19 protein-coding genes and 1 tRNA gene are annotated in these 40,716 nt (G+C 29.4%); 7 read left to right on the forward strand and 13 right to left on the reverse strand.

What is annotated here, in order from left to right:
- Positions 1–236: 236 nt before the first annotated feature.
- Positions 237–3,860 carry a hypothetical protein gene (locus QZU75_RS10845; protein ID WP_296883702.1) on the forward strand — a complete coding sequence of 1,208 codons (3,624 nt, stop codon included), beginning with the start codon at positions 237–239 and terminating at the stop codon, positions 3,858–3,860.
- On the opposite strand, the gene QZU75_RS10850 is transcribed toward QZU75_RS10845, so the two are convergent.
- The 4 genes from QZU75_RS10850 to QZU75_RS10865 all read right to left on the reverse strand — a co-directional run bounded on the left by QZU75_RS10850 (position 3,857) and on the right by QZU75_RS10865 (position 11,160).
- On the reverse strand, positions 3,857–7,411 hold the full coding sequence (locus tag QZU75_RS10850; protein ID WP_296883704.1) for a hypothetical protein: 3,555 nt from the start codon (positions 7,409–7,411) through the stop codon (positions 3,857–3,859). The genes QZU75_RS10845 and QZU75_RS10850 overlap by 4 nt on opposite strands.
- A 30-nt stretch (positions 7,412–7,441) precedes the next feature.
- Positions 7,442–8,701 (reverse strand): exodeoxyribonuclease III, encoded by a 1,260-nt coding sequence (locus QZU75_RS10855; protein ID WP_296883706.1) that lies wholly within the window; start codon positions 8,699–8,701, stop codon positions 7,442–7,444.
- Positions 8,702–9,281: 580 nt separating this feature from the next.
- Positions 9,282–10,799, reverse strand: a complete 1,518-nt coding sequence (locus tag QZU75_RS10860) for an MFS transporter (protein ID WP_296883708.1) — start codon at positions 10,797–10,799, stop codon at positions 9,282–9,284.
- A 193-nt stretch (positions 10,800–10,992) separates the two neighbouring features.
- Positions 10,993–11,160 (reverse strand): hypothetical protein, encoded by a 168-nt coding sequence (locus QZU75_RS10865; RefSeq protein WP_296883709.1) that lies wholly within the window; start codon positions 11,158–11,160, stop codon positions 10,993–10,995.
- Between the two features lie 2,157 nt (positions 11,161–13,317).
- Between QZU75_RS10865 and QZU75_RS10870 the strand changes: the two genes are divergently transcribed.
- The gene (locus tag QZU75_RS10870; protein WP_296883711.1) at positions 13,318–13,716 is read left to right on the forward strand and encodes a hypothetical protein; all 399 of its coding nucleotides are present in this window, start codon (positions 13,318–13,320) and stop codon (positions 13,714–13,716) included.
- A 100-nt stretch (positions 13,717–13,816) separates the two neighbouring features.
- Here QZU75_RS10870 and QZU75_RS10875 read toward each other — a convergent pair.
- Positions 13,817–13,888 (reverse strand) — tRNA-Gln (locus QZU75_RS10875).
- Positions 13,889–14,236: 348 nt separating this feature from the next.
- Here QZU75_RS10875 and QZU75_RS10880 point away from each other — a divergent pair.
- Positions 14,237–14,809: a DapH/DapD/GlmU-related protein gene (locus tag QZU75_RS10880; protein ID WP_296883713.1), complete on the forward strand. Its 573-nt coding sequence runs from the start codon at positions 14,237–14,239 to the stop codon at positions 14,807–14,809.
- A gap of 277 nt (positions 14,810–15,086) precedes the next feature.
- Here QZU75_RS10880 and QZU75_RS10885 read toward each other — a convergent pair whose 3' ends face one another.
- The 4 genes from QZU75_RS10885 to QZU75_RS10900 form a co-directional block, all read right to left on the reverse strand.
- On the reverse strand, positions 15,087–16,766 hold the full coding sequence (locus QZU75_RS10885) for an MATE family efflux transporter (RefSeq protein ID WP_296883715.1): 1,680 nt from the start codon (positions 16,764–16,766) through the stop codon (positions 15,087–15,089).
- Positions 16,767–16,777: 11 nt separating this feature from the next.
- Complete coding sequence (locus QZU75_RS10890) at positions 16,778–24,109, reverse strand: non-ribosomal peptide synthetase (protein WP_296883716.1); 7,332 nt, start codon at positions 24,107–24,109, stop codon at positions 16,778–16,780.
- 20 nt (positions 24,110–24,129) lie between these two features.
- Positions 24,130–29,364 (reverse strand): non-ribosomal peptide synthetase, encoded by a 5,235-nt coding sequence (locus tag QZU75_RS10895; RefSeq protein ID WP_296883718.1) that lies wholly within the window; start codon positions 29,362–29,364, stop codon positions 24,130–24,132.
- Between the two features lie 346 nt (positions 29,365–29,710).
- Entirely contained in the window at positions 29,711–29,833 is a 123-nt protein-coding gene (locus QZU75_RS10900) for a hypothetical protein (RefSeq protein WP_296883719.1), read from the reverse strand.
- Positions 29,834–29,966: 133 nt separating this feature from the next.
- On the opposite strand from QZU75_RS10900, the gene QZU75_RS10905 reads away from it, so the two are divergent.
- Together QZU75_RS10905 and QZU75_RS10910 are read left to right on the forward strand one after the other, a co-directional pair.
- Entirely contained in the window at positions 29,967–30,776 is an 810-nt protein-coding gene (locus QZU75_RS10905; protein WP_296883721.1) for a hypothetical protein, read from the forward strand.
- Between the two features lie 411 nt (positions 30,777–31,187).
- Positions 31,188–31,847, forward strand: coding sequence for a zinc ribbon domain-containing protein (locus QZU75_RS10910; protein WP_296883722.1), 660 nt, complete (start codon positions 31,188–31,190; stop codon positions 31,845–31,847).
- A gap of 270 nt (positions 31,848–32,117) precedes the next feature.
- On the opposite strand, the gene QZU75_RS10915 is transcribed toward QZU75_RS10910, so the two are convergent.
- Positions 32,118–32,918, reverse strand: a complete 801-nt coding sequence (locus QZU75_RS10915) for a hypothetical protein (protein WP_296883724.1) — start codon at positions 32,916–32,918, stop codon at positions 32,118–32,120.
- Complete coding sequence (locus QZU75_RS10920) at positions 32,918–33,697, reverse strand: hypothetical protein (protein WP_296883725.1); 780 nt, start codon at positions 33,695–33,697, stop codon at positions 32,918–32,920. The genes QZU75_RS10915 and QZU75_RS10920 overlap by 1 nt, the downstream gene beginning before the upstream one ends.
- A gap of 214 nt (positions 33,698–33,911) precedes the next feature.
- Here QZU75_RS10920 and QZU75_RS10925 point away from each other — a divergent pair, with 214 nt between their 5' ends.
- The gene (locus QZU75_RS10925; protein ID WP_296883727.1) at positions 33,912–34,592 is read left to right on the forward strand and encodes a TIGR00266 family protein; all 681 of its coding nucleotides are present in this window, start codon (positions 33,912–33,914) and stop codon (positions 34,590–34,592) included.
- A gap of 177 nt (positions 34,593–34,769) precedes the next feature.
- Here QZU75_RS10925 and QZU75_RS10930 read toward each other — a convergent pair whose 3' ends face one another.
- Complete coding sequence (locus QZU75_RS10930) at positions 34,770–35,486, reverse strand: DUF4013 domain-containing protein (protein WP_296883728.1); 717 nt, start codon at positions 35,484–35,486, stop codon at positions 34,770–34,772.
- A gap of 262 nt (positions 35,487–35,748) precedes the next feature.
- A complete protein-coding gene (locus QZU75_RS10935; RefSeq protein WP_296883730.1) occupies positions 35,749–37,149 on the reverse strand; it encodes an MFS transporter in 1,401 nt (466 codons plus the stop codon).
- Positions 37,150–37,333: 184 nt separating this feature from the next.
- Here QZU75_RS10935 and QZU75_RS10940 point away from each other — a divergent pair, with 184 nt between their 5' ends.
- Positions 37,334–40,390 (forward strand): C1 family peptidase, encoded by a 3,057-nt coding sequence (locus QZU75_RS10940; RefSeq protein WP_296883732.1) that lies wholly within the window; start codon positions 37,334–37,336, stop codon positions 40,388–40,390.
- The last annotated feature ends 326 nt before the right edge of the window (positions 40,391–40,716 follow it).

Here is a 40,716-nt window from a genome sequence, read left to right on the forward strand (position 1 = left end):
ACCTATTTATTAAATTTAACTATTTTTAGATAAAATTAAAAATTCACAACTAATTTTCATCAAAAAATTTTAAATCAACAAAGTTTTTGAAAGAGTCGATTTGCAATATAGAATTGAGATTACATAAAGTTGATTCATATTTTTAGAAAAAATTCAAATAAACAAATCATTTAAAAGAATAGAAATATCCTAAAAATTTATTTTAAATTAAGAACAAATTAATAACTAGATATATTATGATAATTAATTGGGATGAATTTAAGGCCAAATTTCATGGCAAAACACAAGACGCTTTTGAAGATTTAACTTACCATTTATTTTGCAATGAATTCAATAATGGTCAAGGGATTTTTAGATATAAAAATCAAAAATTCATAGAAACTGAACCTATTAAAACTGAAAATGATATAATTGGATTTCAAACAAAGTTTTATGATTCATCACCATCAAAACATGCTTCAGATTTTATAAATACTATTGATGATGCTAAAAAGACATATGGATTGACTAAAATAGTATTTTATGTTTTTCCAGAATTTGGTCAAAGCAGTGAGAAATATAAAACCAAAACTAATGTTATTGAAGATATAGAAAATGAAGCTAAAAAACACGATATGGAGATAATATGGAAAGTTCCAAGTGTTATAGAACAAGATTTATCAAAACCAGAAAATAGAATTTTAAAGTATGAATATTTTGACAGAGAATTTGAGGGAATATACAATATTAATTCATTCATTGAATTAAAAAGAAACAAATTAAAACCTGATTTAAAAAATACATTTGTAAAACTTGATAATTTTGATGATATCCTAAATAAAGTTAAAAATCATGAATTCATCTCCATTTTTGGAAGTCCTCTCTCAGGTAAAACAAGATTGTCATTAGAAATAGCAAAAATGTATAATAATGAGTACAATGTTTTAATCCTAACAAGAATGCCATATAACTTAATTTCTAATATAAAAAAAGTTTTAGCATATGATAAACCAAATTTGATTATTTTTGATGATTATAAAGCAACTTCTGAAAATTTATCGAATATCATTGAGGAGATACGATATATAGGGCAAAATAAAGTAAAGTTTTTATTCACATTGAATAAACAATATATATCTGCATTGAATAATCAATTGTATGAGTTTGATAACATAACAGATATTCAATTGAAACCCATTCCAAATAATTATATGCGCAATATAATTGAAGCAACTAAAAAACAGGAAATTCACATTAAATACTCTGCAATCGATAATATTTTACATATCTCTAAAGGAAATGTGGGTATTTGTATAATGGTAATAAATTCTATAATGAATAACAACCTCAAATTTCTTGAAAGTTATCATGAAATTTATAAAATTTACATCAAGGATTTAGAATTATATAATTTAACTCATGAAAATAAAATATTATTGGGACTTCTATCTTTATTTAATAACATTACTTTTAATAACTCCAATTTTATAAATGATTTAAATAATTTATGTAACTTCAATATAATATCTCAAAAAGAATTTATAGATGAACTAGCTCGTAAAAAATTAATAAAATACAAAGATGAAACAATTTCCCTATCTGATGGCCTTTTATCAATATACATGTTCTATTCCGTATTCATTGATGAAGAATTATTAAAATTGAAAGATATAATTATTGAGTTTCTTCCATTATACAGCACACAATTTCAAAAAAATATCTATGATACATTAACTATTTTTGGATTTAACTCTATTAAAAGTATTAAAAATCAAATAGATGCATCAATTAAAAATTTAGAGGAAAACCAATTGATAGGCGTTTATAAAATATTTTATTTATGTTACTCAGAAGATATTATTGTATTTCTAAAAAAATGGATTGAAAATGAGGATAGTGAAGAATTTGATTTCAATGAATTTGAATTACCCAAATCTAAACATATTTTCAGAGTTTCACCTAAGATTTCTCTTTTATCTTTATTATTCCATACGAAATATTATGTAGCGGCCTTGCAATTAACCTTAAAGATTTTAATCAAAAAACCTTCGTTATTAAATGAGATTTTACATATTCTTAAAGAATCATATTCATTCACATTATCAGGTGTTGAAAACAATTTTAGATTGCAAAACGAATTTCTAGATTTTGCGGAAAAGGATTCGTTTAATCCTAAAGAAAGGATGATTGTAAATAGACTATTTTTATTTTTATTATCCGAAGAGAATTTATTTAGATTTAGGCATTATGAATTTAAAAATTATTTAGGGGAATCTAATATAATTAATTTTTCATTATCAAGTACAAAATCATTAATGGACTTAAGATCAAGAATATTGACTCTAATGCTTTCATTATATAGCTCTTATCAATTTGAAGTTCAAGATATCTTTGAAACTTATATCAGAAATATTTCTAAAGATCATGAGACAATTTTTTTAAATGAAGAAGAACAAATTTACAATTTCTTTAAAACTCTAAATTTTGAAAAATATGATGCAAATAGATTATGTTATTTGTATTTAGAGGAGATTAATAAAAATAAAATCAATCTTGAACATCATTTTGATTTTATAAATAATCAAATAGTGAATAATGTTAAAATTTATTCAGACGCATTACATAGATTTGATAGGCGCAAAATAGAAGAAATTCGCAAAGAGATACGTGAAAATGTATCTGGAGAAATTGATGTTATTAATATTTTAAATTTAATGAAAGAAATCACTGAATATAATTCTTCTTCTATTGTATACTGTAACTTATTCTTTGAAATATTAATTGAAAAAGATTTTAAACTATTTTTAGATGCATTTTCTTATTATTTAACAAATAATTTAGATTTAATAAATAGATATCAGTTTATAGAATCTGTTTTTGATAATATGGATAGTTTAGATTTTTATGATATTATAATAACTAGTAATTATCAAAATAAAACTTTAATCAAATATTATTTCTTTGAATTAATTCCCAAAAAATATATTTCAAAAACCGTATTCACAAATTTCATTGATTTTATAACCTTAGAATTAACTAGAATTAATCTACACCATATTAATGAATATTATAAATACAATGATTACTTTATTCAATCTAATTTAGAAACCAATGCAAAAAATATTATCCAATATTTAATCGAAATAGTTCTCAAAAAATTTGATGAAATAGAAAGAATTTTATTATTTGATTTCTGTGAAGATAATTATATATACTTTGATGACAATTTTGAATTGCTTAAAACATTTTATTTAACTTGTTTAGAAGCAGAATATTATGATTCTGAAAATTCTGAATTAAAAACATTATGTAAAATGAATAAAGATTTTATAAAAGAATTTTTTAATTGGCATATGAATCATATAACTGATTTCTATGTAGATATAAATAAAATAGATTTTGTTTGGGAATTAGATTATGATTTTTGTTACATTGAAAATTTAATTAAATTTATTGTGGAAAAATGCGAATATTTCTATTTAGATTATGTAAATTCATTATTTTCAGCAAAAAATAATAAAGAAAAAGAATTTATAAATTATTTCATTAATAATAATTTTGATGATTTGAAAATGATTAAAGTAATCTTTGAAATTATTAAAATAAATTATAAAAATGAATTTATTAATTATTTAAAAGAATTCCTAAATCATAATAGTGATGTTGAAACATTTAAACACCTGGTCAATCCATCATACAAGTCTGAAATGGTTATTAAAGCTATGTTTGATGAAAGTAAGATTGAATTTTATAATGAAATTAAAACTATGCTAGAAGAATTTAATGATAATTTAGATTATTTTGAGCATAAAAGTTACATAAATAAATTAATTGCTGATACAAAAGCAGATCTAGAATATGAATTCAATTTATTAAATTAATCATATTCATAATCTAAATTGTCTGATTCGAATTTTTCATGTTTTGCATCATTTTCAAATTTTTTTGATACTTCAAATAATATTTTTGCAGTAATTGGATAATCCCCCACTATTTTTTCTGCGTATTCATTGTACTTATTAGATATATCCTTTTCACGCCTACCGCCATCATCAAGACTTTTGTAATATGTGGAATATTTCATTATTATTGAAGATTTAAAGGAACTATTTATCTTTGGATTATTAAATTCATCAATGAATCTACAAACTTCCTTTTTTGGCCAAACCCCATTATCTTCATTAGATTTACTTAACACCATTCCCAATTTTGAATAAAAATAGTTGATTTCATCTTTTTTCTCAATAAGTTTCAGGCAATCATGGAACCAATTTTGTAAAAAGTCGTAATCAATTTGTTCATTCATTTTTGTTCCTGGAATAATAGCCCAATTTTCAAAAATGTAAATATAATGATATTTTAATTTTAAATCAGCACTTTCCCTAGCTTTAATTAAATTACAAATAAATTTTGGATTTTTTGACATTTTTTCATGAATTTTTAATCTATAAGGAATTTTATTAAATCTAAAACTAGGGGATAATTTAAATTCTAGTGCAATCAATTTTTCAGCATCATAATTACAGTCATGTAATGTTTTTAATAATGATGTGCACATCTGTGCATTATACTTAATATAATCATCATCAATGTTTAATTTAAGTAGAACATCTCCAATTAGATTTGTGTCAAATTCTGTTTTATTTCTATAAAGGAATTCGAAAATCACCTGTGGTGAAGAATGTTCTAAAAGTTTTCTTAAATAATATTTACATTCATTATGGGTCTGACAATAATTAAAATATTTAAATTGTATCCAATACTCTTTTTGAATATCTTCCCCAAATAACTTTAACTTTCTCCAAATATTACAATTAGCTTTAAATGAAGTTAATATTAATAAAATTTTGCCATTATCAAATTTTTCATCAATCATTCGTTTTATAATTTGATTTGGCCAGTTTTCATAAAATATAGATTTTTTAAAGATATATTGCGAAGCAAATTCATTTATTTTTTTATTTTCATTAATAACATTAAAAACTTCATCATCAATATTTTTATTATACATATAACTTCCAATAATTCTTGGATACTTTACATTAATTATTAACTCTTTAATTCCGTCAAAACCTTTCATTTTGAATATATAATTAATTGCATCTTTTCGTTTATGATTTATTTCATCATCTCGTTGATCAAATGTTGAATCTAAAACATCTGGCCAATCATCATCAAATAAATATTTATATCTTTGAATTAATTTTTTTGGGGTAATTTTATAATATGCATCCTCTAGTGGAACTACTTTAATTAAATCATTATTTTTCGGGAACCCTCTAAGTTTTGCAATATTTTCCCTTAAAATATTCCATAGAACAATATTTTCCGGTTCAATCTTGATATATTCATATAATCTTTCAATTAGTTTCTCATTAAATTCTTCATCATTGCATTCAGTATAATAATTTAATGAAAAAGCCCATTTATCATTGTCAAATCCGATATGTTCTAATAATCTCATCCTAACTTCATAATAAAAGTCCAATAAATCTTTTTGGGTAATTATAAATTCTTTTTCATAGAATATTCTCCAATAAGGTTCATTATTTATAAATAAAAAAGTAGATTCTCGAGATAATAAATATTCTAAAATCTCCCAACCTATTATTAAATTTTTATCTAAAATATAATCCAATATATTTAATCTAGCATTAAATGAAGTGTATGTATTAATATACCAAGGTATGAATATTTCATTTAAAAATTTAAGGATTTCTTTATTATCCGATTTATTCAATAAATCTAAATGAATATCAATTATGTTTCTGAAGAAAAATGGATTTAATGCTAAAATTTTCAATGCAGACAATAAATAATGCAGATGATTTAATAAATAGTCTTCATTATTTCCCAATTTTTCTTCGATGGTTTCCAAAAAGATAGTTGGTGATGCTTCAGCTATTAATTTTAAATAAACATAATTATTATTCCAAAATTCTTCTGACTCCCCTTCAAATAAATTATAAATTAAATTATCAACCCAATTTTCAGGAGAAATATGATTCATATTTGAATCTTCACCAAAAACTGAAATTAAAATTAATGCTTTTAAAATACCTTCTTTTAACTTACCCGAACATCTACAATATTTTTTTTCTTTTAGTGTCCGATTAGATTTTTTAAATATTTTATTGAGTATCTTTCCAATCTTATCTAAATCATAACTGTTAATATACTTACCAATAATAAATAAAATGTTTTTAGGAGATTTTAGATAGCATTTATTTTTATTTTTAAAGATAGGGGAGTTTTCTTCATTTGCAAGTATTAATATATCTTGTAGAAATTTTTCATATTCTTCCCCATATATCTCTTCAATAATCTTTTTGTCATATATATTATTTTCATCATTAAATTGAGTAAAGAATAATGTAATTAATAATCTTATATTTTCTTTTCTAACCCATGGAGGCTGTATTTCCGGATTAAAAAGAGTCCTAAGAGTAGTTAAATTTTTTCCAGAATCTCTAGCATATTTTTTAGCGTCTGCACGTGGAAGACCCATTTTTTCTAAATTTTCAATGAAATGATATTTATTAGGATCAGTTAATATAATTTTACTCTTACTCTTTGAATAACTGTGGATATAAATTATGTTATCAGCATCATTGTAATACTCATAATTATCATAAGTGGGAATTAAAATAAGATTATCTTTTTGAGAGTAAAACTCCATACTATCCTCATCGTTAATAACTAAAGTTTTTGATAAAAATAAATCTCTTTCAGGCAATGTGGATATCACAGCATATAAAAAAGCAACTGATTCTTCAATATTATTTGAATAAACCATGATTTTTTTATTATTCCGTAACTGTTTAACTAATTCATTTATTTCAACATTTTTATCTGTCAAAACAAGTTCTGGAGATATTTTTAAATCCTCATCTAATTGACACCATTTACTCCACCATCGTTCTAAAGTTTCAACACCTTTATTTGGAAATCCTATTTTTTCTGCAAACCATCTTTCAACAGATGGAGTTTCATTAATCCAGGTTTCTAATTCTAGAGCTCCATATAATTTTACATTTTTCCAAATTTTTTGTCTAATTCTATATTTTTCCCATTTTTCAATATCTTCTCTTTCTATTAATTGTGGACTTACTTGAATATATGTTGTAGTTTCTTGATTTATCCCCAAAGGGTCATTTGTTCTGTTTCTATAGTCCTCATTTGCTTTTGGTCTCCATTCTTTATTACATCCCATTTCCCAAGCAGATAGACCTTTAGGAACAAAAAGAGTTTCATCATTATTTCCGATAATTCCATCGAATCCAGTTAAATATACTTGATCTTCAGATGGGAAATCACATTTTGTTATGTTTTTAGAAGAAGCTAAGATTAATTTTTTTATTAATAATGGTAAACTTCCTTGACAATCTCTTTCCCTTGCCCATTGTGTTATATGATTAGCTTTAATTCTCATTTTTATGTCTAATTCCCCACTATTATTATTTTAAATAAAATCTCCTTTAGGTCTTGCTTCGATACCTAATTTCTTATACATTCTTCTTGTATTAGGATTAGATTCAATAGCTAAATATTTATCCGCATCATCACCATGTTGTGGTATGACTTCGTTTTCCATCCAGTATTTTTTGACTTGTGGAGGCTGGCCTCCAAAGTTCCAGTAGGATTCGTCAGGTTCAAAACCGGTTTTCTCTTTAATGTCTCTTAAAATTTTATGAGAACGTTTATATGGGCTGGCAGTAATTAGAATAACATAATTGTCTTTAATTAATTCGATTAAATCCAATTCATACTTTTGTGATTTGATTTTCTTCTCAAGTGGATAATTCCAAATTTCTTTTGAGTTAGCTATTAATGTATAATTTAAATCTAATAATATTATTTTATCTTTAGGAATTTCCAATTTATCATCACGAGCATCTTCTTCTTCATCATTATCTATTGATAATTTAATTCCACAGGAATCACAGAACTCATTACCTTGTTTATTCAAAGTGCCGCATACTTGACAGTAATTTAAATCTAAAACAATTGGCACATGATCAGAACCTGATTGATCTTTTAATATGTATGAATCATTAAGAGTTTTCTTGATAGATTTAGAAACTAAGAAGTAATCTAATCTTAAACCTTTATTTTCAGCCCTTAATTTTTTATTTGCCCACCAAGAGTAATTATCTCCTTCAGAATGGAATTCACGGAAAGCATCAACATAATCATTTAAAATTTCCCTAAACCATTCTTGTTCTTCAGGCATGAATCCGGATTTGTTTTTCATAAGTTCCGGTCTTTTAGCATCAATTTCTGTAGCTATTCTATTGAAGTCACCGCAGACAATAACCGGCTTTTTAGATTTCTTAAAAAGTTTTGTGAATTCATCATAGAACCTATATTTACGATTAAGATGTTCTTTATCCTTAGCACCTGACGGAACATAAACATCATACAAGTTAAAGCTTTCAAATTCCAAATTAATTACTCTTCCTTCTGAATCAAACTCTTCATCATCAATTCCTTTATTAACAGAAAGAGGTTCTAATTTTGAATAAATAGCTGTACCATACACATTTGATCTTTTAGAACATGGAAAACTATAAAGTACATACCCATCAAGAGTAGGAACTTCAACAGTTTTAATTTCTTGAATACATAAAATATCAGGGTTTTCATTTTTAACAAGTTCTTGTAAATCCCCACTTTGATATGCAGATTTTATTCCATTGACATTCCAGGATATAATTTTCATTGAAACCACTCAGTTATAATATGTTGTTAATAACTTATGTTAGTTGATAAATTTATAATTAATGTGAAATTATCATTAACACATACCCACCAACTTAATGATTTTAGGTTTTTTATTTTATTTTCATTACAGCATTTGTCATGTTCAATATAATCCTTAATTTTTATTATATCGAATAACTAATTGTAACAATTATTAAATAACTATTCAAATTAACTCTCGTGAACATTTTTCCAAAAAATTAAATAACCAGTTCAGATAAAATTTTATAACAAAGTTGATTGAAAAGTACATGTAAGTGGTACGACTTTTTCATAAGTTTCAATATAGCTAGGTTCCATAACCTCTTTTACAACATCACCATCATTAACTTCCCCAATAAGCAAGGGTGAATCAGGATTATGCAACTTTTGATTCTTTTTGACCAGCTTCATGTTGCTGTTGGCGTAACACACTTCAAATTATCTACTACTTTTAGTAAAATTTATTCTATATCATGCAAACAAAATAAATCAAAACTAAATAATTTCTGCCAACACTCAAACCATTTTAAAAAAAAAGGCAAATGAGAGATTGTCTCTCATTGTTTTTTAATATTTTTATTTTTTATCCGCAGCGTTATAATTAACATAGCTGCTAACACGATGGCTAATCCATACATTACAGATGCCATTGCATTCTGGATAATTATATCTGCAGTATCTACAACAATACTGTCTTGTCCCTCTATAGTGTCTAATTTTTGGAAGTAGTCATAAACCTCCTGATGGAATTGTTCATCTCCTGAATAATCAGGCGCATAGGTATCGACTGCAGTACTAATACCGCCCATAACTCCAAGAATTAGAATTATTCCAATGATTGCTGTACCCAATGAGGAACCTAATGTCTCACCAGTTGTAATAATACCAGATGCATTATTTTGGCCTTCAGCAGGAACATCGAATAATGCAACATCCGCTGCTAAAGCCATCATAAAACCAATACCTGTCCCAAGTAAAAACTGCCCCGGAATTAAATCCAGCATGTTTACATTTAATTTAAATTGATAACTTAAAATCAGACATCCTACAATAGATATTATACATCCTATTGCCATGAGTGTCTTGTGATTCAGTTTTCCTATTAGTTTTGGAGCGGTCAATGAAAAAATAAACAAAGCCATAACAAATGGAAGTGAAGCCAAACCAGTATCGAATGGATTTAACTGCAATACACTTTGGAAAAACAGAACCATTACAAAAAATGTTCCTGATATTACAATATTATATAATAACTTAATAGATGTACCTATACGCAAATTTTTGTCTCTAAATAATTCAACATCAAGCAATGGCACCTTGCCTGACCTTTTTCTTTTGAGTTCAAACCATATAAAGATTGCTAAGACTATCAATCCCAAAATTATCTCAATTATGCTGGTAGCAACATCCTTAGTCAGAGTCAAAATACCAAGCACAAGCAAAAGAAGACATATACCGGAAAGTATAGCACCAATAATATCAAGATCGCTTTTAGATTCAGTAGGCTTAAAATCAGGTATTTTATTTTGCATTACTAAAATAAATAAAATGAATATTAATTCAAATGCGAAAGTGTATCTCCAGCTGAAAAAAGTTGTAATAAGCCCACCAAGGAGCGGAGCTAAAATATCTGCAAGTCCTGCCATTACCCCGAGAGTTGCCAAAGCAATTGTACGCTTTCTGCCGGAATATATTCCGCTTATTATTGAAACTATGGCAGGCAGCATTAATGCCGCAGCAACACCTTTAATCGCTGCCCATCCGACAAAAAACATTGTAACACTTGAACTTAATACTGCAGCAAATATTCCTATACCAAAAAGTGCAGCACCAATTACAAACAGTTTCTTTTTACCAACTATGTCCTGAAGTTTGGTACTGAACAGTATCAACGCAGCAGTGATAAGAGTACAAAACGACACAATCATTTGAATAGTACTAACATCAGCATTCAAATCAACAACAATTCGAGAAATGCTAACATTCATGAAGAAAGAGTCCAACACTATAATAAAGGAAGCACAAGCCACAACTATTAACGGAAACCAAGAACTCTCGTTAGCCTTTTCATTCATATTTATTAATCCTCCTAATTTTAAAAAATATTTTTACATGCTCTTTTAAACATGAACATAAGTATATTTGATTTCCCAACGATTAAATTTTTGGATGGAATTTTTACATAATACAGCAAGAACACCACAATTCTGTAAAATTGATTTTCAAATGCATTCTATGAACATCAAATATCAAAGGTCTAACTAAAAACTACATCAATCTAGTTTGAGCATCAATATAGCATGGTTCATTAACTTCATTTACAACATCGCCCCATTTAACATCCCCAATCAGCAGAGGCGAATTTGGATTATGTAACTTCTGGTCCCTTTTGACCAGCTTCATGTTGCTGTTGGCATACCAATAATTGCTTGTCATCAATTGTTTATAAATAATTTCAGCATCTTACCCTCAACTTTTCCAATAATACTCAAGTAGTTAACTTGTATCATTAGTTGGTTCAGGTTATGTCAGTGATTATAGTAGATGTTCAGGATTTGTATTTCCACTAGCTCCAGTTTCTCCCATTTAGATGAATATTTAATTATCATGAATTCTAAAAAAAAGTAGTGTAGAGAGAACAAAAGTTATACAACTATCACATGAGTTTTCATATAACAACTCTCCAAAATAATTTTAATTAATTAATGATTTAATTTTTAAGTTATATATAATTAATAGCTACTTTTTCTTTTCATGAATAATTATTTAAAATATTTGAATAAATGTGTTTTAAGTCAATTCTTAATTAAATACTAATTTCAACAAAATTAGTGAATTTTACATAATTTTTAGAAATAAAAACGAAATCAGCAAGTTAGAATAATATTTCAATACCAGATAACTTTTAGAGTAGCTTCATGTTAGCGTTTACATAACAATATTAAAATCATGATTATATTAAAAAAATAGTTCAATTTAATGTCTTATTGCAGAGAAAACTCCACAATATTCCCACAGACATTAAATCCATTTCATCTCATAGAGGATTACTAAAAGTAACTCTCTTGTGTAATAATTTATGGAATGTTATATATAAACTTAATTATTTTTTAAAATTGACGATTAAATAGTGGGCATCTCAAGGGAAAAAGCCTTCACGAAAATATAACATAATTTTCAAATGACCATCATTGATAATTTTTGATTTATATCTAATCGCCTAAAATAGAGGTGAAACTAAGAGAATTATCTTCAAATATTATTGAAATACCAAATAGCTTTAATTATTGAAATAAGATTAAAACTATAAGTTCCAATTGTGAAGAGAATTAACTCCATGTTCTCACCTCCAGAAGATGAAATGATGGAACACCATAACAGTTGTAGGAAAAACCATTACAATTAGCAAATAAATACCTGTTAAAAATAATGAACATCATATCTATTCACCCCCATTTTTATTGAAGGCCTTTTAACTACACATATATTCTTTAATATCCAATTTAAAGTTTGTTGAAGTTACTTTGTAAAATTGTCGTGATAAAAACATCAAATATATAGTTTACAGTGAAAATTAAATCTAAAAATAAAAAATAATTACAGTGACCTAGTTTTCATGTCAATATAACTAGTCCACTAACCTCTTTTACAACATCGAATTATGCAACTTTTGGTTCTTTTTAACTAGCTTCATGTTGAGTTGGCATAACGCACTTTAAATTATCTACTACTTTTAGTGAAATTTGTTCGACACTATACGAACAAAATTAAAAAACACTATTTTCAGTAGTGAAATAAAAAGTAGTAGGAATTTTCAATACTATTCACATAACAATAATTGCTTGTCATCAAGTTTATAATAATTTAAGCATCTTATCATACAACTTTTCCAATAATGCTCAAGTAGTTACATTTGTGTCATTATTTGGTTCAAGTTGTGGCTGTGATTATAGTACATGCTCAAGATTTGTATTTTCACCAGCTCCAATTATAGATGAAAATATCTAATAACAATAGATTCTAAAAAAAGTAGTGTTAAGAGAACAAAAGTTATACAACTATCACATGAGTTTTCATATAATCCCCTAATATTTTACATTTATAATATCCTCATGAATTTAACTGTTTCATTTTTGTTGAGAAACTCTACTTTATCCAACCCAAATATTTAAAAAAAAGCTTATTTTTTTATTTGAACTTATTTACATGGTTATTTTTACATTTTAAGATGATAGTAAGCACTTACATTCGAAAACATTTATATATGTCCCATTTACATATTAAACAGTAGATATTATTCAATTATACTAAATGAATTAATAGGAGAGGTTAAATATGAAAAAAACAATATTTGTACTATTCTTTTTAACAATTGTATCCATAGGCATTGCAAGTGTATCTGCAAGCGACAATGGAACAATGACAGACGCTTCAATACAAACTATCGATTAACAACACATAAGTGTTGATACCAATGAAACAAATGAAAATCATTTGAACGATAATTCAGTACAAGAGGACAACAATACCATAACCAATAACTAAAACACCGCCATTAATGGGGATAATGTAACAGTAAATGATGTTAAACCAGTGGAAAAAACTGCCGAACTAAACATTACCGGTCCAAAAAAAGGAAACGGCATTAAAATCAACGGTCCAAAATTACCTTCCAACGGTCCGAAAATAGAATTTACCAAAATGGAAAAAGACATATTTCATTTTGCTAAAGTTTTCCGTGAAAACATCGACTGGACCCACTATGGTTTCATGTACTATGTTTTAAAAAATACAGACTGCACCCATTATACCTGGAAACAAGTTGCATTAATCATTGCACGCGCACACAACATCGCTATCGACCATAGTCCAGATTGGTATAAATCAGGAAAAGGATGGTCTAAAACTAATTTAACTGATGATGAGGTATATTATGAGATTATGAAGCATGCATGGTTCTTTAAGAAAATAATGTACTGCCCTACAGAATAATCGTCTTTGACGACAACAACAGGGCTTAAAAATGTGGAAAATTCTTGAAAAGAATATGATAAACAAATATCATATTCTTAATACTTTTTTTAAAATTAAGTAGTCCCGAGCGGAGTCGAACCGCTGTCTTTGGGTCCAGGGCCCAAAAGGATTGCCGCTACCCTACGGGACTATGCAAATATTCAAATGCTAGAATAAATGTATTTAAAGTTAATTTCTAATTAAATACTAATTCACTAAATATATATTAAATTAGCGAATTTATATAGTTTTTGTTTGAAATAAAAGTAATATTGTCTAGTTAAAATAATAATTCAATACAAACAACTTTTGAATGACTTCTTGTTGCTGTTTACATAATACTACCAAAATTGTACCTTTATTTGCATATTTGTCCATATATCTAAACTAATTTCATGTAAAAATCAAATATCTACTCACCAGAGTTAAAAAGATAATCTTTTGGATTTGCTAATGCCCCCAACAGAATTAATATACTGCTTTTAATATACAGTTATTTATGTTAAAATTAGATGAACTTTTAAAGATTTTTAATGAAGGAACAGAATTGGAAATGGATGAAGATGCTGCTGAAGCATGTAACTATTATTCTCAGGAAGCGCAAAAAATCACCTGTAAACTTAATTATGAATATCATGATCTTGATGAAATTAGACAGCTGTTTTCCAAACTAATAGATACTGAAGTCAGTGATGATTTCAGGGTTTTTCCGCCGTTCACAACTGATTTTGGAAAAAACATTCACCTTGGAAAAAATGTTTTCATCAATTCAGGATGCCGATTCCAGGATCAGGGAGGAATCTACATAGGCGATAACGTTTTAATTGGTCATAATGTTGTTCTGGCTACTTTAAATCATAATGAAAATCCTAAAATGAGAGGTAATTTAATCCCATCGCCTATCATCATAGGCAATGATGTTTGGATTGGTTCCAACGTTACTGTAATTCCCGGCGTAACTATTGGTGAGGGAGCAATTATTGCTGCTGGAGCGGTTGTCACAAAAGATGTTGCAAAAAATACAATCGTCGGAGGAGTTCCTGCACGATACATTAGAGATATAAAACTTTAAACCGGTTTTCATATTCAAAATAGAAAAATATTCTGAATTTAATTTCATCTTGAATATTTTACGGAATTCTCTCCATTGTATTTTTATTGAAATTAATGCAGTTATAATTAATTCTTCAATATATCACAAATTTACCTGTGTTGAATTAAATTTCAATTCAAAGAAAATATAATCATGAAAACAAAAGAAAAAAAAGTAAAATTAACACCAAAAGGCATTAAAAAACTGATGAAATATTTAAACACATCAAAAAAATATGGGAAATATAAAGTAGTTATCACATATTGATTACATACTCTACATTATTAAATCCCAATACTTCGCTAACTTTGACGTTATCTTGTGAAAATGATTTTTCAATATCTTTTAATACTTCCCTTTTTCCTTCATCCTTCATATTGATGCTAATTTTATCATCATAATCAATCAGCAATATTTCCACATGCACTTTTCCATTGTTTGAATCGAAAATAGTGTTTATTATCTTATCCAATGTTTCAATAGATGAACTATCCGCATTCAAACTCTCTAGATGATTGAACATTTCAGATTTCGCATCATCATTTTTGCTTTCTAAAGTGTAATTTCTAGTTTTTTCTATTAATCCCTCTCTAATGAAAAACAGACCAGAATATTCGTTATCCTTTCTTTCAACTATTTTTACATAAATGACAACAGCAACTATCGCTAGAACAAAACCTAACGGAAAAGATAACCAAACACTTGTGATGCCAATGTAAGGATATAATAGGTATGTAAACATTAACGGTCCTAGAAATTCTGAAATGATTGTAATGATTCCGGATTCCACAGTTCTTTCAATTCCTTCATAATAAAACAACAACATAGTTGAAAATGTCATAGGTATGAATGCAAACGAGTATATCCTAATCGCATTTTCTACTAATGAATCATTAGGCATTTGGTGAAGTTTGAAAAACATTAATAATCCATCAGGATATACTAACAGAAATACCGTGAATATCAGTGCACAGGATAATGTAATTATAAGTGAATTTCGCACAATATGATGCAGGTTATAAAAATCATTTTGCGCATAATAAATAGGAACAATGGAAGATAATGTTTCTGCAAATCCCATGATTAAAATACTTATTATCAACAATGCAGACACACATACATTGAATATGTCCAAACCTAATTCTCCTAAAATTCCACCAACAATTAAATTCATGACATAAATCAATAATACATTAAAAAAACCCATACTTGCGCCCGGAAGGCCTATTTTAATTATTTCAATTGTTGAAGTTATCCAAGTTTTGAATTTCAATTTGGATAAAATGAATCTGAAAGTTCTTTTTGAATCAAAATGATATTTTAAAGTACACAATATTCCAACTATGTAACCTATCAACATTGCAAGTGATGCTCCTTCAATGCCTGTATGAAGAACACCAAGGAAGACATAATCTAAAATTATATTGATGATATTTACTAGAATAATTACTCCTGAAGCAAAATTTGGTTGCCCATCAACACGAATAAACTGACATAAAACTCCTAATATAGTCGCAATTGGGAAACAAAGGAATAAAAATACACCATATGCGTTTACGTAAGGTAGTGCTCCTTCAGGCGGATGCAATATATTAATTAATGGATCTTTAAATAAAAAGCATACCAATAAAATCAAAATTGACAGAACTATTGTTGCAAGCATTGCAGTTGTGAAATAATGATTACTTCCATCCTCATCAAATTCCGCCTTTTTATTTAAAGCTAAAATTTGACCTCCTAATCCAAATAACCATTCAAATATTGTAATTAACAATACCAAAGGTTCTAAAACCTGTAAAGCCGCTTGAGCATTGTGTCCGATGAATGTTGATACAAAACTTGCATCAACAACTGAAGCTATGTTTAAAGCCATTGCTATAAGTAATGACGGCAACAACAACTCCCTGAATTTATGAGTTATAATTTCATTTGACATGCTATTCACCTTTATTCAAAATAATCAAATTTATTTAAATATTCAAATAATCGTTTAAGATACAATTTATCAGGTTTAGGCCAATCAAATCCTAATGATTGAAGAATATCAACAGTTTGTTCAATTTCTACATTTTCCTCGAAATCATCTTCTTCATCAAAGTCATCAATTGAAAAATCAGCAGTGATAATGCCTTGTATCTTCTCATTAATGTTATGTTTATAAATCTCTTTAAATATTTCGAAACCAACTTCAGAAATTCCATAACCGAATATATTTAATGCATCGATAATATCCCTATGGGAAATATAATGATTATTCATACAATGGAATACTGTGGATTTCTCTGGAGTCTTAGACAATGCAAGTACTGCTTTTGCAACATAATCGATTTGACTCATGTCAACCTTTTCATTAGCCATTGTAGGATTCATTGCCCCTAGTTTTTTAATGGTCTTTATGTTATTTAAAAATGCATTTGTATCATAGTTTTTCTGGAACATACCATCGGAGTAACGGCTCATCAAGTTTCCTACCCTAATTATTTTTACTGGAAGTCCTTTAGTCGCCGCTTGTAAAACTGACCTTTCAGCTAAAAATTTACTGCATACATATTTATTTTCCAAATCCTGTCCGTAATATAATGTTCTTTCACAATATTCCTGATTTGGATATTCCTCTTCATTTAAAGAGTATGATGAAAGAACACTAATTGTGGATATTTGCACATATTTTATATTATTCCTTGTTTGAGCAAATTTAAGTCCATTGATTACACCATCGACATTTACCCTAAATATATAATCATCAGCAGTATAATGTTTTACAAGTGCCGCTGAATTTATTATTGTATCAATCGGTTCATTCTCAAGTTTTTTAAAGTCATCAATTTCAGTTATGTCCCCTTCGATTAAGATGATACGTGATCCGATTAAATCAGTGAAATCTTCATCAAAGTAATAATTCATCAAATCAATTAACCGGTCTTCACAGGAATCAAATTTGCCTTTCCTTAACATACAATAGATTTTTCCTTTCTCATTTTTGATGAATTCATATAGGATATGGATTCCTAAAAATCCTGTAGCCCCAGTCAATAGGACATTGCCCAATTCTAGGTTTTCACCATTAAAGAAGTTTTCTAAGGTATTTTCTTCGAGAAGTTTATTGATTTCATCATAATTGTAGTTTTTGATGATGTCCTCTTCTATATTCAACTCCTCTTCGGAATCACTTTCTCCAGACAATAGTTTCGCTAGTGCTTTAGGAGTTTTCTTCTTGAAAATATCATCATATCTTACAGTATATCCTTGATTAAGCAGTTCAATGATTAATTTTGATGCGATAAGTGAGGTTCCTCCAATTTCAAAGAAATTATCCTCTGCACCAACAGTTTCTATATTCAATATAGATGAAAATATTGCACAAATTTCCTGTTCAAGTTTTGTTTTTGGCGCCACATAATTCAAATCCAATTTTGGTTCAGGAAGTTTTTTAGTATCAGTTTTTCCATTTGGTGTTTGAGGCATTTCATCAAGCTGCATGAACACAGTCGGAATCATATAATTAGTAAGACGGTCTTTTAAAAACTCTTTTAAATCATTACTATCAATTTCGCAATTAGCAGTGTAATATGCACATAAATGATCAACATTGTTAATCTCTCTAATTACAACAACAGCCTGCCTTATATCTGGATATTGACCAATATTAGTTTCGATTTCACCAATTTCTATTCTTAAACCTCTTAATTTTATCTGATTGTCTATTCTTCCTTTAATGTCGATTTCACCATTCGGAAGTTCAATAGCATAATCTCCACTCTTGTAATATGGAATGTCATTGATAGTTAAGAAGGATTCTTTGGTTTTTTCAGGCATGTTGTAATATCCTTTTCCAACACTCATACCGCCTATGTATAATTCACCCATTACTCCATTAGGGACCAATTTTCCATCAATATCACGAACTTCAGTGACATAATTGGTTAAAGGAGGGCCTACAGTTAAATTGTTTACATCAGTGACCTCTTTGTTGTTTGAGGTAATTGTTGTTTCAGTTGGACCATAACTGTTATAGACAACTGCATCACTGTATTTTCTTAAATCTTCATAAACTTTAGCTGAAAATTGCTCACCACCAAGGAAAATACATTTTAAACAAGAAATTACATTACAGAATTCCTCTAATTCCAGATAAGATCCGATTCTTGAAGGAGTAATTTCTAAAACTTCAGGTTTATTTTCATCAATTAATTTAATAAGCTCAGGAACATTTCTGATTTGAACATCATCAGCCAATATCAATTTTAACCCATTTGAAAGAGAGGTCAATATGTCATCAACAGACACGTCAAAAGAGATAGTTGTAATACAAAGCAAACTATCATAAGTGGATTTAGGGTTTTGAGCCTGATTACAGATGTTTTTATGACTAATCATCACACCTTTAGGATTACCAGTGGATCCTGAAGTATAAATCATATATGCCAAATCATCAGGACGAACATCAACATTCGGATTGACAGTATTTTCCTCTTCAAGAAGTTCATTGACATTTATGGAATTATCAGAAGTCTCATAGCTTATGATGTAATCCGCCTGACTGTTTTCATAAATGTAGTTGATTCTTTCCTGAGGATATTCCGGATCAATAGGAACATATGCAGGAACATATGCGCAGCCCGCTTTCAGGACACCTAAAATAGAGGTGATTAAATTACTGTCCCTTTTAAGCATTATAAGGACATTGCTTTTAGGTTTTACTCCACGCCTGATTAATGCATTTGCAATCCTATTACTTTTCTCATTCAGCTCAGCATAAGTTAAAGTAGCATCACTTGCAACCAATGCCACATCTTTTGCTTTTTCAACAACCTGTTTCTCAAAGCGTTTATGTAAAATCGGAGTATCAATTTCTTCAAATTCTGGAATTTCCCCTTCAACCAATTCAATGTCATTTATTTTTAGCTTATCCATATCATTTACAAAGAATTGGAATAATATATATTTAATTGAACGCACGAACAGATTAACATACTCTTCAGTATAGATTTGATCATTATATTCCAGATACAGGGTAATAAGTTCCCCATCATCATAAATATCCATGTTTATTTTATAATCAGTTGAAACAGTACCATCAAGGTCAATTGCTTCATAAGACCTACCATTAAGTTCAATGTCATTCTTTAATGATTCATGGAATGCATAGAAGAATTCCGGTTTTAATTGATACTCTTCTGAAAGTTTTGTGTATGGATAATCGCTATGAACTAATGCATCTTTCCATGCTTTATCAACAATTTTTATGTAATCTTCAACCATCATGTCACGATTTTCACCGTTTACAATAACAGGCAATGTCTTAACCAGCATTCCCTGTGTATTGGAGTAATTGGAATTTGCCCTACCGTTGAATATTGTTGTAATTAATGACTTACCACTAAATGTAAACTTATTAAGACTTAGAAGTGTAGCCGCCATAAATAAAACGTTTGAACTTATTGAATGATCTTTACAGAAGTGCCTGACAAAAGTAGAGCCCATTTGATCTGAAACAAGTTTAATATTTCCAATATCAGGATTACCATTAATATTTGGAGTTAAAACTGTTGATTCAATGTCTTGGCTAAATTGTTTTTTGAAGAATTTCTCAGAAATCTCACTAACAGAGGTTTTCTCTTCAATCAGGCTGTATTCAAATCCGTTAATCTTTTCAGATTCTATTTCTTCACCTTTATATGCTTTGGCCAAATCATTGAAGAAAATACCTTGAGATACCCCATCAGTAATGATATGATGGAAATCAACGAATAATATAGTTTCTGCTGGTGTTTTATAGATTTTAAATCTAAATAATTGATTATTGTCTAATGGAATTGGTTTTATGTCTCTCTCCATTATTTCTTCATTGCTAATGGAATCTATTTCAACAATTTCTATTTCTTCAATTTCAGCATCATCGCATCTTTTTTGGAATATTTTTCCATCATCTGTATTAATAATTCTTGTTTTAAGATATGGATGCGCATCAACAGTTTTAATAACCGCATCTTTAAGTTTATTAGGATCAATGCTACTTTCAAACCTTAATGCAAAAGGCATAGTGTATTTGATTTTTTCAGTTTGCATACACTCATAGTAAATCCCCATTTGGTTTGAAGTCAATGGGAAATATTCCATATCTTTTGCAGTCTCAATAATTTCATCCACATCTATTTCAGATTCTATATTATTGTCAATTTTATCTGCAAGAGATTTGATTGTTGGATTTGTGAACAATGATGTTACATCAATATTAACATTCATTTCATTGAAAATCAATGAGTTTAATTTCATTAATGTTAAAGAAGAGAAACCTAATTCATATAAATCATCTGTTGTACCGAATTTATTTGTATTGGCAATAGATGCAACAAGTTCAACTAATTTTTCTTCAGTTTCACCTTCAGCTTCAACATAATCCAGATTTAATTTTGGTTTTGGAAGTCTTTTAATATCTGTTTTACCATTTGGAGATATTGGCATCTCATCAAGCTGCATAAATACAGTTGGAACCATATATTCAGTTAATTTATTTCCCAAATACCTTTTCAAGAGATTTATATCTATTTCTTCATCGGCTGTGAAATAAGCACATAAATGTTCAACATTATTGATTTTCTCAATTATAACAACAATCTGCCTAATACCTGGGAATCTGGCAATATTGGATTCAATTTCACCAAGTTCAATTCTCAATCCCCTTAATTTAATTTGGTTGTCAATTCTTCCTTTTATTACCAATTCGCCATTTGGAAGTTCAATTGCATAGTCTCCACTTCTATAATATGGAATATCATTAATAGACAAGAATACCTCTTTGGTTTTTTCTTCCATATTATAATATCCTCTGGATACGCCTTTACCTCCAATGTATAATTCACCCATTACACAACAAGGCACCAATTTACCGTCAATATCCCTAACTTCAGTTATACAATTGTGCAGAGCTTTTCCAACAGTTATATTTTCAGCATCAGTAAGTTTTTTAGCATTACATGTTACTGTTGTTTCAGTTGGACCGTAAATATTATACACTTCTAAATCAGGATACTCTAAAAGTAGAGAAATTAAGTCTTGAGGCACCATTTCTCCACCAACAGCAATATACTTGAAGTTAGGTACTTGTTTGGAGAATTCCTCATATTCCAAATATTGTTTGAATCTTGATGGTGCGGAAAATGTAAGTGAATCAGGTTTTTCTCTTTCAACTAACTCCGCCAATTCCTTAATATTTTTAATTTCACTATCGTTAGCCAGCACCATTTCCAAACCAAAGGTTAATGGCATGAAATCAAGTAAAAATGCATCAAAAGATACTGTTGAAAGAGCAAGTGTCTTTTTCATTTTTGAATATGCATTATAAATTACACTATCCTCACTTTTTGAGAACAGATTTGTAATATTCATATGACTGGTCATTACTCCTTTAGGATTGCCTGTAGAACCTGAAGTGTAAATCATATAAGCCAAATCATTCGGATTAATTTCCACTTGAGGATTTGAAGTATTCTCCTCTTCAAGCAATTCATTAACATCGATTGAATTTTCAATCCTTCCATCAGATATTAAATAATCTGCCTGACTGTTTTCAAAAATATAATCAATCCTGCCTTTAGGGTAGTTAATATCAATAGGTATAAATGCACATCCTGCTTTTAAAACACCTAAAATAGCTGAAATAAGCTTGCTGTCCCTAGGAAGCATTACTAACACATTACTGTTAGCTTTGATTCCTCTGTTTATAAGGGCATTAGCAACACGATTTGCCTTTTGGTTAAGTTCACCATATGTCAATGAAGCATCACATGCAACCAATGCAATGTTTTCCGGAGATTCATCGACTTGTTTTTCAAAGCGTTTATGGATAAATGGAATTTCCACATCAACAAATTCATGTGATTCAACATCATCTTTTAATTTAACATCACATATTCTGCAACTGTCAATATCATTTTCAAGGAATTGGGCTAAAATGTTCATCATGGATTGTATGAATGTCCTAACATAATTTTCACTGTATAACTGGTCATTATATTCCATGATAACATTAAACTCATCACCATTATCATAAATAGCCAAATTAATTTTAGATTCAACTGTAACCATATCAAACCCTGCTAATTCCTGTGGAATGTACTCTTTATTGTTTATTATAATTTCATCTGATTCCAGGAATTCATGATAATTGTAGAAGAATTCAGGTTTTAACTGATATTTCTCAGCAATTTTAATATATGGATATGCAGTATTTCTTAAGGTTTCTTTCCAAGTTTGGTCAATAGATTTAATGAAATCTCTGACTGACACCTGCCTGTTTTCATTATTGATTATAAACGGAACAGTTTTTACCAAAAATCCTTGAGTATTGAAATAACTTGGACTTGACCTTCCGTTGAATATTGTTGTTATTAATGTTTTGTCACTAAATGTGAATTTGTTTAGATTTAAAATTGTGGTTGCGATAAACAAAGCATTTTTACTTATGAAATTATCATTACAAAACTCATCAATTAATTCTGAATCAAAAGTATATGAAACATTTTTTGTTTTACCTTCATCAGGATTTCCATTAAGATCTGGAGTTAAAACAGTGGATTCTATTCCCTGAGTTAATTTATCATCGAAAAATGCCTCTGCTGATTGATATATTTCACTATTTTCAGCATCTTTTTCCAGAATACTGTAAACATAACCATCGATTATTTCTTCAGACAAATCCCTATTTTCATAGATATCTGCTATATCTCTAAATAAATTGTTTTGCGATACCCCATCAGTAATTATATGGTGGAAATCTGAGAATAATACAACTTCATCAGGGGTTTCATATATTTTGAATTTGAACAATTGATTATCCTCTATAGAGATTGGACCAACGTCATTTCTAACAATGTCTTCATCGCTAATGCTATCGACTTTAACAATTTCAATATCATCGATTGCCGCATCATCGCATCTTTTCTGTTTTAATTCACCATCATGATTTACAAATCTTGTTTTAAGATATGGATGTGCTTCAATAGTATCAAGAATTGCTTGTTTAAGTTTATTTGCATCAACATCATTGCCAAATTTTACTGTTGTAGGCATGGTATACTTAATCACATCCGGATTTTGCTTACATTCATAGTAAATACCCAATTGATTTTCAGTCAACGGATAATACTCCATGCCTTTAGCTGATTCAATAAGCTCTTGAAGACCAGCCTCTTTTTCAGATGAATTGTCAATTTCTATTGCAAAGTTTTTAACTGTTGGCTCATTGAACAATATGGAAACGTCTAAATTCGCACCCATTTTCTCATAGATTATGGAATTTAATTTCTGGAATTTAATTTCATTAAGGACAATGAAGTAAAACCAATAGCGTATAAGTCATCTGTAACACCAAATTCATCAACATCTGCAATGGATGAAACAATATCATATAATTTTTCTTCTGTTTCAGTTTCAGGCATCACCAAAGCCAATTTAAGTTGAGGTTCAGGCAGTTGTTTCAAGTCTGTCTTGCCGTTTGGTGTTTGAGGCATTTCATCAAGCTGCATGAATACTGTCGGAACCATATAATTAGTAAGTCTGTCTTTTAAAAACTCTTTTAAGTCATCAGTGTCAATTTCACCATTAGCTGTGTAATATGCACATAAATGATCCGCATTGTTAATTTCTTTAATTACAACAACAGCCTGCATTATATCTGGATATTGGCCAATATTGGTTTCAATTTCACCTATTTCAATCCTTAATCCTCTGAGTTTAATCTGATTGTCTATTCTTCCTTTAATATCTATTTCACCATTCGGAAGTTCAATAGCATAGTCCCCACTTCTGTAATATGGAATGTCATTGATAGTCAGGAAAACCTCTGCAGTTTTTTCCGGCATGTTATAGTATCCTTTACCTACACCAGTACCACCAATATATAATTCGCCCATTACACCATTAGGAAGCAATTTGCCATCAATGTCACGAACATCAGTAACATAATTGGTTAAAGGAGGACCAACAGTCAAATCATGCATATCAGTGACTTCTTTGTTGTTTGAGGTGATTGTTGTTTCAGTTGGACCATAACTGTTATAAATAACTGCATCACAGTATTTTCTTAAATCTTCATAAACTTTAGCTGAAAACTGCTCTCCACCAAGGAAAATACTCTTTAAGCATGATATAACATTACAGAAGTCTTTTACCTCAAGATAAGAAGCAAGTCTTGAAGGAGTAATTTCTAAAACTTCAGGTTTATTCTTATCAATCAATTTGATAAGCTCAGGAACATTTTTGATTTGAACGTCATCAGCCAATATCAATTTCAACCCATTTGAAAGAGAGGTCAATATGTCATCAACAGACACGTCAAAAGAGATAGTTGTAATACAAAGCAAACTGTCATAAGTGGATTTAGGATTTTGAGCCTGATTACAGATGTTTTTATGACAAATCATTACACCTTTAGGGTTACCTGTGGATCCTGAAGTATAAATCATATATGCCAAATCATCAGAATCAACATTAACATCAGGACTTTCTGAATTGCCTTCTTTAAGGAGTTCTTCAATGTCTAAAGAATTTTCTCCAGATTCATTGGCAATAATATAATCTGCATTACTGTTTTCATAAATATAATTTATTCTCTCCTGAGGATATTCTGGATCAATCGGAATGAATGCGCAACCCGCTTTAAGGATACCTAAAATGGAAGCAATCAAATTACTGTCCCTTGAAAGCATTACCAAAACATTGCTTTTCGGTTTGACTCCTTTATCTATTAAAGCATTTGCAATAACATTTGCTTTTTCATCCAATTGCTTGTAAGTCAATGTGGCATCAGTTGCAACAAGAGCAGTTTCATCACCTTTGCTGGCAACTTGTTTTTCAAAGCGTTTATGTAAAATCGGCATATCGACAGGTGTGAATATAGGTGTCTCTTTACTTTCACCCAATTCTATTTCACCAATGCTTAATTTTTCAATATCCTCCTCAGTTAATTGATTTATTACATCAATTATGCAATTTAAGAAGGTGTCAATGTAATCATCACTGTACAACTGGTCATTATACTGGATAAACAATTCAATATTATCTTTGGTTTCATTAACATCAAAAGATATTTTATAGTTAACTTCAAGTGAATTCAAATATTTGACTTTATAAGTTTTACCATTAATCTCAATTTCTTCAGCGTCAAGATTATTGTATGCATAGAAAAACTCTGGTTTCAATCCAAACTCTTCAGAAATCTTAGTATAAGAATAATCTGAATGATTAATGGTTTCCATCCAGATATCATTGACTGAATTTAAATATTCTTTAAATGATAATGTCCTATCATCATTGATTGAGACAATTGGGAGTGTTTTTACTAGCAATGCCTGTGTGTTGAGGTAGGATGAGTTTGATCTTCCATTGAAAATAGTTGTAATCAATGTTTTGTCATTGAATGTATACTTATTCAAGTTCAGCATGGTTACTGCCATGAATAAGACATTAGGAGTTATCCTGTTTTCACTGCAAAACTTATTAACCAATTCAGGGTCGATATTTTTGGAAATTGATTTTAAAATTCCTTCTTCAACATTACCATTCAAATTAGGAGTCAGTACAGTCGAATCAACTTCTTGAGTTAATTTATCATGGAAGAATTCTCTGGATAATTTATATTTTTCACTGTTTTCATTCTCACTTTCAATTATACTGTTAATGTAACCGTTGATTGTTTCTTTTTCAATTTCAATTCCCTGATATGCATTGGAAATATTTGTAAACAATTTATCCAATGATTCCCCATCAGAAATTATATGGTGGATATCTGAGAATAAAATTGTTTCACTAGGAGTTTTATAGATTTTAAATCTGAATAACTGGTCATTATGCAAATCAAACAGTTTAAGATTTTCTTTTTCAATTTCACTATCTGAAATATTTTCAACATCAACAATTGGAATGTCATCAATATCTATTGAATCATCACGTTTCAGCATCACTTTACCTTTTTGTGCAACAATTCTGGTTTTAAGATAAGGATATGCTTCAATTGTCTTAATGATAGCATCATGTAATCTATCCGCATCAATTTCACTGCCAAATCTTATGATAGACGGGAGATTATATTGTGCAACATTTCCACTTTGAATGCACTCATAATAGATTCCCATTTGATTTTCTGTCAATGGATAATAAACCATATCCTTAGCTGATTCCATTACACTATTCAAATCTAGAATATCATTGTTTTCTATTTCATTTGCAATATTTTTAATTGTAGGATCATTCAATAATGAAATAATATCTAAATTAACACCCATTTCCTCATAAATTCTTGCATTTAATTTCATCAGTGACAATGAAGTAAATCCGACAGCATACAAATCATCAGTAGTACCAAATTCCTTTGTTTTGCTGATGGATGAAGCAATTTCATGCAACATTATTTCAGTTTCAGTTTCTGGGAGTGTGAAAGACAATCTAAGTTGTGGCACTGGCAGTTGTTTCAAGTCTGTCTTACCGTTTGGTGTTTGCGGCATTTCATCTAGCTGCATGAACACAGTCGGAACCATATAACGAGTAAGACGATCTTTTAAAAACTCTTTTAAATCATTTCTATCAATTTCTTCATCGGCAGTGTAATAAGCACATAAATGTTCATTATCGTTAATCTCTTTAATTACAACAACAGCCTGTCTTATATTTGGATATTGAGAAATATTGGTTTCAATTTCGCCTATTTCAATTCTCAATCCTCTTAATTTTATTTGGTTGTCAATTCTTCCTTTAATGTCGATTTCACCATTTGGAAGTTCAATAGCATAGTCCCCGCTTCTGTAATATGGAATGTCATTGATAGTCAGGAACACTTCTTCGGTTTTTTCAGGCATGCCATAATATCCTTTACCTACACTAGTACCTCCAATGTATAATTCACCCATTACACCATTAGGAACCAATTTTCCATCAATATCACGAACATCAGTGACATAATTAGTTAAAGGAAGACCTACAGTCAAATCGTTTACATCTGTGACCTCTTTGTTGTTTGAGGTGATTGTTGTTTCTGTTGGACCGTAACTGTTATAGACAACTGCATCACTGTATTTTCTTAAATCTTCATAAACTTTTGCTGAAAATTTCTCTCCTCCAATGAAAATACATTTTAAGCAAGATATAACATTGCAGAAGTCTTTTACCTCAAGATAAGAAGCGAGTCTTGAAGGAGTACAATCTAAAACTTCAGGTTTATTTACATCAATTAACTTGATTAAAGCAGGAATATTTTTGATTTGAGAATCATCAGCAAGTATCAACTTTAATCCATTTGAAAGAGATGTCAATATGTCGTCAACAGACACGTCAAAAGAGATAGTTGTGATACAAAGCAAACTGTCATAAGTGGATTTAGGGTTTTGGACCTGATTGCAAATGTTTTCATGGCTAATCATCACACCTTTAGGATTACCTGTTGAACCGGAAGTGTAAATCATATATGCCAAATCATCAGAATCAACATTAACGTTAGGATTTTCTGAATTGCCCTCTTTAAGCAGTTCTTCAATGTCTAAAGATTTTTCTCCGGATTCATTGGCAATAATATAATCCGCCTGACTGTTTTCATAAATATAGTTTATTCTCTCCTGAGGATATTCCGGATCAATCGGAATGAATGCGCAGCCGGCTTTAATGATACCCAAAATAGAAGCAATCAAATTACTGTCCCTTGAAAGCATTACTAAAACATTGCTTTTCGGTTTAACTCCTTTTTTAATTAAAGCATTTGCAATAACATTTGCTTTTTCATCCAATTGCTTGTAAGTCAATGTGGCATCAGTTGCAACAAGAGCAATTTCATCACCTTTCTCAATTACTTGCTTTTCAAAGTGCTTGTGAATCAGAGGCATTTCAACTTCACTGAAGACAACATTTTCATTTTCACCGACAAGAGCAATATCGCAGATATTTGTTTTATCAATATTAGCATTAACTATTTCTTCAACTATTTTTTCAAGGCTTGACAAGAATAAATCAATGAAATCTTTTGTATATAATTCATTATTATAAAATAAGGATAAACAAACAGTTTCATCATTTTCAACAATTTTTAGATAATTGGAATATTCTGCATTAGATTTTAAATCATCATCAAATGCATAATAAAATTCAGGTTTTAAAGGAAGATTATCTTTATCGAAGTATTCATCGAATTCCAACGTTTTAACATAATTCTCATGAACATTTTCCAGAAATTCACTAATTGGCACTTGTCTGTTTTCAAATTTGTTTGCAAATGGAACATTATTTTGATTGAAAATTAAAGTTTCATCTGAAAAATTAAATTTAGTAAGTGTTAATGTTAAACTCGCCAATAAAAGCTCATTGATTGAAATTGAATTGGATTTGGCAAATCCTACTAAATTCTCTTTTTTAATTTCATATTCTGATTTATCAATTATACCTTTTTCTTTTTCTCCATTCCTATTTGGAGTAATTAAAGTTGTTTCATCAAAATCCAGACATAACTCTGACAAATATTCACTGAAAATATCCTTTGTTTTTTTATCCATTATATCAAACCTTCGAATTCATTATGACTAATGAATAATATTTAAATTATATAATAAATAATTTATCAAAAAATTATTATTACTATTATTTAGTAAAAATGATAAGTGCTAATACTGAACAAACTAATATTAATCCATAATTAGAATAAATAAAAACACTGCCCATAACCTTGCAATGGCACGCCATTAGGATATTACTGAATTAAAAAAAAAAGAAAGAAAAAATAATTGAATTCAATCCACTTATTTTAGAAGCTTGAAATTAATTTTATGAGATAATTTGCATAATCCTATCAATTATGCACTATTTGTATCTCCTGAAACAAATACCTCCAAATGATTATCATTAGTCGAAAGATTCGTTTATTGGCAGTGCAAGAGCAATTTTAAACGAAATTATGATGAAACCACAATTAAATCCTATGGATAGGCAGATATTGACGATGCTGATAAATATATCCCACTTCATATGTAGAATCATTTGATGCATCAGAAAATTTAATTTTCATCCATGAAATTAATCCAACAAGAGGCGCACAATACTTCCAAAATACATGTATTTTTAAAAGATAATTATTAATAACACTAAATTAAAAATTATTATGGGGGTTTCAAAAGTGGAAACTGTTGAACTGGGAATAGTATATTTTATAATAGAAGTAGTTATTTTTCTAATTTTATTAATAATTGGAGACTTATTATATAAAAAAATCAAAAACAGTCCAAACAGACGAATAAATAATATCAAAACATACTTTCCAGAAGAGGAAAAAGAAACATTAATACAAATGTTTTTCCTGGTAATGATGGGACTGCTCTTTATTGATATTTTGTATAAACTAATTTTTTACACAGCAGACAACTTTTATCTTTCAATATTTGATATTGCCCTTTCGCTGTTTATTGCAATTACTTTAGATAAAACATCCTATAAAAATAAAATATTAATATTTTTGTTAATACCATTCGGTTCACAAACATTTATCATATTTGGAAAATCACTTATCGGATTAATTGATTTGATACACATTCCCATACTTATTTACTTTATATACTACTATTACAAAGGATTCATAAAGCATGCCCAAAAAAATGGATTAGGAATAACTGTGCTGTTGCTATTTTTAATAATATTCTTCAGTTTTTTTATAACACAATATTTTGAATCCGTCAATCCTCTGGATTCCCTTGTTATGGTTACAAATCAATTTACAAGCAATGGATATTCAATTTCAGGACATACAATTTCCAGCAAATTAAATTCACTGTTTTTAGCATGGGGAGGTTATTTGATATCCAGCGTAAGTACAGCTATTTTAACTACCACAATTTTAACAAATCATTTTAATAAAAAAATAAATAAAATAAACGATAAATTAGATAAAATAGAAGAACAGACTAAGGAAAAGTAGGGCATTAATTCATTGATTTGGCATCTAACTATTGTCATTCTATATAATATTTTTAACTCACAAGCAACAAGGATGAGTTCTAATTATAAAATCTTTGATTTTTTGCCAAATTCAATGTTGCTGATTTCTAATTATTTTTTGGTTATGACATTCAGCATTATTAAAATCCAATGCATTAAAAATTTGAGATTTTCATCATCTGAAAATTGTTTTTTTGATTTCATCGAATAAACCTTCTTACCTGCATCATAATGTTTATTTTAATACTGATACTTGTTGACATTATGTTTTGGACTCTTTTTAATCTGAATTACTAGACAACACATTAGAAAAAATTATTTATCAGACAGACTCACAATATATAAATAAGTTTTTTAACTGAAATTTTGTGCTATTTTGAGATGGTGTAATATGGCCAATTTTTGTACTAACTGTGGAAGTAAAATAAGAAAAGAAGATAAGTTCTGCACTAACTGTGGAACTAAAATAAGAAAAGAAGATAAGTTTTGCACTAACTGCGGAACAAAATTAAGAGAAGAAGACAAGTTCTGCACTAACTGTGGAACTGAAAATGATAAATCAGATATAAAACCAGATAAACATTTATTTAACTCAGAACACGGCAGTTTGGAAAAAATATACAGAATAGCTAAAGAAAAAGAAAAAAAGAAAAAATTAAAAATAATTGATGAAATATTTGAATCAGAAGAAATCAGATTAGAAATAATTAAAAACAATATCAACCAGATTAATGTAATTTCCATTAAAGATAATCTAAAAACTAAGTTAATCGATGAAAAAGAAAAAATGAGTGAGGAAGAAATTAAATATTTCATAAAAACAGAATTAAAAAAAGCGAAAAAAGAACAAAAAGAAATTAGTAAAAAAATAGAAAAGAATGAACCAGTTCATGGAGGATATTGTAACTTGAATTGCAGACATTGCTACGAAGAATTTATGGATAGTGGAGGAGGGATAGTTGGTGATTTTGATAGTGAAGGATATGTTGAATATTATTGTGGTTTAGGACATTCTTTATCCTACGGGAGTTTTTGTAAAGATTATGAATGAACCGTCATAATTGCTAATTTTTGAATATTTTAAAAACTAATATTCATTTGAATGATACCTTATTTTCATGAGAATAAACGGAAAAATATGCTTGAACGCATTGTAAAAAAATTTAATTAATTTTTCTGCTTTTTAATCCATATTCAACAATACTAAATTTAGTTTTAAAACAATCAACTTGAATATTAAATTTTATATATCTACTTCCTTTTTATTTTTAAGTTTCAGGTATAGATTTGTTGGGAGCTAATTTTGCTCGGCAATTAAATATTACTCCTTTTCTTTTTTCTTTTTAACTAAATCTTTCATTTCAGCAAATTGGCGATTAACATATCCATTTACTATTGAAACCGCCAAAGTGGCCGTACCGACACCAGATAATATGAAGCCACTCCAAGCCAATACCAACGAATTAATTTTACCTATTATGTTTTTTCCTGAAGCGTCAAAACTGTTGCTTGTGAATGCATTGGACACCATGGTTATGGAGTCCATAGGAGAAACGTTTTCAACCAGGATGGTAAATAAAAAACTAACCAGTATTATTGCAAATAACAATATTATGGTTATTCCCAATCCGTTATTTTCAGTATAATCAACAAATTTGCGGAAGTAAACTTTAATGAAATACAAATATCCGATAATATGGGTCAGATCCAATAAAACAACAATACTATCTCCAAAGAGTATTCCAGTTATGGAACCGAATGGAATTAATAGGAATAATAAAACTTTATCTTTTAAGGAATTTTTGTCCATTTTAAGAGCAAGATATATTGAAACAATAATATCCAAAAGATATGCAAAATAAAAACCTTCGTTCCAATCAAAGGTCAGATATAAACAAATCATGATAATGACCAATATCACAATCAAATAAAAAACTTGCTTTAATAAGAATACTTCTTCAGAAGGAAAATATTCTTGAGGATTTGAAAGCCTTGACTTTTTAAAACGGGCTATTAATCTGCCTTTATTAACAATATATTTGGCAATATATACTAAAGCAGCGAAAATTCCCATTGCAACCAATATCTGGAAAATAGAAATAAATATCCATTCAATGCCCATTATTCTTCCTCTCCTTCTTCAATCAATTTTCTTAATTCTTCAAATTCCTTTTTAAAATGCCTAATTAAAAGCGCCGCCGTTAATGTTGCAGCACCTACTCCAGAAAGAATATATCCTCCCCAAACCAGCAATAAACTGTTGAGTTTACCAGAAATAGTATTACCAAAAGCAGAATACCCATTACCTGTAAATTGATTGGAAACAATTACAAGAGAATCTAAGGCATTCGCACCTTCTGCATATTGTGTTATGAAAAATCCTGCGAAAATTACTGCAAATAACAATATTATAGTTAACCCCAAAGCGTTTGAATTAGTATATTCTACAAATTTATCGAGACTGAGTTTTGCAAGGTATATAAAGATGAAAGCATGAAGAAAATCTGCAAAAATTACTAAACTAAGGCCAAATAAGGGATAAACTAAAGATCCATATGGAACCAATAACAACCAGATAAGTCTATTTTTCCAAGAACTCATATCTAATGTGATTGCAAAATATAGTGAAAGTGCAATGTCAAATACTGCAAAATAATACAAATCATTTTGGGACCCCATAAAGGAATAGAAAATATTTACAACACACAGTGCCATCAAAATTAAATAAAAAACCTGTATTAAAGTATGGACTTCATCTTCAGGCAGTAATTCATTGATATTTATGGAGTTTCCATACTTATTTTTTAATTTATGATATATGACTTTGCCTAAAATGGTTAAAACTAGAAAGATAATAATTACCACAGCTAATTGAAACAAAGTACGAGTAAATATTTCCATAGGTTCACCAATTAACTTTTATATTGGTAATCCTTATTATAATTTTAGGAATTGAAAAATTAAATAATTATTTAATAAATCATTAAGATAAATATTACCTGTCTTTAATAAAGATGTTATATTAAAAATATTTAAGCAGATGACCGAAACCGCTACATTTCAAAATAATTTTATTTGACCGGTTATTTGTAATAAATATTTTAGGTGGTTTAAAATGGAATACGAAATAAAAGGTGGTTCTTTTCCTATTGTAATATGCACATTACAAAAGGGCGAGATAATGAAAAATGAAACAGGAGCAATGGCATTCATGACTTCTGGTATGAATATGGACACTAATACTGGTGGAGGCTTATTGAAAGGGCTTGGAAGAGCATTAGCTGGGGATACCATATTTTTAAATTTCTTTACTGCAGAATCTGATGGAGAGCAAGTAGGATTTTCATCATGCACTCCTGGAAAAATCATGCCTATAAGATTGAATGGGTCAAATACAATTATCGGTCAGAAAAATGCCTTTTTAGCAGCTGAAGAAGGTGTTAATATTGACATACACTTTAGAGATAAGCTTGGATCCGGAATATTTGGTGGAGAAGGTTTTATCCTTCAAAAATTTACCGGAAATGGTATGGTATTTTTAGAAATTGATGGGGAAGTCATTGAAAAGGACTTGGCGCCTGGAGAAAAATTATTAGTGGATCCTGGTCACATTGCTGCAATGGAAGAAACCGTTGACTTTGACATTGAAAGAGTTAAGGGAGCTAAAAATGTATTATTTGGAGAAGGATTGTTCTTCTCAAAATTAACAGGCCCCGGCAAAGTATGGATTCAAACAATGCCAATATCCAAATTGGCCGAATCATTAATTCCTTTCTTGCCAGAACGCAAGGAATGATAATTAAAAAGAGTTTATTTTTTAATAAACTTTTTTTAATCTTATTTTTAAAACAAAACACTGGAATTTAAATTTATTTTAGTTTTACTTAGAATTCAATCTGTTGTTCATTAAAAAAAGTTCAGATAATTATTTTTTTGATAAAAAAAAGAAAAAAAGAAAAAAAGATTGGTTTGATTATGCTTCGGAGTATAACAAACCAATAGCTCTATTGTAGAAGAATACAAAGTAAACTGAAAAAATACCTAATAAAATAGCACCAATGGTATTATTCATATTAGTAATTAATGCAAGGATAAATGCAACAACTACTAAGATGATGACAATAACAAGAACAGTTCCAATGATTTTACCTAATCCTACTTTGGAAATGTCTCCAATAGCTTCTCCAATAGCTAAAGCATCACCTAAACTATCAGTTTTTGCTAATCTACATTTTGCCATAAAGTTAGCTAAAGCAAATACAATAATTAAAATTATACTGATTATGGCAAGTATCCAATCTCTTAGGAAAAGACCTAAAATTAAAATTATAATTGCAGGAACAACGTAATATACAATACTAACAACAATTAATTTTAAAGCATTGGAAATTTGTCTTCCAATATCTATTCCAGGACTATCAGCTCTTCTTTCAATACCATATTTTATAATGTCCAAACCATATCCTTCAATCAAGAACAATACAAGAATAAAAACAATAATTCCAACAATAGTCAATCCGCTAAAAGCAAATCCAGCCATACCTTTTGAAGAGAATGAAGCTGCACTTGAAATTAGAGTTGCACCTCCAATAATTCCGGCGATTATAGCTAAGATTGCATATAAAACTAATGCTTTAATATTACTAAATGGATATGCTATAGCATCTCCTATTATATCTCCTATACCCATGTTTATTCACCTTTTTTAATTTTTAATTTAAATAAAACTCATTTGAGTTAAAATTATTTTTATTAGTTAATCAATATAAATATTGCGATAAAATTTTCTTTTGTTTGGAAATTAAAACGAAATAATGTGTTCAATTGTACAATATTCGTTCTGTATTTTTTTAAGACTTAATATAAAAAAATAAAAATAAGTAAAAATAAATTCATATTTTATTAAAAAATGTAGCAATATTTTGACAATCATTGAAATTAATTTCAAAAGATTATGCTTTTGTATTTTTACGTTCAATTTTGTCCTTATCATCAATATAAACGATAGTCAAAATAAGCATGACAACATGCAAAACAAGTAGAATCAATGAGGTCTGGTTGAATGCTACTACTGAAGCAGTATTGTGGTCTATGGCTCCTCCTGCCAAAACAGCTACTATAACAACTACAATTGATGAACCGATTGCTGCAAAAATCTGCCTTAATGTATTGTTTACTGCAGTTCCATCTTCCACCTTGTCGGACACCATGGTCAAAGTCCATGTTGTTGCAGGCATCAAAGCCATCCCCGTACCGATTAGACGAATTGACTGAGTTATGGCCATGAATTCAAAAGAGGAATCCTGAGTGTAGAACATCATGGTTGCATACCCTATTATGGAAAAGATGCATCCCATAATCAGGACCTTTTTGATTCCTATTCTGTTAGTAAGTAAGGGACCTATTATATTAAATACAATTATCAGTAATCCCCCCGGAAGCATCACAGAAGCGGAAATAATTGCGGAATTGTAGGCTACGCCCTGAATGAATATGGGAATAAGTGCAGTACATCCGTTCAAACATGAAAATAGAATGCAGATGAATGTTGTGCCCACTAGGAAATACTTGTTTTTAAGTATTGACAAGTTAATCAAAGGCTTTTCCAATTTTGGTTGACGTTTTACAAATAGTATTAACGTTATGATTCCAATGATTATAGGTAAAATTACAAGATAATGTGTAAATCCATAATCTGCAACGTTTGTAAAACCAAGCATCACTCCTGCACATCCAATCACGGACAATATAACAGATAAGTAGTCGAGAGGATAATCTTCAGTAGGAGTATTGTCTTTTACAAAGAATATGCCTAAAACCAAAAGGATTATTGTAGCAACTGTGAAAAATGAGAACAGTTCCCTCCATCCATATAACGTTATAACAAATCCTCCTATGAAAGACCCTAAAACAGGAGCTATTGCAATAACCAAACCATATAACCCCATATAAGTCTGCCATTTCTCTTCAGGAATGGTTCTCAAGAGCAAAATCTGAACATATGGCATTATGATACCATTTCCAATGGCCTGAAGAACTCTGCCAATGATTAACACTATTAATGAATTTGAAAAATAACATATGCCTGATCCTAAAAGAAATATAATTAATGAAAAGAAAAATATTGTTCTTGCACTGAATCTGCGTGATATATAAGCACTTAACGGAATCATGACTCCTACAACAAGCAAGAATACTGAATAGGACCATTGCGCCTGCGTTGATGAGACAGAAAAGTCACTCATCAGGTAAACGACACCTGTTGTAATAATTGACTGAGCTATTGTTACCAGGCCTGCTGCCAAGGTAAACAGAATCAATAGCCGCATCCGACTGTTTAATTTTACATTCATTTTTTTTCACTAAAATTAGATTATAATTATACTTTGTAATGAATATTATAAATAATTTATTAATTTTTTTTGTTGAAAAACAATATTATAGAAAGTTACATTAAATATTTGTTTTAAAATCAATCAAAAATAAAATAAATATTTAAATAACGATTTTTCACATATATTATCCATAGTGATAATTATGAAAGCTTTAAAAATTATGATTGTCCTGTTTATCCTAATCATGTCTGTAGGTGCTGTCTGTGCAGCAGAAAGCATCACCGACAATACAATAAGCAATGACAGCAAAGAAATATTACAAACGGTTCAGGAGGATATCACAACTGACGACAGTTCGGATGTCCTTGGAACCGCTCAGAATGACATCTACACAGCAAGTGAGGATTCATTCACCAATCTGACTGATGAAATAAAAAGTAAAGATGTTGTGGATTTAACTCACGACTATAAATTCAACAATGAAACTGATAACAAAAATGGAATTGTTATCGGCAAGGATAATTTTGTACTTAACGGTAATGGCCATACAATTGACGGGAAAAATCAATCAAGAATATTCAACATTACCGCAAACAATGTAACATTAAGCAATCTGATTTTAACTGGTGGTAATGCTGAAAAAGGTGGGGCAATCTATACTACTGGGTCATTGACATTGAGCAATGTTACTTTCATTGACAACTATGCATTTAAACAGGGTGCTGCAGTTGGGCTTTATGAGAATGTAACTATCAAATGTGATAATTCAAGATTCATAGACAATTATGCTGTTGAAAAAGGTTCAGCAATATATCTTGATAAAGGAGAATTAGATCTTTCAAATACAAACATGACCTCAAAATGGGTTTCCAAATCAGCTCAAATTACTGCTTATAAAAATGCTATAATCTATATAGAAAATGCAATTTTTGCTGATACTACTTCAACCTATTCACCTGCATTATACATTCAACGTTCTAACGTTTCAATTATTAATTCCAAATTCAATAATTTAAAAGCTGACATTACTGCAGGGGCAATAAGTCTTAAAGAATGTGGTGAAGTATACATTGAAAACTGTGAATTTACAAACGTTACATCTTCTAAAAATGGAGGAGCTATTAATGCAGACATTTGGGGAGACCTTGGTGTTAACGGTAATGTAACAATAATTGATACAATATTTAAAGACACTTCTTCCGAATTTGGTGGAGCATATCTTCAATTAGGTGGAAATTTATTCATAAACAATACATTATTCACAAACAATCATGCTAGATATAATGGAGGATCACTTTACCTTTCATATGTCACAAGCAACATTACTAATTGTAATTTCACCTCAAACGGTGTTGACGTTATTGAAGGATATCCAACCTATGGTGGTGCAATATTCAATGATATAGGTACTTTAAATGTGGATAAAACCAATTTTATCAATAACACTGCAAGTGCAGGAAGCGCAATCTGTACATATGATTCATCATACAACATTAAAAATTCACTGTTTGAAAACAATATAAACCCAATCTACACATTTTTTGATAAGGTTGGTGTTTTAGACAACAATGTTTATATCAATGATGATAACATCTCCACCAACAACGAACTTCATTCAACAATAGTGATTGGACAAGGCATGCAATTAACATTGCTGAATAATACTATTAACATCACTAATCTTCCAAAAAGATTTGATTTGCGTGACTGGGGATGGGTATCGCCAGTTAGAGATCAAGGTTGGATGGGTGCCTGCTGGACATTCGGAATGACTGGAGCTTTAGAATCTGTAATATTAAAAGCTGCTGGAATCACATCTGACTTTTCAGAAAATAACATGAAAGATTCAATGTATAGATATTCAATTTATGGGGACACTAGTTTAGTTGAAGGGGGAAACAGTGTTTATGCTATAAGTTATTTAGTAAGCTGGCTTGGAGCATTAATATATGATGCAGATGTTTATGATGAAATGGGAAAAATTTCCCCTGTGATAACAACTTTAAATGATATTCATGTTCAAGATGCAATATTCGTACCTAATAATGAAATCCCTAACGGAACAAAACTTAAGGAAGCAATTATTAAATATGGTTCTCTGGCTGTGTCTTATTATGGGCAATCTACATATGATGAATCAAATCCGTATTATAATGATACTACATATGCACAATATGTTGATAAACCTTTAGATCCAAATCATGCCGTTTCCATCGTAGGATGGGATGACAATTTCCCAAAAGAAAACTTCTTAATCACCCCTCCTGGTGATGGTGCTTGGATTGTTAAAAACAGCTGGGGTCCTGGCTGGGGAAATGATGGATTTTTATATGTTTCATATTATGACCAAACACTCTTAAGATATGATCCTGCTCAGCCAAGTAGTTGTGCTGCTACAGTAATATTTGAAAATACCGTACCTTACAACAAGAACTACCAATATGCAATTATAGGTGGCGGTAATTTCATGTCTGGTGAAAAAAATATAAGTTATATGAATGTGTTTGAAGCATTAGATGATGATTTGATTGCTGCTGTCGGAACATACTTCAACCAAGAGGATGTCAATTACACCGTTGAGATTTATGTCAATGATGAGTTGAAATTAACTCAAAAAGGAGTATCACCATTCTTCGGTTACCACACAATCAAATTAGATGACTACATATCAATCAAAAAAGGAGATGTATTCAAAGCAATTATAACTTCCAATGCTATGCCTTATATTATACAGCCTGATGTGAGAGTAGATTATACTGAGAATATTTCCTTTTTCTCTATTGATGGGGCACCATGGGCTGATTCTTATAAAGATGGAGGAGCAATTGTTTGCTTAAAAGTCTATACCGTTGCTGATGACAGTAAAATCATCAACAACAAAAACATTACTGTCGACTATGACGGAGGCAAATACTTCTCCGTCAATGTTGTAACTGAGGACGGAATAGCTGTTGCAGGTGTCAGCGTAAAATTCAACATCAACGGCGTGACAAAAACAGTTAAAACCAACAGCAAAGGTGTCGCTAAAATCAAAATAACACAAACCCCTAAAAAATACACCATCAAAACCACATACAACGGAAAAACAGTCAAAAACACAGTCACCGTAAAACAGGTTTTAACCACAAGCAAAGTCACAGTCAAAAAGACAGCCAAGAAATTTACCTTAAAAGCAACCCTTAAAATCAACGGCAAACTGGTTAAAGGCAAAAAGATAACATTCAAATTAAATGGCAAAACCTACAAGGTCAAAACCTAAAACATACACTGTCAAAGTAACCTACAAAAAAGACACCATAAAAACAACCGTTAAAGTTAAGTAGATAATTTATTATCTACTTTTCTCTTATTTTTTTTAACAATTTATTACTTCGTTCATTTTTTCCAAACCAATTAGAATAATCATCATTAAAACTTCTCAAAACTAAATAAACATGCTTATATATCCACTTTTAATATATATTAATATGTGATAATTATGAAGGTTTTAAAAATTTTGATTGTCATGCTTATTTTGATAATGTCGGTGGGAGCAGTCTGTGCAGCAGAAAGCATCACCGAAGATGCAATTGGAGATGACAGTAA

Source organism: uncultured Methanobrevibacter sp. (assembly GCF_902764455.1).
Lineage (GTDB): Archaea > Methanobacteriota > Methanobacteria > Methanobacteriales > Methanobacteriaceae > Methanocatella.

Bases quoted from the DNA above. Each gene is read 5' to 3' on its own strand.
- QZU75_RS10935 (WP_296883730.1), bottom strand. From the start codon at position 37,149: ATGAATGTAAAATTAAACAGTCGGATGCGGCTATTGATTCTGTTTACC.
- QZU75_RS10860 (WP_296883708.1), bottom strand. From the start codon at position 10,799: ATGAATGAAAAGGCTAACGAGAGTTCTTGGTTTCCGTTAATAGTTGTG.
- QZU75_RS10905 (WP_296883721.1), top strand. From the start codon at position 29,967: ATGGGGGTTTCAAAAGTGGAAACTGTTGAACTGGGAATAGTATATTTT.
- QZU75_RS10885 (WP_296883715.1), bottom strand. From the start codon at position 16,766: ATGTCAAATGAAATTATAACTCATAAATTCAGGGAGTTGTTGTTGCCG.
- QZU75_RS10890 (WP_296883716.1), bottom strand. From the start codon at position 24,109: ATGGGTGCGAATTTAGACGTTTCCATATTGTTCAATGAGCCAACAGTT.
- QZU75_RS10940 (WP_296883732.1), top strand. From the start codon at position 37,334: ATGAAAGCTTTAAAAATTATGATTGTCCTGTTTATCCTAATCATGTCT.
- QZU75_RS10925 (WP_296883727.1), top strand. From the start codon at position 33,912: ATGGAATACGAAATAAAAGGTGGTTCTTTTCCTATTGTAATATGCACA.
- QZU75_RS10880 (WP_296883713.1), top strand. From the start codon at position 14,237: ATGTTAAAATTAGATGAACTTTTAAAGATTTTTAATGAAGGAACAGAA.
- QZU75_RS10910 (WP_296883722.1), top strand. From the start codon at position 31,188: ATGGCCAATTTTTGTACTAACTGTGGAAGTAAAATAAGAAAAGAAGAT.
- QZU75_RS10845 (WP_296883702.1), top strand. From the start codon at position 237: ATGATAATTAATTGGGATGAATTTAAGGCCAAATTTCATGGCAAAACA.
- QZU75_RS10850 (WP_296883704.1), bottom strand. From the start codon at position 7,411: ATGAGAATTAAAGCTAATCATATAACACAATGGGCAAGGGAAAGAGAT.
- QZU75_RS10900 (WP_296883719.1), bottom strand. From the start codon at position 29,833: ATGAAGTGGGATATATTTATCAGCATCGTCAATATCTGCCTATCCATA.
- QZU75_RS10895 (WP_296883718.1), bottom strand. From the start codon at position 29,364: ATGGATAAAAAAACAAAGGATATTTTCAGTGAATATTTGTCAGAGTTA.
- QZU75_RS10930 (WP_296883728.1), bottom strand. From the start codon at position 35,486: ATGGGTATAGGAGATATAATAGGAGATGCTATAGCATATCCATTTAGT.
- QZU75_RS10920 (WP_296883725.1), bottom strand. From the start codon at position 33,697: ATGGAAATATTTACTCGTACTTTGTTTCAATTAGCTGTGGTAATTATT.
- QZU75_RS10855 (WP_296883706.1), bottom strand. From the start codon at position 8,701: ATGAAAATTATATCCTGGAATGTCAATGGAATAAAATCTGCATATCAA.
- QZU75_RS10915 (WP_296883724.1), bottom strand. From the start codon at position 32,918: ATGGGCATTGAATGGATATTTATTTCTATTTTCCAGATATTGGTTGCA.
- QZU75_RS10865 (WP_296883709.1), bottom strand. From the start codon at position 11,160: ATGACAAGCAATTATTGGTATGCCAACAGCAACATGAAGCTGGTCAAA.